At 37.5% G+C, this 51,255-nt stretch carries 45 protein-coding genes (1 of these 45 running past the window's edge); 23 read left to right on the plus strand and 22 right to left on the minus strand.

Translation table 11 applies throughout. From position 1 onward, the window contains the following. Positions 1–334, plus strand: partial view of a DUF3887 domain-containing protein gene (locus tag J2Y40_RS12530; RefSeq protein WP_309999242.1) — the final stretch only. 920 nt of this gene lie to the left of the window's left edge; 334 of the gene's 1,254 nt are visible here — the last part of the coding sequence; its start codon lies off the left edge, out of view; the stop codon is at positions 332–334. A 376-nt stretch (positions 335–710) separates the two neighbouring features. Here J2Y40_RS12530 and J2Y40_RS12535 read toward each other — a convergent pair whose 3' ends face one another. From J2Y40_RS12535 to J2Y40_RS12585, 11 genes are all read right to left on the minus strand, one after another. Further along, complete coding sequence (locus J2Y40_RS12535; RefSeq protein ID WP_309999244.1) at positions 711–1,883, minus strand: DUF2062 domain-containing protein; 1,173 nt, start codon at positions 1,881–1,883, stop codon at positions 711–713. 4 nt (positions 1,884–1,887) lie between these two features. Further along, positions 1,888–2,364: a hypothetical protein gene (locus J2Y40_RS12540; protein ID WP_153396226.1), complete on the minus strand. Its 477-nt coding sequence runs from the start codon at positions 2,362–2,364 to the stop codon at positions 1,888–1,890. Further along, the gene (locus tag J2Y40_RS12545; protein WP_309999246.1) at positions 2,361–2,741 is read right to left on the minus strand and encodes a 3-hydroxyacyl-ACP dehydratase; all 381 of its coding nucleotides are present in this window, start codon (positions 2,739–2,741) and stop codon (positions 2,361–2,363) included. Before J2Y40_RS12545 ends, J2Y40_RS12540 begins: the two co-directional genes overlap by 4 nt. 4 nt (positions 2,742–2,745) lie before the next feature. Further along, positions 2,746–3,348 (minus strand): porin family protein, encoded by a 603-nt coding sequence (locus tag J2Y40_RS12550; protein ID WP_153396222.1) that lies wholly within the window; start codon positions 3,346–3,348, stop codon positions 2,746–2,748. Between the two features lie 2 nt (positions 3,349–3,350). After that, positions 3,351–3,992 carry a hypothetical protein gene (locus J2Y40_RS12555; RefSeq protein WP_309999249.1) on the minus strand — a complete coding sequence of 214 codons (642 nt, stop codon included), beginning with the start codon at positions 3,990–3,992 and terminating at the stop codon, positions 3,351–3,353. Further along, positions 3,958–4,584 (minus strand): outer membrane lipoprotein carrier protein LolA, encoded by a 627-nt coding sequence (locus J2Y40_RS12560; RefSeq protein WP_153396218.1) that lies wholly within the window; start codon positions 4,582–4,584, stop codon positions 3,958–3,960. Before J2Y40_RS12560 ends, J2Y40_RS12555 begins: the two co-directional genes overlap by 35 nt. Continuing rightward, entirely contained in the window at positions 4,577–5,332 is a 756-nt protein-coding gene (locus tag J2Y40_RS12565) for a polysaccharide deacetylase family protein (protein ID WP_153396216.1), read from the minus strand. Before J2Y40_RS12565 ends, J2Y40_RS12560 begins: the two co-directional genes overlap by 8 nt. A 97-nt stretch (positions 5,333–5,429) precedes the next feature. After that, positions 5,430–6,491 (minus strand): beta-ketoacyl synthase N-terminal-like domain-containing protein, encoded by a 1,062-nt coding sequence (locus J2Y40_RS12570; protein WP_309999253.1) that lies wholly within the window; start codon positions 6,489–6,491, stop codon positions 5,430–5,432. After that, the gene (locus tag J2Y40_RS12575; RefSeq protein ID WP_309999255.1) at positions 6,488–7,687 is read right to left on the minus strand and encodes a beta-ketoacyl-[acyl-carrier-protein] synthase family protein; all 1,200 of its coding nucleotides are present in this window, start codon (positions 7,685–7,687) and stop codon (positions 6,488–6,490) included. The genes J2Y40_RS12570 and J2Y40_RS12575 overlap by 4 nt, the downstream gene beginning before the upstream one ends. 77 nt (positions 7,688–7,764) lie before the next feature. Next, positions 7,765–8,022 carry a phosphopantetheine-binding protein gene (locus J2Y40_RS12580; protein WP_153396211.1) on the minus strand — a complete coding sequence of 86 codons (258 nt, stop codon included), beginning with the start codon at positions 8,020–8,022 and terminating at the stop codon, positions 7,765–7,767. 95 nt (positions 8,023–8,117) lie between these two features. Then, positions 8,118–8,657 carry a 3-oxoacyl-ACP synthase gene (locus J2Y40_RS12585; RefSeq protein WP_309999261.1) on the minus strand — a complete coding sequence of 180 codons (540 nt, stop codon included), beginning with the start codon at positions 8,655–8,657 and terminating at the stop codon, positions 8,118–8,120. A gap of 171 nt (positions 8,658–8,828) precedes the next feature. Between J2Y40_RS12585 and J2Y40_RS12590 the strand changes: the two genes are divergently transcribed. From J2Y40_RS12590 to J2Y40_RS12600, 3 genes are all read left to right on the plus strand, one after another. Continuing rightward, the gene (locus tag J2Y40_RS12590; RefSeq protein ID WP_309999264.1) at positions 8,829–10,139 is read left to right on the plus strand and encodes a hypothetical protein; all 1,311 of its coding nucleotides are present in this window, start codon (positions 8,829–8,831) and stop codon (positions 10,137–10,139) included. 15 nt (positions 10,140–10,154) lie between these two features. Further along, complete coding sequence (locus J2Y40_RS12595; protein WP_153396205.1) at positions 10,155–10,949, plus strand: DUF6438 domain-containing protein; 795 nt, start codon at positions 10,155–10,157, stop codon at positions 10,947–10,949. Positions 10,950–11,034: 85 nt separating this feature from the next. Then, on the plus strand, positions 11,035–11,556 hold the full coding sequence (locus tag J2Y40_RS12600) for a DUF6705 family protein (protein ID WP_153396203.1): 522 nt from the start codon (positions 11,035–11,037) through the stop codon (positions 11,554–11,556). Between the two features lie 63 nt (positions 11,557–11,619). Here the strand turns inward: J2Y40_RS12600 and J2Y40_RS12605 are convergent, their stop codons facing one another. The 6 genes from J2Y40_RS12605 to J2Y40_RS12630 all read right to left on the minus strand — a co-directional run bounded on the left by J2Y40_RS12605 (position 11,620) and on the right by J2Y40_RS12630 (position 16,706). Further along, on the minus strand, positions 11,620–12,753 hold the full coding sequence (locus J2Y40_RS12605; protein ID WP_309999268.1) for a beta-ketoacyl synthase N-terminal-like domain-containing protein: 1,134 nt from the start codon (positions 12,751–12,753) through the stop codon (positions 11,620–11,622). Further along, the gene (locus tag J2Y40_RS12610; RefSeq protein ID WP_309999270.1) at positions 12,750–13,178 is read right to left on the minus strand and encodes an acyl-CoA thioesterase; all 429 of its coding nucleotides are present in this window, start codon (positions 13,176–13,178) and stop codon (positions 12,750–12,752) included. The genes J2Y40_RS12605 and J2Y40_RS12610 overlap by 4 nt, the downstream gene beginning before the upstream one ends. A 50-nt stretch (positions 13,179–13,228) precedes the next feature. After that, positions 13,229–14,497: an ABC transporter permease gene (locus tag J2Y40_RS12615; protein WP_153396197.1), complete on the minus strand. Its 1,269-nt coding sequence runs from the start codon at positions 14,495–14,497 to the stop codon at positions 13,229–13,231. Next, positions 14,484–15,242 (minus strand): ABC transporter ATP-binding protein, encoded by a 759-nt coding sequence (locus J2Y40_RS12620; protein WP_309999274.1) that lies wholly within the window; start codon positions 15,240–15,242, stop codon positions 14,484–14,486. Before J2Y40_RS12620 ends, J2Y40_RS12615 begins: the two co-directional genes overlap by 14 nt. A gap of 1 nt (position 15,243) precedes the next feature. Then, positions 15,244–16,239 carry a BtrH N-terminal domain-containing protein gene (locus J2Y40_RS12625; protein WP_153396193.1) on the minus strand — a complete coding sequence of 332 codons (996 nt, stop codon included), beginning with the start codon at positions 16,237–16,239 and terminating at the stop codon, positions 15,244–15,246. A gap of 62 nt (positions 16,240–16,301) precedes the next feature. Next, entirely contained in the window at positions 16,302–16,706 is a 405-nt protein-coding gene (locus J2Y40_RS12630; protein WP_309999276.1) for a hypothetical protein, read from the minus strand. Positions 16,707–16,969: 263 nt separating this feature from the next. On the opposite strand from J2Y40_RS12630, the gene J2Y40_RS12635 reads away from it, so the two are divergent. After that, positions 16,970–19,882: a pitrilysin family protein gene (locus tag J2Y40_RS12635; RefSeq protein ID WP_153396189.1), complete on the plus strand. Its 2,913-nt coding sequence runs from the start codon at positions 16,970–16,972 to the stop codon at positions 19,880–19,882. A 353-nt stretch (positions 19,883–20,235) separates the two neighbouring features. On the opposite strand, the gene J2Y40_RS12640 is transcribed toward J2Y40_RS12635, so the two are convergent. Genes J2Y40_RS12640 through J2Y40_RS12660 form a run of 5 tightly spaced genes read right to left on the minus strand, consistent with a single transcriptional unit; the run spans position 20,236 to position 26,893 of the window. Continuing rightward, positions 20,236–20,679 carry an ABC transporter permease gene (locus J2Y40_RS12640; protein WP_309999279.1) on the minus strand — a complete coding sequence of 148 codons (444 nt, stop codon included), beginning with the start codon at positions 20,677–20,679 and terminating at the stop codon, positions 20,236–20,238. A 6-nt stretch (positions 20,680–20,685) separates the two neighbouring features. Beyond that, positions 20,686–21,117 (minus strand): hypothetical protein, encoded by a 432-nt coding sequence (locus J2Y40_RS12645; RefSeq protein ID WP_153396185.1) that lies wholly within the window; start codon positions 21,115–21,117, stop codon positions 20,686–20,688. After that, positions 21,117–22,256 (minus strand): beta-ketoacyl-ACP synthase III, encoded by a 1,140-nt coding sequence (locus tag J2Y40_RS12650; protein ID WP_153396183.1) that lies wholly within the window; start codon positions 22,254–22,256, stop codon positions 21,117–21,119. The genes J2Y40_RS12645 and J2Y40_RS12650 overlap by 1 nt, the downstream gene beginning before the upstream one ends. A gap of 1 nt (position 22,257) precedes the next feature. Then, entirely contained in the window at positions 22,258–23,172 is a 915-nt protein-coding gene (locus J2Y40_RS12655) for a dialkylrecorsinol condensing enzyme DarA (protein WP_153396181.1), read from the minus strand. A 43-nt stretch (positions 23,173–23,215) separates the two neighbouring features. Continuing rightward, the gene (locus J2Y40_RS12660; protein WP_309999283.1) at positions 23,216–26,893 is read right to left on the minus strand and encodes an MMPL family transporter; all 3,678 of its coding nucleotides are present in this window, start codon (positions 26,891–26,893) and stop codon (positions 23,216–23,218) included. Between the two features lie 171 nt (positions 26,894–27,064). Between J2Y40_RS12660 and J2Y40_RS12665 the strand changes: the two genes are divergently transcribed. The 18 genes from J2Y40_RS12665 (at position 27,065) to J2Y40_RS12750 (ending at position 51,062) form a co-directional block, all read left to right on the plus strand. Further along, complete coding sequence (locus J2Y40_RS12665; RefSeq protein WP_153396179.1) at positions 27,065–28,075, plus strand: hypothetical protein; 1,011 nt, start codon at positions 27,065–27,067, stop codon at positions 28,073–28,075. Then, the gene (locus J2Y40_RS12670; RefSeq protein WP_231128689.1) at positions 28,072–29,211 is read left to right on the plus strand and encodes an EpsG family protein; all 1,140 of its coding nucleotides are present in this window, start codon (positions 28,072–28,074) and stop codon (positions 29,209–29,211) included. The genes J2Y40_RS12665 and J2Y40_RS12670 overlap by 4 nt, the downstream gene beginning before the upstream one ends. 257 nt (positions 29,212–29,468) lie before the next feature. Further along, entirely contained in the window at positions 29,469–32,912 is a 3,444-nt protein-coding gene (locus tag J2Y40_RS12675; RefSeq protein WP_153396177.1) for a T9SS type A sorting domain-containing protein, read from the plus strand. Between the two features lie 258 nt (positions 32,913–33,170). Then, a complete protein-coding gene (topA, locus tag J2Y40_RS12680; RefSeq protein ID WP_309999288.1) occupies positions 33,171–35,732 on the plus strand; it encodes a type I DNA topoisomerase in 2,562 nt (853 codons plus the stop codon). Positions 35,733–35,880: 148 nt separating this feature from the next. After that, complete coding sequence (locus J2Y40_RS12685; protein ID WP_153396173.1) at positions 35,881–36,948, plus strand: formimidoylglutamase; 1,068 nt, start codon at positions 35,881–35,883, stop codon at positions 36,946–36,948. Positions 36,949–36,962: 14 nt separating this feature from the next. Further along, positions 36,963–37,739 carry an SGNH/GDSL hydrolase family protein gene (locus J2Y40_RS12690; RefSeq protein ID WP_153396172.1) on the plus strand — a complete coding sequence of 259 codons (777 nt, stop codon included), beginning with the start codon at positions 36,963–36,965 and terminating at the stop codon, positions 37,737–37,739. Further along, positions 37,736–38,722 carry a glycosyltransferase family 2 protein gene (locus J2Y40_RS12695; protein ID WP_309999298.1) on the plus strand — a complete coding sequence of 329 codons (987 nt, stop codon included), beginning with the start codon at positions 37,736–37,738 and terminating at the stop codon, positions 38,720–38,722. Before J2Y40_RS12690 ends, J2Y40_RS12695 begins: the two co-directional genes overlap by 4 nt. Before the next feature lie 110 nt (positions 38,723–38,832). Further along, entirely contained in the window at positions 38,833–39,960 is a 1,128-nt protein-coding gene (locus J2Y40_RS12700) for a glycosyltransferase family 4 protein (RefSeq protein ID WP_153396168.1), read from the plus strand. A gap of 31 nt (positions 39,961–39,991) precedes the next feature. Then, positions 39,992–40,852: a polysaccharide biosynthesis/export family protein gene (locus J2Y40_RS12705; RefSeq protein WP_394349977.1), complete on the plus strand. Its 861-nt coding sequence runs from the start codon at positions 39,992–39,994 to the stop codon at positions 40,850–40,852. Between the two features lie 2 nt (positions 40,853–40,854). Further along, positions 40,855–43,350, plus strand: a complete 2,496-nt coding sequence (locus tag J2Y40_RS12710) for a polysaccharide biosynthesis tyrosine autokinase (protein WP_309999302.1) — start codon at positions 40,855–40,857, stop codon at positions 43,348–43,350. Positions 43,351–43,563: 213 nt separating this feature from the next. Further along, positions 43,564–44,454: a DUF6089 family protein gene (locus J2Y40_RS12715; protein ID WP_309999304.1), complete on the plus strand. Its 891-nt coding sequence runs from the start codon at positions 43,564–43,566 to the stop codon at positions 44,452–44,454. Positions 44,455–44,459: 5 nt separating this feature from the next. Further along, complete coding sequence (locus J2Y40_RS12720; RefSeq protein WP_153396160.1) at positions 44,460–45,209, plus strand: isoprenyl transferase; 750 nt, start codon at positions 44,460–44,462, stop codon at positions 45,207–45,209. Positions 45,210–45,236: 27 nt separating this feature from the next. After that, the gene (bamA, locus tag J2Y40_RS12725; RefSeq protein ID WP_153396158.1) at positions 45,237–47,774 is read left to right on the plus strand and encodes an outer membrane protein assembly factor BamA; all 2,538 of its coding nucleotides are present in this window, start codon (positions 45,237–45,239) and stop codon (positions 47,772–47,774) included. A 10-nt stretch (positions 47,775–47,784) separates the two neighbouring features. Then, positions 47,785–48,336 carry an OmpH family outer membrane protein gene (locus J2Y40_RS12730; protein ID WP_153396156.1) on the plus strand — a complete coding sequence of 184 codons (552 nt, stop codon included), beginning with the start codon at positions 47,785–47,787 and terminating at the stop codon, positions 48,334–48,336. Positions 48,337–48,400: 64 nt separating this feature from the next. Continuing rightward, the gene (locus J2Y40_RS12735) at positions 48,401–48,904 is read left to right on the plus strand and encodes an OmpH family outer membrane protein (RefSeq protein WP_153396155.1); all 504 of its coding nucleotides are present in this window, start codon (positions 48,401–48,403) and stop codon (positions 48,902–48,904) included. 67 nt (positions 48,905–48,971) lie between these two features. Continuing rightward, entirely contained in the window at positions 48,972–49,457 is a 486-nt protein-coding gene (locus J2Y40_RS12740; RefSeq protein ID WP_153396153.1) for a thioesterase family protein, read from the plus strand. A gap of 53 nt (positions 49,458–49,510) precedes the next feature. Then, positions 49,511–50,371 carry a dTDP-4-dehydrorhamnose reductase gene (gene rfbD / locus J2Y40_RS12745; protein WP_153396151.1) on the plus strand — a complete coding sequence of 287 codons (861 nt, stop codon included), beginning with the start codon at positions 49,511–49,513 and terminating at the stop codon, positions 50,369–50,371. Between the two features lie 10 nt (positions 50,372–50,381). Further along, the gene (locus J2Y40_RS12750) at positions 50,382–51,062 is read left to right on the plus strand and encodes a hypothetical protein (protein ID WP_153396149.1); all 681 of its coding nucleotides are present in this window, start codon (positions 50,382–50,384) and stop codon (positions 51,060–51,062) included. The last annotated feature ends 193 nt before the right edge of the window (positions 51,063–51,255 follow it).

Consider the following 51,255-nt stretch of genomic DNA (forward strand, 5'->3'; position numbering starts at 1 on the left):
TACTGCAGATACACCATCGTCTGAACTTCCCTTAGGTCTTTCGGGTGCTTACTGGAAATATTTACAGACTTATAAACCGCTTGATGAGGTAAAGACGATCCAATCACCGATGTTCTTTGCTCAGGGAGGCAGAGACTATCAGGTTACGGAAAAAGATTTCAGTCTTTGGAAAAATGCTCTTAAAAATGATAAAACAGCTGTTTTCAAATGGTATCCGTCCCTAAGCCACATATTTATCAAAGGTACCGGAACTCCTTCTCCAAAAGACTACGGAATTAAAGGAAATGTGGATCAGGAATTTTTAAATGATCTTATACAGTTTATTTTAAAATAAATTGAATATCAGTTTTTTAACAAGTTATCGATAGCTTGCTAATACGTTACTAACAAGTTATCCACAATTGAAAATAGAAGATTAATGCCCTATAAGTCTTCGATAATAACCTCATTAAGCTTAATTTATTGACTTAATGAGGTTATTTTTTTCTGCCACTAATGCACGAATTATTTATTAGTGGCAAGAAGATTTTCACATAATTATGCTATTGATTTTTAAAAAAGCAAATTCGTCACTGACTAAGTGGATGGTTAAAATGCCCGCTTCATCGAATCAACGGAGTTGATTAAGCGGTATAGAATGAAACCCTTTGCGATAAAAAAACAAACATTGTATAATGGAAAATTTCGATTCTAGAAAAGTAAATTCCCTCCTAATCATTCTCAGGATTGAGTTTATTCAGGAAAAGAAAAACGGCAATTCCAGAAATAGAAGATAAAGCTGTACTCAGGATAAAACTTCCGATAACATATTGCAGCAGATTATTTTTTACCAGTTCGAAATTGAGGTCCTGGCCCAGGATATTACTGTCACCCTGCACAAACGGAGCTCCTAAAAAAAGAGAAGCTGCTATGATAAAAGGAATAAAAGGGGGCAGACTTACATTGGAAGACACAAATGCCAGTACTTTATTCAGTTTAAAAAGAACAGATAGGCTGATCACCAGAAGGGTTTGAAATCCCCAGAAAGGAGAAAGCCCTATGAAGACCCCCAACGCAATGGAAAAAGCCTTGATACGGTTGCTTCCGTCGCTTTCCAGAACATCTTCTTTTATGAATCTTTTAAAACTTTTTTTTTTGAAGTTATTCACGAAGTTTCTCGGAATAATATAAAAAAGGGTAATGATTACCAGGATGGTGTTCAGGATGCTGATTCGTGTAAAATCTTTGAACGGCCTGAAGTGGGAAACCCTCTCTGCCGGATCATATAATACTTTTATCGGAACGTTCTTTACCGGAACATGCCTCCAGGCAGTCCTTACAATAATTTCGATCTCAAATTCAAATTTTGGGGTGAAATATTTCTTCGGAATTTTAAGAAGGGGATATAATCTGTACCCGGATTGGGTATCTTCCAGCTTGATTCCGGTTTCGAACCAGAACCAGAAATTGGAAAAACGGTTCCCAAAACTGCTTTTTTTCGGAATTCCATCCTGAGACATATTACGGTTCCCGATCAGGAGAACATCCTCTTTTTCCTGAAGAAGAGTCTCTACAAAAACAGGAATATCATCCGGATAATGCTGTCCATCTGAATCAATCGTTATGGCATAATGATAGCCGAGTTCTTTAGCTTTTCTAAAGCCGGTTTTCAGACCATTTCCTTTTCCTTGGTTCTCTGCCAGCGTAATAACCGTAATATGTGGATATTGGGCCAGAATATCAGGTGTAGCATCTGTAGAGCCGTCATTTACCGCAATAATATTTTCAGTGTAATCTAAAACACCGTCTATCACTCTTTTCAGAGTTTTTTCATTATTGTAGGTAGGTATTAAAATGCAAATCTTTTTTTCGGAGATTACATTCTGTACTTCAGGAAGGGTCATGGTTTTATTTTAAAGATGCTTTTTCAGTATCTGAGAAAGACTTGGACTGCATGGCAAACTTTTTAACATAGTTTTTAAGCGTTGTATTCTGCTTACTGTAATTGTCGATAAGGAAAGCTTTATCATCTTTGATGCTGCCGCGGTAGCCTACAATTTTAGGAATATTTTCCTGTACGCTTAATCGGATCAGGCGGAGTTCAATATTATTCGGATTGTTCTTGATAATGCTTTCAAGACTGGTTGCTCCGTTTTTTACGAGTGCTTTCCTGTTCTTTTTGGCAATTTTAGCTTCCATAATCTGAGCAGCAGCTTTATAACCGGAAGTAACCGCATCAGAACCGGACTGCTTCTCTGCCAGGTTGATGAATGATTCTGTATTGGTGTTGGATGAGTTAGCCTTTGCATAGCTGTTTCTTAAAGCTTCAAGATCAGTCTGAAAGAATAGAATAAAGGCTGTTATTAAAGAGAATATAAGTTTCATGACATTAATTTTTTATAGCTTACCGTCATTTTTAATGCAATAGTCTCGCCAAAAGAGGTGATGTTTTTTACTTTAACATCTGTTTCGTCTTCGGTAATATCCAGCTGCAGCTTCAGATCCGGTGTCTCAAAAGGATTGATAATTGCCATGAACTTTACATTCGACGCCGTTTTTAAAAATAATTCTGAGCCGGTGAATTTTTCAGCCAGTTCCTTTACGATCTGCATCATACAGACTCCCGGAGTCACCGGATTTCCCGGAAAATGCCCTTTGAAAATATCATGTTCCTTTTGCAGGCTGATATGGGCTGTAAAACTTCCGTTTTCCCCTTTTTCATAGGATTCTAAAGTATAAAAGTCTGTAAGTAGCGTCTGCATGATTTTATTTTTTCAGATTAAATGTATAGTAGAGTCCGGTCTGGAAAACTACATTATAGTGGTTGTTATTATAGCCTTCTACAGGAATAAATCCTTTTTTTACGCGGGCTTCAATACCCAGATTGGGCGTAATATCATATCCTGCACCGGCAGTTATCCCAAGATCGACTTTATTTTGAGGTTCAAAATTCTTATTGTCAAGTACAAATTCCACAGTTGGGCCTGCATGGACATTAAACTTATTGAAATAAAACTTATTGACAAGCTGAAATCCTAAATACGATACAGAAAGTTTTGTTCCGTTCCAGTTATTCACATTGGTATCTATTTTGGCACCCTGTCTGGAATAATTAATTTCAGGCTGAAGCGCATAAAATTTTGTAAAACGGATGTTTCCTAAAAATCCGATATAAAAATCGGTTTTCGTTTTAAAATCCAGATAAGGTTTGGCCGCATTGGGAAACTCTTCTGCATAATAATAGTTATACTGCTCAGTGTTGGAAAAATGTGAAAAATTAGCACCTGCTCTGATTCCCGGGCTGAAAGTAACCTGTGCAAAAGACAAGGCTGATATCAGTACGAATGATAAAATAATAAGTTTTTTCATGGCTAGTTAGTTTCAGTTTCTGTTATTTGGTATAGTTTTATATTGATCTTGAAATCCTTATGCTGAAGGTTCAGACTATCTGCGAAGATATGTTTTTTTGCATCAAAAGTAAAATCGATTTTTTCCTTATTGTTCTTTGTATACACGATCTGTTTCAACAGTCCGTTTTCTTTTCCGAAAAACAGATAATAGGTTTTGTTATCCATTTTAGACAGGAATATTTTCGAATGACCATTCTCAAAAGTTTCATTCACCGGATATTGTTTACGCAGAAGTTCCCGGAAATCATTCTTTAAGAAATTAATGACGATTTTTTTATCCAAATCAGGAAGAACGTAATTCAGTTTAAAATCATTTTCAGAGATCTCAAAATCAATTAATTTATTTCCGAAGTCTGAAGTCATCGCAACACGGTGTGTTGTTTCATTCAGTTTTTTGACGATCAGAATGCCGCTTACGTGGTTCTTGTAAATATCCATCTGGCATTTGTAAACATAATCTTCACCGGAAGAGAAATACAGATTTTCAACAGTCTTTTCAGAGTATGAAACAGGTTTTGCCCCTGTAAGCTGATACGTTTTACAGGAAATAAGCAGGATGAAGACCAGACTATAGACTAAACTCTGACGCAGCAATGGCAGCATTGATCTTGGTATTTTTGAAAACAATATTGGTGGTATCGCCTGAAGGCTCTGTCATATTCACCTGTGAAACCGTAGATTGGTTTTTAGGAAAGTGAAGTTCAATCTGCTTGATATATTTCAGCAATTGGGCGGATTTTGGAGTAAACCGGGCAATATTAAAGTTTCCGTTCTTGAAATAAGCCACTGTAAATTCCGGGTCATTGAACATTTTTCCGTTTGAACTTCCCACAATCAGCTTATTGATCTTCTCAAATGTTTTGCTTTTGGCATCTACAGAAGATTTTTTCCCCTGATCATTGATGAAGATCTTGTTGTCTTTAAAAACAATGCTGTACTGATACGGTTTGGTATATCTCCAGCTTAGCGTATTGGGCGTCTTCAGGGACATTTTGCCGTAAGTAACGATGCTTTTGTCCAGAAAATCCATTTTTTTTGTCTGGGTAAAATCACTCTGCAGGGTTTTGATTTCCTGGGTTTCTGATGAAACCTTTGTAACAAATGCTTTGGCTTCTGTGGCAGACATGGAAGTATTCTGTGCAGAAAATAACGCAGAAACTAATAAAAACGCTCCAAAAGCAATATTTTTAATCATTTTTCTTTGATTTTATAAGAGTATCAACGGTAAACGTTGAGTATTTTTTATCCTTCAAAAATAACAATAAATCAGCCAATACCCGATACGTTTTTTCAGAAGTGTCGTGAAGAAGGATTATACTGCCTTTCTTCAGGCCTTGAGTTACCCTTTTGTAAATTTTCTTTTCGTCATCAATAATGGTATCCAATGAACGGACATTCCAGCCGATGCTTGTCTTGTTTGTTTTTCTGATGGCTTTGACGATATTCGGATTGGTGACGCCAAAAGGAGGTCTGTACAGATCCGTTTTAATATTTCCGATCTTCATCATGACCTCATCGCATTTTTCAATCTCTTCTGTCATTTTTGATGTTGATAGGAAGCCGGTTGAATTGGAATGGGATAATGTATGGTTTCCAATGGTATGTCCTTCTGCTATAATTCTTTTGAAAATTTCAGGATACTTTTCAATTTGTTTCCCGATGCAGAAGAAAGTAGCTTTTACTTCATGTTCTTTCAGAAGATCCAGAAATTTAGGAGTGAATTCGGTTGGCCCGTCGTCAAAAGTCAATGCTGTTTCTTTGATCCTTGTTCTTTTATGGGTGATACTGTTGACAAAATATCCCAGTTCAATATCGAAAGAACCCCATACTACCACCGCAGAAAAAGCCAGAAAGCCAGCCAGATACACCCAAAAGCTTCCATGAAACGCATAGATCATCACGTTGCAGAAAAGATAAAATAGTATAAATGGATAGTGTTTCACGGGCAAATCATTAATTGTTTTTAAGTTTCAGCATCAAAGTTCCTGAACGTTAAATTAACCTTACAGTTTATAGATCTTAATGGTTTAAAATCAAAATCTAAGCCCTTTCCAAAAGTACCAGACTGTGATCTTCTCCCGCCAGATGATTATAAAGTAGAATATTTCTGACCTCTCCTTTTTTCACATCATTGATCATCATCACATCCGGAATTTGCTGATCTTTCAGAATATGGCAGGCCATAAACGTTGAAAAACCGCTTGCCGTATTAAATTCTCCACTCAGATGTTTATAATACAACAGGGTAGAAGCCGGAAAAAGTTCCGCAGCTTTGGTATAATACAGGTCTGACTTTGCATCTCCGCTGAATCCAAGGATCACAGCATCAATGTCTTCATTTTTTACATTATTTTGAGCTAAAAACCCATCAATAAAATCCTGGGTTTCATCCAAATCTACTTTACTGCTGATCTGAATGTTTTTAAGCCGGGCATAAGAATTATTTGTTTTATTCTTTCCAAGTACGAAGAAAGCTGCCCCTTCGCCCCAAATTACTCCATTAGTTTCCGAATGCAGATAATCAGCAGGAAGATCTTCCTCTTTTTTAATGGTGTTATTTAAACAGTATAATTCCATTGTTCTGCCCGTCTGCTCGTCTGTAGAGCCAACAAGAACGTTGTCTGCTTCCCCGTCATTAATCTGAAGCTTGGCATCCAGAAATGAAAATTCCAGAGAAGAAGAGGTGTTGACATACGTGAAATTATAAGCGTGACACTGCAGCCCCAGAGCAATTTGCCCGGCTACGGTATTGTGTGTTGATTGGATGAAGAATGTAGGGGTAAGGAATTCTTCATGATTATCGATTACATTTTTCAGAAACTTCTCAGAATCCTGGGAACACCCCATTCCGGTACCAACGATAATGGCGTCCGGCTGCTCAATTCCGGCTTCTTTCAACGCATAATGAGATGCAACGGAACTCATTTTTACCGTTTTGGACATTCTCCTGATCATGGCAGGAGGAATAAATTCTTTATAATTCGGATCAATTGCCTTTAAGGTCTGAACCGAATTTTCAGGGTTGAGATTTTGAAAAAAGTTCTCTTTTAAAGTATCCTGAACTGAGATGCAGGATGCACTGTTGATGTATACGGCACTCATGATTTTGAAAAAATTAAAGTAGAACAATTTCCTCCAAATCCGAATGAATTGGAAAGGACATGATGGATGCTTTTCTCTTTCAGCTCAGTGATTGGTGTAAGGTCGAACTCTTCCATTTTCGTTTTAAAATTCAGGTTCGGGAAAATAACTCCATGCTGCATGGCCAGAATAGAATATACCGCTTCAATACCTGCCGCTGCTGCCAGCGTATGCCCGGTAAATGCTTTGGTAGAGCTGAACTCAGGAACCTGTCCTTCACCAAATATCCTGATCATGGCAATTCCTTCAGAAAGGTCATTATTAGGTGTTGCTGTTCCATGAACGTTGATATAGTCGATGTTTTCTTTGTTCAGTCCTGATACTTTCAGAGCCTGCTGCATGGCAAGGAAAGCCCCCTGTCCGTTTTCCGAAGAAGCGGTCTGGTGGTGGGCATCATTGGCATTACCATATCCGGAAAGATAAGCGAGAACCTTTTTGTTTTCTTTTTTTACCACCTCATCAGATTCAAGAACGATATAAGCGGCTGCTTCTCCCAGATTCAGACCTTTTCTGTCGTTATCGAAAGGGGTATTGTAAGAATCAGTGAGGATCATCAGCGTGTTGAATCCGTTCAGGGTAAATTTGGAAAGAGAATCCGTTCCGCCAACAATGACGCGGTCCAGCACTCCGTTTCTGATGAGTTTTGCCCCCATCATAATGGCATTGGCTGCCGATGAACAGGCGGTACTGATGGTAGAAACCATTCCTTTCAAACCTAGATAATCAGCAATGGCCAGTGAGGAATTTCCCGCATCATGAGCATCGATGTATTTTTGCTTTTCAGGAAAGTCTTCGTAAGAGTAGAAGTATTTTTCAGTAACATCCATTCCGCCTACGCTGGTGGAAGAAATCAGCCCGGTTCTGTATCCGTTGATATCTGAGATTCCGGCACTTTCTACTGCTTCTTTAGCGGCAACCATACCCAATAAAGAAGTTCTTGTAATATTGTTGTCTTCAGAAAGCTGAAGTTGCTGTACAAGTTCTTCATTGGATTTTTTTATTTCACCGGTCTTGAATGTTCCTGCGTGACGGGTTTCAAACATCTGAATGTCTGAAATACCATGTCTCCCGGTTTTCAGTGAAACAAAATTTTCCTCCACGTTGTTTCCGATGGAAGAAATGATGCCCATTCCTGTTATGGCAATTTTCTGATTCATTTTAAATAATGTAACAATGCATGAATGTAACAGTTTACCAATGATGGATAGGTTGATACACTGTTACATTGTTATATTTACTTCGTTCTGTTCTCTTCAATGAATTTCGCCATAGTGTCAATAGACTGGAAGATTTCCTTTCCTTTTTTAGGATCAGATAATTTAATTCCGTAGTCTTTATCCAAAAGAACGATCAGTTCAAGAGCGTCGATAGAATCAAGTCCTAATCCTCCTCCGAATAAAGGATCTGTATCTTTAATTTCTTCTGCGGAAACATCTTCAAGGTTAAGAACTTCAATGATTTTGTGCTTTAATTCAGTTTTTAAGTTTTCCATAAAATAGTTTAATAATGTACCAATTCAACAATGTATCCGTATATCAATCCTTAGAATTCAAAATGGTTACATTGTATTTATAGTGTTTAATTTTTTTATAAGGTCAGCAAATATACAAAAGCTTTGTAATTATCCTGATAAAGTTCTGTCCATCCGCAGAGAACTTTTTCTGCTTTCCCCGATAAAAGGAGCTGCTCGGCATAATCGTTTAAGAATTGCTCATCAAATTCTTCCAGAACAAAGAAAGCATTTTCAGTCTGCATTTTGTGCCTGATGCTGATTTCCCCTACACAAATATTGGGAAGGGTATATACAAATACGGCGGGGCTTGGGAAATAATTTTCCTGCGAATTGATGGTTTCCTGGTATTTATGATCGGTATCCAGACTGGAAGAACGGTTGGCAAGAACCAAAGCGGTACGGCTGTGGTCTTCATCCTTTAAAATCATTTCAGCGGAAAGAAAAGCCAGCTTGCTCAGGTTATCCATTTTATGAAATTTAGGATAGCTGAGTTCTAAACTTTTATAAGCTTCTTTTGCAAATTCCTGAAAAGAGGTACTGTGACTTTCAAAAATAAGGTTTTCATCAACGGTTATTTTTGAATGTTCTATGATGCAGCGGGTTGTTTTCTTCATGGTCAGCAACATTGCTTTTTTTTACAAATATAAAATAATTTGAAATGATAACTGTTGGGTATTGGTTTATAACGGAAAGTTGTTACATACAGAATAAGAGATAAATTATTTTTTAAAAATCACCTAATTGGGAAAAATTAATTATATTTAATCCGCTAGAAAACAAAATGTATGAGAGAAAAATTAAATGTAAGACAGCTGCTTCTGGTTCTCCTGGCAGCATTCTCTATCTATTCATGTGCCCGCGAAGATTTTCTTCAGCAGGAAACCTCAAAAGAGGCAGTATCTGCTTCTTCAGCTAAATATGCTTCCAGAAGCTTATGGAAAGAAGATGATGTATATATCGGGAAAGTACAGCAGGTTTTCCTGAAACATGCCAATCTGGAACGTTTCAATACCACGTATGGTGAACTGTATTGGAATTATGCGATGAGTTTCGGTCAGTTTGGTGAAAAATACCTACTGGTTCCTATTGTGAAAAAAGATAAGGTTGTCCTTTTGATGGAAGCGGTAAGAAAAGGAGACAGGCTATATTTCTATGAAAAGAACGATATGGATCTTTTGACCTTCTTCCAGCATGTATTATATTCCAGCATCATCAGCCACAGCGAAGTGATAGACGGTAACAAGGCTGCTAAAGCAAAATACATATGCTCTACAAGAACCATCGTCATTGGCTGTCTGAATGGACAAACAGACTGCGAACCGGTAAGCTATTCTCACATGGTCTGCGAATGGCAAGGAGACAGTGGCGGAGGTGTTCCTCCTAAAAGCTTTCCTCCATTGGGTGATCCGTTTGGAGGCGGTGGAGGTGGCGGCGGAGATGATGGATATGAATATCCTGATCCGCCGGAGGAAAATCCTAATCAGGATATAATCAATCAATTAACAGATTATCCTTGTGCTCAAAGTCTTCTGGAGCAATTACCTAATATGAATAATGAGTTAGCAAGAGTATTAAAAGATATTTTCCAAAATAATGACGACTATAGAATTACATTTAAAGGTAAAAGCGGTTTAGGAGATAAAGATGGAATTACAAGTACTGTTTCTAAACCAGATAGTAATAAATTTTTCGCTACTATTTTTCTAAATGATAATGTGTTAAAAAATGCAACAAAGGAATATATTTTGATAACCATGTATCATGAAGTAGCACATGCTTATTTAGACTTTGAACTTAAACGTCTAGGACAAGCACAATTTGATGAAACATATCCTGTTTATGTAACAGGTGCAGATTATGCGCCAGATGGAACTATTGTGAATAGATTTGGGTTTAAGGAAGGGCATCAAAATGTTGGATTCTTTTTAAGTACACTTGAAAATATTTTATCCGCTTATAACCCTAATCTACCTCCAGAAACAGTAAAAGCAATGGCTAAAGCTGGAATAACTACAATGACTGAAGAAGAGAAAGTCCTTAATGCAAATGAAAGAGATACAACTCTTGGAAAACAAAAGGGTACAAAATGTCCGTAACTTAAGCCAGATACTATGAAAAATATCATACAAACTTTTATATTGTTCTCTTTTACCATTGTTATTTCTTTGAAACTACACGGACAAGAAAAGAAGTTACAAGATACCTGGATCTCAAAGAATAATGATGTTATCGTAATAAAAGAGAAAGGCAATAGGTTTAATATTTTAAGTACGCTGGAAGAAGAAGAGCAGCTCCCTTTAAATATTACGGGTGACAGCCTCAATTTTTATTCTGAGTATACAAAAGTTGGATCAAATAAACAATATTTGAACAAATATGATTTTTTTATCAAAAGCCTAAGCAAAAAAAAATTAATACTTCGCCCTGTATCTGATTTATCAAAAGAATATTTTGGAAATAGGGAAGAGGTAACTTTTATCAGGCAGAAGTATAATATAGATCCATCAATTTCATTTGAAAAAATAGTGTATCATACAACCGGTTGCCTTGGAACTTGTTCGGTAATTGACTTAGAAATCGATAAAAACCGGAACATTTATTGGGATGGGGAAGTCTTGAATAATAAAGATCGATCAGGACAGTTTAAAGGACAGCTATCAGAGGCCTTATATGATGAATTGATCAATATTTTGAAAAGCTCCAACCTAAAAAGCTGGTCATTTCCTGAAAAAGAAGGGCATGACGGAGCGGTAACCACCTTGATCCTCTACTATAATGGAGAAAGAAAGTATTTTAAATCAATGTTTCCGCCAACTATTGCACAGCAGTTAATTGATTTTTTGTACGGACTGGATCAAAAAGTAAACCTTATCCGTACAGATAAGAAAAAAGTATTAGAAAGATAGGATATTTTTAATTCATTATACTCATAGCTAATAAACTTCATTACTGTTTTTGAATAAGGCCTTTCTTCAATAATTGAAGCAAAAAATGAAAAATATAATTTATTTACTAACTATAATATTCTGTGTAATCTTTACTAACTGTTCTGCTCAAAGCAATTACCACAGACTAGATCCCAATGCTGACAAGTTTGCAGGAACATGGAAATGGGGAGATACCAATAATGGTTTCCTATTAATCATGAAGAAAGAAAATAATATAAAAATTATTGAAACAAGTTCTGATAGGTTAGATCTAATTATTGGTTTTCACAAAATTTATAAAAATGGGCAAATAACAGAGGATAACACAATGTTTAGCAATACCGATTTTAGCGATAAAAAAAGATCAATTAAAGCATTGACAGAAGATAATCATCCTAATCTATTAACTGTATTTATGCCGCATAAAAATAAAGGTATAATGATGAAGATATCTTATATAGATTCTACTCACATCAAGATAATAGAAGTTGAAAATCAGGAGGGTGTAAGATTTATTCTTCCTGGTCAAAGCCCTACAGATTGGTCTATTGATATACCTAATAATATTGTTCTGACAAAACAGTAAGTTCTATTCTAAAATAATTTTATCATAAAAATACCCTTTCAAAAATCCTGAAAGGGTATTATTTTATTTTTTCTCTAAAACAACCGCCGCATTACATCCACCAAAGCCCGAAGCAGTTTTTAAAATATACTTAATCTCTGCCTGCTGGTTTTCCCTGATGATATTCAGTGGCTCTGAAACACCCATTTCCTCAAAGTTTTTTGAAGGAATTAATGTTCCGTGAAGGGCACTTTCCATTGAAATAATGCTTTCAAGAAGACCGGAAGCACCCAGACAATGGCCGTAATAGCCTTTCATACTGTTGAGGGGAATATGCTGAAGGTTCATTCTGCTGAAAGCGATGGATTCCATCTCATCATTGTAAAGAGTAGCGGTTCCATGCGCAGAGATAAAATCGATTTGTTCTGCTGTTACTTCAGCTTCTGTCAAGGCATTTCTGATACTGGCGTACAATCCGTCTCCCGTTCTGGAAGGCCCGGAAATATGATTCGCGTCATTCACTGCCGAGTCTCCTAATATTTTAAACCTTAATTTTTCATTTTCAGAGGGGGAAGAGGTGATATAAACAGCTGCCGCAGCTTCACCGATATTGATTCCGTTTCTGTTTTTATCATAAGGCTTGCACGGCCCGTCTCCAATGGCCTGAAATGAATTGAACCCTGAGATCACAAATTCAGAAAGTTCATCACCCGCAATCACAAAAGCATCTTTATATTTTCCGGCCTGAATCATATTTTTGGCAACAGCAATAGCCATCACCCCTGAAACGCAGGCATTGGAAACTACAATAGGTTTTGTGGTAAAACCAAAATAATCCGCGATTTTTTGAGCCAGTTTGGATAGATAAACGCCTTCCGGAAGCTTAGATTGATTCTTTAAAAGACTAATGTTTCCTTTGGTTGTGGATAAAATGAAAGCTGTTTCTTCAGAAACCTGATGCCTTTTCATCAAAGGTTCCATGCTTAGGAGAAACATTTTTTCAAGCCTTGTAAAATGAGTGTCCTCAAAACGGCTGTGGAATTCTTCTTCCAGTTTTTCAGAATCGATCATTGAAGCATAAAAAGCCTCCTGACTATCTATGATCTTGTGTAGTGCTACACCGGATTTTCCTTCCACAAGAGCGTTCCAGTTGGAAGAAATATCAAATCCTAAGGGAGTGACGCAGTTATAGTCTGTAATGTAGGTTTCCTTCTTCATGATAATCCCATTTTATCTTTCCATGCCTGAAAAAAATCAGGATTGTATAAGCATAAACCTCCATTATTGTCTAAGAATACTTGGATGGTTTCTCCGCTGCACACCAGCTGGTTATCCTGGTTGAAAAGTTCATACCTGTAGATCAGCTTAGCAGAAACAGAATTGATGAAAGTCGTGACGATTCTGAAAGTTTCTCCATATTTTAGAGGAAGAAAGTGTTCACACGTACTTTTCACGATAGGTGTAACAAATCCGGCCTTCTGAATATCAAGATAGGTTAGTCCGTGTTCCCTTCCGAAAGCTTCCCTTCCGTCTTCAAAATAAACGATATAATGTCCGTGCCAGACAATGCCCAGCGGATCTGTTTCATTGAACCGTACCCTTACTTCTTCCGTACAGGTTAATCTGTTTTCTTTAGACTGCATTTTGTTTTTATGATTACCGGAAATCCCGGAAATTTTAATGATGAAATATATTAAATATTATGACGTTTTCTTTCGTAAAAAATGGAAACAGAAACCATCACCACATAAAATGCCAGCAATAACGCCAGCTCTTTGGCTATTCCTGCAATACCACTATTTCTCAGAATAATATCATAATAGGCATTCAGCCCCCAGTTCATAGGGGAGAATTTGGCTACGGTCTGCATAAATTCCGGCATCAGGAAAACCGGAACCCAGATTCCTCCGATTGCTGCCAGAACGACTACTGAAGTAGCGCCAAACGGTGCCGACTGTTCCTGAGTATCTGCCAGAGTTCCCAGTAAAACGCCAAATCCGATGGCCGCTAATCCTGAAAACAGGGTGACAGTCATCAGCTGGAACATTTTTCCGCTCACATCAAAAGCAGGAAGATCCATATACGGGAAAAGGTAAACGCCTACTGCTACCATCAGCAGAAACTGAATCATACAAATGATCAGATACGTACATGTTTTTCCTAAAATATGAACAAAGTATGGGGTCGGGCTGATCCTTGCCCTTACGCTCGTTCCCTGGCTCTTCTCTTTGACCAGATTAATGGAGAGCGGAACCACAATAAAGAAGATGGCAAACAAAGTCCACGCAGGAACATTATGCTGAACAGAATTCGGCATTACATCCATAGCTCCCTTTTTCGGCGTAATTTCTTTAAAGCTGATGAGGTTTTTGTTTTCCTCAAGATTCTCTTCCGTACCCAGCTGGTCCTGGAAAGCTTTGTAGATCTTTTTATTTTCGATCTCAAACACCATTTTATTCACGGAATTCATCACCGAGTTTTTAAATCCTACATTGGTTGCCGGATCAAAGTAAAGGTGGATTTCCTTGGCTTTTGGAGCTGGTTTCGGTGTTTTTGCAGAATCTCCTTCCAGTCCGAACGAACTTACGATCGTCTGAACTTTAGAGTCAATATTTGAATTTAAATCTTTCGTTAAGTTTTCAGGAATGACGATGGCCATCTGGTATTCACCGGAAAACACGGCTTCCTGGGCAGATTTCTCATTATAGTTGGTCAGCAGCTGGAATGTTTTACTGCTTTCCAGCTCATTTTTTATATTTTTTGAAACCTCAGATTGATCGTTATCAATAAAAATAATCGGGATCTTTGAGCCTTCAAGGTTTTTGAAAGTGGAATCCTGAATCAGGGTAATGGTTACGATAAGAAGAAGCGGCATGACGAAAATAATGACGATTCCCCCGATATCCCTTTTCAACAGAAGGATTTCCTTAATAAAGCTTCTCCACAGTTTATACAACAACATCTCTTAATTCTTTTCCGGTTAATGAAATGAAAACATCTTCTAAGTTTTCGGCACTGGCGATCTGGGCAACAAGCTCTTCCGGTGTTCCCACAGCATGAATTCTTCCTTTATCTATAATTGCAATTTTGGTACAGAATTCCTCTGCTTCAGAAAGGTGATGCGAAGTATAAATAATGCAGGTTCCGTTCTTGTTCAGCTCCTGTAGAAAGTCGATGATCACTTTTTTAGACTGTACATCAACTCCAACAGTAGGTTCATCCAAAAATAATACTTTCGGATTGTGAAGAGTTCCTGCGATGAGGTTGCATCGGCGTTTCATTCCTCCTGAGAACTGTTCTACCTTTTTATCAGCAAACTTTGAAAGTCCCATGATCTCTAAGGATTCCTCAATGGCTTTGGTTAAATATTTATGCTTTAAACCGTACAGGCTTCCGAAGAACATCAGATTTTCTCTGGCAGTAAGAGTAGGATAGAGCGCATATTCCTGAGGAACAATTCCGATGATCTGCTTTATTTTGAAACTGTCCTTCTGAGGTGACAGGCCGTTGATCTTAAACTGTCCTGAAGTAGGCTTGATCAATCCCGAAAGCATAGAAATCAGCGTAGTTTTTCCTGCTCCGTTAGGTCCTAAAATTCCGTAGACTTCATTCCTTTCGATATTCAGGGAAATATCATTCACTGAAAACTCATCGGCGTTTTTGTACTTTTTATAAAGATTTTTGATCTCAATTATATTCTCCGCCATATCAGATCGCTTTTCTCAGTTTTTTATAGAAAGCTTCTTCCAGATCAGCAATATGAAGCATGGATTTAGAAAGTTCGTTGTAAATATTGCTCTTAGAGTTCCTGTTTTTGTAAACACGGGCAATATCAACGGCAAAATCCCTCCAAAGATCACCGATTGCTGTAATTTCTTTGGAAAGTTCCTTTAGCTCATCATTTTTAAGAATCACTGAGGCTTCCTGAAGAAAGGCTCCGTAAATAAACCTGAAGCCTCCTCCTCCGGTTCCTATTTCTTCCTGCATTCTGATCAGCTGTCCCAGATAATGATTGGTGACTTTTGTTCCTTTCTTTTCTGCCCATTTCGGAATGCTTCTCGCCACCCATCTCATCGCTTTTACGCCGATAAGGGGAACGGGAGCCAGCATATTTTTGCAGGTATCTTTAATTCCTTTTCTGATAGCTTCTTCCAGATTTACATTTTCCGGAATATAAGTTGGATAATACATATGGCCTTTCGGAGGCAGAGCTCCTTTGGCGTATCTTACTTTTTCAAGTTCCGCTTCGGTAAGAGAGGTTGTATAATCCATTACAGGATCACTGATCAGGAATTTACCATCTTCTTTTCCGTATACCACAAGGTTGTGGGCATTGAAATGGAATTTATATTCTTCAGGGAAATAGGCAAGGTTAAAAACACCTACCTGAAGTCCTGTAGGGATATTCTGTTCTAAATTTCGTTCCAGTGCTTTCTGGGCATCTCCGGGATTCGAAAATTTTTCTCTTTTGATTTTGATTCCCAGTCTTTTAGCTGCTTTGCTGAAAATAGCGCCGGGCATCGGACGATAGCTGAAGCCGGGAGCAAAGTTTACTTTCAGAAAAGGTAAATAGACAAAAAACAATCCTGAACCGATCCCGAAGATCATAGGTTCACTTAGTTTTAAGCCTTTGTTAAGCAGTAGATTGGAGGCGACACCGTTTTCGCAATGGGCGGTTTGATGGTGTTCAAAGTTTAGTTTCATTGTTCAGCTATGGTCTTTTCATTGTCAAATGAATCTGGATCTGTTTGATACAGGGATTCATTTTATTTTCCGTCGAAGTTTTTTAGTTCATCTGTTGAAATCCCAAATGCATCTGCATATTTTTTCAATACAGATTCGCTTAGAGATTTAAATACTTTAGGTTTAGCATGTCTTTTCACTCTCCATTGCCACATTTCCACATAAGCGGCAAGTACAGCAAGGTCCATTTTATTCAGTTCCATAAAATAGATAATTGGACTTACTTTCCCATTGGCCACGTCTTGTTTTGCTTCTTCAATTCTCTCATGAATAAGCTCCATAGACTCGTCCAGGGCGGCTTTTTTAGCATCCCATCCCGTGCTGTTGGCGGTTGTGTAATTGTCGTTTTCGTCCGTCACATACAAGACTTCGGTCATGTTGGCAGACTTCAGATTGCTCTCGTCCTGAGGCAGGTCTTGTTTTTTCATGCAAACAGTATTATTTTTTAGATTTCAGATAGAATAAGGTTCCCTTTTTTTGATTCTTTTAATCAGGTGGCTAAAATAGTGAAAATACATAATATGTAAATCATGTTAAAAATCAACAGTGTCTAAGGGCGCTGGCTGTGAAAAAGGCCTATTTTTGCCTAAAGGTCTTTTGGTCAAAACATGTAATAATTTCATTGTAACAACTGTATTGGTTATAGAGACTAATCCTAATTAGAAATTTAGATTAAAAATAAATAACTGTTATGAAGAAATTTTTTATTTCTGTTTCAGTTTTCTGTATGCTGAATGCTATGGCACAGAAATTTGATACACAGAAGGTAACGGACAGCCAGGGATATTCCTACGAGACTGTGAAAAATGATCAGACCGGGGTAAGGGTATACACTCTGAAAAACGGACTGAAGGTTTATCTGGCAAAAAATGATGACGCGCCAAGAATCCAGACTTATATTCCGGTAAGAACAGGGTCTAACAATGATCCAAGTGACAATACGGGATTGGCTCACTATCTGGAGCACATGGTTTTTAAAGGAACTTCACATCTTGGAACTCAGGATTGGGCAAAGGAAAAGGTTCTGCTTCAGCAGATTTCTGATCTTTATGAACAGCACAAAGCGGAAAAAGATCCGGCAAAGAAGAGAGAGCTGTATAAAAAAATTGATGAAGTTTCCCAGGAAGCTTCCAAGTATGCTATTGCGAATGAATATGACAAAGCTATTTCTTCACTGGGAGCTACGGGAACCAACGCCCACACTTCTCTTGATGAAACGGTTTATAAAAATAATATTCCTTCCAATGAGCTTGAAAAATGGCTGAAAGTAGAAAAAGAACGTTTCTCGGAACTGGTTCTGCGTCTTTTCCACACAGAATTGGAAGCGGTGTATGAGGAATACAACAGAGCCCAGGATAATGACGGTCGTCTGGTAAATTATGCGATGCTGGAAGCTCTTTTCCCTAAGCACCCGAACGGGCAGCAGACAACAATCGGAACTTCCGAGCATCTGAAAAGCCCGTCTATGGTAGCCATCCATAAATATTTTGATACATATTATGTTCCTAATAATATGGCGGTTGTATTGGTAGGTGATCTTGATTATGATAAAACGATCAAATTAGTTGACCAATATTTCGGTTCCTTTAAATATAAAGAGCTTCCAATGAAGAAAATGGTAAGCGAGGAACCAATGACCCAGATTGTAACCAGAACAGTAAAAAGTCCTACTACGCCTAGAATGACCTTGGCATGGAGAACAGATTCTTACGGTACTCAGGAAGCAAGACTGGCGGATGTTGTTTCTAAAATCCTAAGCAACAGAGGTGATGCCGGACTTATTGACCTTAATATCAGCCAAAAACAGAAAACTTTAGGAGCCGGTGCTTACGAATCACCTTATAAAACATACGGTGCTTTTGTAATGGTAGTGGTTCCGAAAGAAGGGCAAAGCTTTGATGAAGCTAAAAAACTTCTTCTTGAGCAGCTGGATCTTGTGAAAAAAGGACAGTTCCCTGAATGGATGCTGAAGGCTATCGTAAACGAGAAGAAAGTGCAGCGTATGAAGACTTGGGAAACTGCGGACGGACTGGCAACAGATCTTTATGATTCCTATATCAATGAAAGAAGCTGGCAGCAGGAACTGGATGAGATCAACGAATATGAAAAGATCACCAAAGCAGATGTGGTAAAATTCGCGAACAATTTCTTTAAAGATAATTATGTAGTAATCAATAAGGAAAAAGGAGTGAATGATAAACTTGTCCGTGTGGAAAACCCGGGAATTACTCCGATCAAGCTGAACAGAGAAGCTCAATCACCTTTCCTTAAAAATATTTTAAGTACAAAAGTAGCAGAGATCAAACCTGAGTTTATTGATTACAATGCAGCCATCCAAACAACTCAGATCAAAGACAAGAAAGTAAGCTTTGTGAACAACAAATATAATGATGTTGCCCAGGTAAGCTATATCTTCCCTTTCGGAACGGATAATGATAAAGAGCTTCCTATCGCTTTAACACTTTTCGAATATCTTGGAACGGATAAATATACTCCGGAGCAGTTAAAAGAAGAGTTCTATAAATTAGGAATTACCAACAGCTTCAGAGCTTCCAATGATCAGATCATTGTTACGCTGAGCGGTCTAGAAAGCAATATGAAGAAAGGAGTAGAGCTTATGAACCACTGGATAACGAATGTGAAAGCGGATAAGGATATTTATAGCAAAACGGTTAAAACAATGCTGGAGTCAAGAGCGGTTGCTAAAAAAGATAAAACCAGAATCATGGCAGCTCTTTCCAACTATGCTAAATACGGAAAGAATTCCAGAATGACAGACATCGTTTCCAAAGAACGTCTTGAAAGTATGGATGCAACTGAGCTTACGAAGAAGGTTAAAGCGTTAACTCAATATCCTTATGAGATTTTCCTTTACGGAAAAGAACAGTCAGGGTTGGAAAGAGCGGTGAAACCTTACATCACAACAGCCAGCCTTCAGCCAGCAAAAGCTAAAGAATATCCTGAACCGGCTACTGAAGGAAAAGTGTACTTCACCAACTATGACATGGTACAGATGGAGATGTCTAAAGTAGCAAAAGGAAATACCGTAAACCTTGGAAACTTCGGAAAAGCGAACGTATTCAATGAATATTTCGGAAGAGGTCTTTCTTCCATCGTATTCCAGGAGATCAGAGAAAGTAAATCATTAGCATATACTGCTTATGTTTCTTACGGAACAGCATCTGAAAAAGGGCATCCTAACTATATCACGAATTATATCGGTACACAGTCAAACAAACTTCCTCTGGCGGTTAATGCGATGAATGATCTTATGGTTTCCCTGCCACAGATTCCGGTACAGTTTGAAAACGCGAGAGGTTCTGCATTGAAGCAGATTGCGTCCAACAGAATCAACAGAACGAATATCTACTTCAATCAATTGGCACTTAAAAAGCTAGGGGTTAACTATGACATCAGAAAAGATATTTATTCTGAAATCCAGGGGCTGACATTACCGCAGCTTACAAACTTCTATAACACAGAAGTAAAACCGGTGAAATACAACACGGCTATTATCGGTAAGAAGGAAAACCTGAACATGGAATCCATCAACAAAATGGGACAGTTCGAGGAAGTTTCTCTTGAAGAGATCTTCGGATACTAATCCTTTTGGTTTAAATAATTGTAAAAGCGGAGCAGAAATGTTCCGCTTTTTTGCTGTATGAAATAATCCTTCCCTGATTATGAAGGTTTCACAGAGGTGACAATGTTTCACGTGAAATAGAGGACCAGAAATTGGTGTTTTTTATCGGTTGGTAATGATAATAATTATAGAAAACATACATGTCAGATGATGAGTATAAATAAGTGTAAAGCTATACATATTCAATAGAGGCGGGCTTTAGCCCGCCTTACAATTAACCAAACCATCCATTGGCTTTAGCCCAAACCTATTGCCCATAATAAAACAAAAAAACCGCACAATCATGTACGGTTTTGTATCGGTTGAATTTATTTTTAAGATTTCACCTCCTGAATAAAAAGGTTGATCTCTGCCCTGATCAGTATTTCATCACGGTGAAAAGTTTCACAGAAAATATTGCAGATATTCTCATACTGTGATATAAGTGAAGCTTTGGAAATAATCTTATCTCCAATTTTGGGAAGAGCGAAGATTTCTATCTTCTTGATGTTGGTAATAAAACCAATCACTTTGGTATCTGCTTCAGGATTTTCGAAGAAGCTTTGTCCCATGATGGAGGAACAGGTCTGGGCAAGGTTTTCAATCAGGCCGCATTCTGCAAATTTATTATTGTGGACAAAGATATTGTCTTCTTTTATTTCAAAGGAAGTTACAACCTTTTCTTCGGTCAATTCCAGGATATAATCTGCCATCAGCATCGGTGTGCGGTGCGGCAGAAAGTTGTGTATATTGATGAGTTGGTCTTCCTTAATTTCCATTCCCTGTTATTTTACTGCAGTTTTCATTTGAGACTTTGCAATGATCTCATTATTCAGTCTGGTAACGATGTCTACCAATGTTACGCCCATTACTTCGTTGAGGATCGTTACTTCCGAAATCAGCTGGTCTCCTGTTTTGGGAAGAGCACCTGCTTCGAAAGATTTGATGGCTCCGATATATCCGGTAGGTGCTTCTTTTCCCAATAAATAATATTTGTATCCGGTATGTAAAGCAACACTCTGTGCCTGATGCTCAATCAGTCCGGATGCCTGGAAAATACCGTTCTGAACAAAAATATTATCTTCTTTGATTTCAAATCCTGAAATCAGGCGGTCTTCAGAAAATTCAGCCAGCTCATGAACCATTACAAAAGGATAACGCTGCGGAATAAGGCTTTCCACAAAGTCCTTGTCGGTTGTAGGCAGTCTGTTTTCCATTAGCAAACCGTTAATAATGAACAAGAATAGGCAAATCTTCCACTTTCAGGAACGCATAGAAGAACTTTTTCCCCTTTTTTCAGTTTTCCGGAATTCATAAGATCTTTCAGTGCTACAAAGATAGATCCTGCCCCAATATTTCCGATGTCAGAAAGGTTGTAAAACCATTTTTCTGCAGGGAAATCCATTCCTTTTTTGGCAAATTCATCCTTCAGCCCCTCTTTAAAGTAGCCGGACGAAATGTGAGCCAGAACGTGATCAATCTTTTCAGGATCAAGGTTATGTTTATCGAAAGAAGATCTTAAACTTTCAGCACCTTTTACCAGAATGTATTTATCAAGGATCTTTGTATCTTGTTTGATGGCGAAAATAGACTGCTTCAGCCATTCATCTGAAGGATAATCGGCCCATGATTTAAGGCTTCCGTCTTCCTGCTTATCGCATCCTGCATACATACAGGCTTCAATTTCGTGAGCATAAGAGTAGAAATCTATAAATTCAATCTTTAAAGAAATACTGTTCTCTCTAGGTTTATTTTCCAGTAAAAAAGATCCTGCACCATCAGAAAGCATCCATCTCAGGAATTCTCTTTTGAAAGCGATAATAGGTCTTTCTTCCAGTAGTTTTAAATTTTCAGCTTCATGGTTGAATTTATCTGCAGTCATCCAGGCAGACATTCTCTCGGAACCTGCACATACCGCATTTTCGTGTACACCAGCTTTTACTGAAAGGAACCCGTAGTTAAGCGCATTCATTCCGGAGTTGCACAGGCCTGTTGCGGTATTAATTTCAATAGATTTTCCGATGTTCAGTTCGCCGTGAACCATAGAAGCGTGTGAAGGCTGGATCTGGTCAGGAGAGGTAGTTCCTACCGATAGCAGCTTCATGTCTTCTTTTTTGAAATTTTCGTCGAACAGTCCTTTAATAGCATTTGCCGTAAGCTGTGCATTAGTGTGGGTAGGATTTCCTTCTTTATCTAAAGCATAGTATCTTGTCGTAATTTTATTATTTCTTAAGATCAGTGATCTCGCTTTAGAAGGAGCATCATTAATCAAACCTAAATAGGCCTCCATTTCATCATTCGATACCGGGTTATTCGGTAAATATGCTGATGCTTTTGTTATAAATACGTCGTACATTCTATTTTAAATTAATTCCTTGTAAATATCTTTTTTGTTTTTGTCTTTTAAACCAGAAAATAGGGGTTGTCAGTAAGTGTAAAACCAGAACGACCGGTGAAATAATCCAAATCGCCGCCATCAAATATACCTTAAAGAATTTTATCAGCAATGGACGTTTTTCTTTTTTCTTGATAATCAGGTTCGACCATACGGTGAAAATCTTGTTTCCTACTTTTTCTACCCGTACCAGGAAAGGGCGGATTTCTATGGCTCCGTTCTTTACCAGCTCAGGCTGAAGGTTCTGTAAACTATTGTTACTGAAATGTTTTTCTATAATCCGGCCATACTTTACAGACCCTGAAATTTCTTCATCCGAAACTCCTGCTGCAGGAAGCATTCCTGATTTTTCTTTCTGCCCCGTAGTCAGCCATCGAAGGATCGTTAGTACACTGGTGTAATTGTCATGACGGTCTACTAAAGCAATATTTCCTACCAGATTTGCCCTCAGGTCCCTTAAATATACCTTCAGTTTTTCCTGGGAAAGCATCCACATATTGCGGGTTCCGGAAATGGTAACCACATCTGTGTCTTTCAGGATCTTCTCTGCAAATCCGCTTTTCAGGAAAGAGATGATCGGAATAGACGGGGTAAGATACCAAACCTGGTAACCGAACAGGATGAGGTCATATTTTTTATTCAGAATCTCATCAGAAGGGGGTAAGATCTCTTTCGGGATCTGAAGGTAAGATTCCGGAAAAGTATCGAAAAAAACATCTTCCGGCCATGGAAAAGGGAAATCTTCTTTCAGGCGAATATTGTAATACGTGACATCATACTCCTCCTTTTTAGCTTCAAAAGGCAGAGCCATGTTTTTCACAATATCTTCCAGTTGCCCGGTTTGTGAGTAATATATAACGAGTATATTTTTTTTCATTAATATTCTTTAGCGGTTACAAAAATATGCTTTTCATATTTATTTAGTGTTTTTTGAATATTTTTATTGCTTCAGAGCTGAATTCTTCATGATAATCCGAATGGTTCAGGGGCGAAGATTCCTGGTTCAGGTAAATAATGGTCCCGGGAATATGCTGAAGCGAGCTGATATCAAAATTCTTATCCGAAATCAGAAGCACATCGATACTTTTAGTCACTTCAGAAACATTCTTTATATAATGAAGTTTTCTTCTTTTTACGAGATAATTATGAGCTGCAATGGCTCTCCTCTCGTCATCCTGAATCAGAGAAAAGATTTTTCTTTCGGCCTGATAAAGGGTAAGGAGAACATCTTTTTGTCCGAAATCATCAGCTATATGCAGGATATTGGCTTCTTTCGGAATGTGTTTATTCAATTCAAAGTAAACAGATTTGTTGGCTTTAAAGTCAGCTTTTACCTCGTTTACTACCTCACTTTCTTTGTATAAATAACTTAAGAACAGTTTTTTCTTAAAGTAATTTTCATCTTCAATTTCATTTCTGAGCTCTGCAAACTTCTGTCTGAAATAGGCATTGATCTTTTTCGTTCTTTCAGAATAGTTTTTTCCGAAACTCATATCATCTTTGCTGATCCTTTCACCAACTTTCACCGTGATGCTTCCGTCATAGATGATGAAATCTCCTTTGGGAAGTACCTCAGAATTTCCATGGATGTATAGCGGGAGAATATCTAATCCGAATTCTTCAGCCAGATAAAATGCCCCTTTGTGAAATCTTTTTACATCGTTGGTATAGGAACGTTCTGCCTCCGGGAAAACCACCAGAGAATACCCCTGATTAATCTTTTCTTTCAGCTTTTCCTTTCCATTTTCTATTCCTTGTGAAACCGGATAGAAGCCCAACGCTTTTACCAGTCTTCCGAAAACTGGGGAGTCATATACCCAGTCATTGACAAGATATATAATTTTATGGGTAGCCATAGCAATGGCAAGAGTATCGAGGAAAGAAGTATGGTTGGCAATGATCACAGCCGGTTTACTGAAATCTTCTGCCGGATTTTTAATGACCTTTTTCTTTACGAGAGGGGTCGTGTGCAATACGGAGGATAAAAATTTAGCCAAAACCAATTTGATGATATCCAGAGTTCTGCCTTGTGCTCTTCTGATGAAAATACTTCCGATCAGTGAAAATACAAACCCTCCCAGTCCGTAATACAAAAATGAAAATACAGACCGCAGGAATAATCTGAAAGTGATGGGGGAAAGTCCTTTTTTCGCTCTGTTGGTAATCAGCAGCCTGAACCAGAACGGATATAATGTGGAAGTAATAACAATTACCGAGAACATTCCAATCAGGGCAACCAAAGCCAGGGAATGAAGGGCAGGATGTTTAGCAAAGATTAGGGAGCCAATGGATAAAATAGTAGTGAATACAGCCAGAATAATTGAAGTTCTGTACGTAGGAAGCTCATTTTTTCCTGTAGTGTGCTCCTTCTGCATAGCCTTGGTAAGGAAGATGCTGAAATCATCACCGACTCCGAAGACAAGAGTACATACCACAGTACTGAAAATATTCAGTTCCAGACCCAGAAAATATAAGATTCCAGCTGTTACCACTCCGGTCAGAACGATAGGGAACATGGTAAGGACGGTCAGTTCAAAATTTCTGAAGAAAACAATGATCGTCAGAATAATAGCCAGTAAAGAATAATTGATCAGGGTACTGAAGTCTCTTTTCAGAAGTCCCAAAAAGTTTTCATTCATCTGCTGGCGGTCGATAGCCAGAGCTTCATGTTGTTTCTCAATATCTTTAATAAAAGCATCTCTTTTCTTTTCATCCACTTTTACCACATTGGAAACGGTGTAAAATCCTTTTTCACTGCTTAGGAATTCAGAGATCTGCAGGGCTTTTACCTTTTCGTAATCTTTCAGGCTTAATATCGGATACTCTTTATTTAAAACATCATTGAAGCCGGTAAATGCACTGCTGTTGAAGCCTAGCTTATTCCCACTGTTCACTAATTCCAAAATGGTTCTGTTCTTTTTGTCTCCATCCCAGAACTTTTTCCAGTTTTCTATTCTCTGCTGCTGGTCTTTTTCGGAAAGAACAACACTTCCCAGTGAGTTGTAGCTTAAAATTTTTCCCTGTTGCTTTTCTTTTTCAAGGAAATGAGCCAGCTGGGAGTTTCTGGTGAGAGCTTCATTTTCAGAATCTCCGTAAGAAATGGTATAAATAGATTTAGACGTAATATCAGAAAGCTTCTGAAGTTTTGCCTCACTTATTTTTAATTCTTTGGGAATATAGTTCAGGTCACCAATATCCTCATTGAATCCAACATGCCGGAATCCGAACAGACACGCAATAATGAGAAGAGAGCAGCCAATAATCAGCGGTTTATTTCTCTCATAAGGATAAGACCCGATCTTGTCGATGAAATTGATGCTGGGTTTCCCTTCTTTTATTTTTGGTTTGTAAAGCTGGGGGACGATGATCAGCGCCGTTATTGAAGAAAGAATTACCGTGATGGCAGCAAAAATTCCAAGATCTTTTAAGGCTTCAGAACGTACAAAAACCAGACATAGGAAAGATACGGAAGTTGTGGCACTGCTCAGTATAATTGGCTGGGTAATCTCTTTGTAAAGTTCTTCAATATTGTTATTATGTTTATAGTGGGTAAGAATATGCAGGGCATAATCAATAGTAATCCCAATAAGTATAGCTCCTACACTTAGAGAGATGGCAGAGATTTTATCTTTAATGAAGTAAAGAATCAGCAGGGCTAATAATACAGAAAAGACGGTGGGAAGAAATACAATAATTGGAGTGAAAAAGTTCCTGAAATAATAGATCAGAAGCACCAGAAGTACCGTCATAGAGATCATTACGGTATTCTGAATATCTTTTTTGATCTGTTTGGCATTGGCAACTGCGATTACCGGAGAGCCAAAATAGCTGAGCTCTGTTTTTCCTTTGAATTCTTTGTTGATACTATCCTTTACTGTATTAAGCTGGTCAATAAAAGCCTCATTGTTTTTCGTGTCGTTGCTTTTGTTCTTAGGTTCAATAAAAAGCAGGAGACTCTTTCCGTCTTTGGTGACGATGTAATTGTCTTCAAGCCTGAAATCCTGGCTGATATTTAAAGCGTTTAATTTTTTAATTCCCAGATAGGTAATTCCCAGAGGGTCTTTTTTGATGAATTCTTTTGTGACAAGACTTGTAGGAGAAGCCAGAGCAATATAATTATTTTCTACCTGTTGGGCAATGCTGTCTTTCTGAAGCTTTCGTTCAATTTCCTTATAATCATTTTTATCAAGGAACAGTGGCAGATTCTGGTTGACAAAATCAAAGGTTTCGGAAATTTCATTGTCATTTACTTTTCCCTGTACAGCACCAATGTATTTTTTCAGAGGCTCAATCTTGCTCATGAAAGTATCTGCAGTCTCAGAAAGATGATAGCTATCCTCATTAGACTTGTTCTCTATGATGACAATAATCTTATCCGAGAAATTAAGCTGCTTAAGGACTTTAGCGGTAAGATCAGATTTTTCGTTCTTAGGGATTATCTGGTTAATATCTTCTTCAAAATTTATTTTTGAAGCAAAAAATCCACATATCAAAGCAATTCCCACAGCAGCAGCCACAGAAAGAATTTTGTTTTTTGAGATCAGATAATATAAAAATATAAAGAAATGATGCATTACCTTGTAAAATCGAGTCTGCAAATTTAAATTTTTCAGTATTAGTTCAAAACATTTAGACGATAAGTTTTGTCTGAAAATCAATAAAATATTCTAGGAAGAATAAAAAAATATTCTACTTTTGCAAAAGTTCCCTTTAATGAAATGTATTTTAAACCTCAATTATTATTAAAAAAATAAGAATCTGTTTTAGATATGTTGAAAAAGAATGATGAAAAAATAAACGGATTTCTATTTGTAATAGTACTCCCCCTTCTTTTGTTTGCCATGTCTTACTATGGATTTGAATCGTCCTATACCAGACTGAAGACATCAGAAAAAACGCCATCTTATTTATTTACTTCCGTATATGCATACAGGGTAATCCCGAATTATCTCAGTGTGCAGATGACCGATCTGATGTACACTCTGATTAACGGCCCTCTTATTTTCTTTAAAGAGTTTCTTTCCAAGAACGGAACCCCTTTCTATCACGGACTTTTTTTGATGAACAGCATTTTCTTTTTATTATGCTCTGTGCTGTTGAATGTTTTGTACAAGCTTAGTTCTGTAAGCTGCTTTCAGAATATCAATGCAAGAAGAGTTGTTCACCTGCTGTCCATTTTCTTTATTGTCATTACGCAATATGCACCTACCAATTGTGATACCATCGCATTGTGCTGCTATCTGACGGGAATGCTTTTGACATTAAAATATTTGCATACACAAAACCCCATATATTTTTATCTTTTAATTGTACTTACAGCGCTGTCTACCTTTGTAAGAGAAACAGCCTGCCTGAATATTGCATTTTTTGCAGCAGTATTTGTGAATATAAAAGAGATAAAGTCTGGGAATTATAAAATAGTCTGGAAGATTATTCCATTGGTTCTGGCTTTCATTATTCCTTATTTAATCCTGAGAATGATCGTAGGAAAGGAAACCGTGACTTTTGTAGAAGGAATTTATATCGATAGAAATTTTTCAAGCCCCTTTAATCTGGCAGGATTAATTTTTACCGTGATAGTGCTTTATTTTATATACAAACTATGCACAAGCAAGGAAAACAGGGCTGTTTTTGAAAAATATCTTTTTTTTTCCACTCCCTATCTTCTTATGATAACCATGGTAGGACTTTACTGGGAAGTAAGGCTTTTCCTGCCACTGTTTCTTACAGGAATCATTGTTGCCTATTATCAGTTTAATAATTCTTCAGAATCAGCATGAGTTTACTGCATCCATATTTTATCATTGCAATGATCTATATGCTGTTTTTCAGCATCCAGGAAGTTTTTGGGAAAAAAGTAGAAAAGAAATGGTTCTGGTATCTGGGGATCTACTTAATCATTCTTGTAGGATTCAGAGATAATGTGGGACCGGATTATGGTAGTTATAAAGGGCTGTATATCTACTCAGATATGAAAAGTTACCAGAGTATCTTTATGAAGATGCTCCATATGGAAGGCCCTGACCACCTCGATGTGGAATGGCTCTATACTTTGATCAATAAAATCCTGCTGAACATCTTTAATGCTCCCTTTTATATGCTTACCCTGGTTATTGCTATCATTGCGATAATCTTTAAGATAGAATATACCGAGGATAATACCTTTTATCCCTTTACATTTACGCTGTTTATGTTTATTCCTAACTTTTTTGTTGGGGAAAGTGGCCAGATCAGGCAGAATCTGGGAACTTTCATTGTCTATTTTGCGATACGGTATATTAAAGAGCAGAAATTCTGGCATTACCTCTTCTTTATATTTCTCGGAGCGGGAATTCACAGTGTCTGCTATATGTTCCTTCCCATGTACTGGCTTGCGCGGATACCGTTGAATAAACCCATAATGCTTGTTTTAATCATTACCTCTGTGTTTCTGTCACCATTTGAGGTGTACAGGGCATTTGGTAGCTTTTTGAATGATATGGCATCAGATAATCTGCTTGTAGAAGGTTTCAGCGGATATATGGAAGAATCTGTTCAGAGGCTGAATGGTGGTTTCGGAATTCCGGAAGGAATGATGGTTATCCTCACATTTTTCCTGTTTGCTTTTGATACCAAAATGAAAGAGCTTTACCCTTATTACGAGTATCATAGAAATTATGCAGTAATTGGGATTTGTTTCTATTTTATCTTCAGGAACAATCCTATATTTTCTTCAAGGCTTGCAGGAACATTTATAGCATTTTCATATATCATCATCATCAATTCCATGTATGTGGTTTCAGATGGAATGAAAAAAGCGATCTATGCATTCATTATCTCTCTTGTTGTCTTCAATTTTGTAGTTTTCGGATTCTTTAATAATATTAAGATCGGACGATTTACAGTAGAACTCTACAGAAATCATGTGCTTCCATAATCAGATCGATTTTTTAAATCTAAAATAGTAAAAAGACAGCTTTAGGCTGTCTTTTTTGTTGTATTGCTTTTTCTGAACAATCTAATCCTGATATTGTTTATTGTTGTAAATGAATGATTGTATTGATAATTATTTAATATTATTTCATTTTTAATATAATATTAATATTATTTCGTTGTTAATACAATATTAGAGTTATTTTCTTTGAGGCTTAAAAATTGCATTTTCTATTTTAATACACACACAAATCCAAGGATATGAAAAAACTGGTTAAAACTTTGGTGGCAATATATTGCCTCGTGTCGACGAGTATCTATGCCCAAAACAGTATAGAAGTAAAAGAAAGTTCTTCCTTTGTAGAAGATACAAACGGAAAGGATATATCTAAAAGAAATGAACTGGATGGAACTGCTCCTAATCGGTTTCGGGAAGCAGAAGCTCCTGACTGGACAAAAGCTCCGAATAGCTATATTTTTGACCCGTCCCTTGCCGCAGAAGGACTAATTATTCCGGTGAAAAAAGCTTTTGCCATGTGGACCGATGGCGGTTATCTTAAAGGTAGCGGAATTCCATCCGGGAAGATGACAGCGGAAATATTGTGGGAAGACGCTCATGGACTGATCAGATCCAACCCCGGTTACTCATTAGAAATTCTTGATTCCGGAGAAAATGCGAAAATAAAAGTTCCCATTAATAAAACAAAAAAAGGAAATGCAGTTATAGCGCTTAAAATAAACAAGGATATTTACTGGAGCTGGCATGTCTGGGTGACAGATGATCCTACTAATGGATCTACTTATAAAAGTTTTAATGAAATTAAAAGATTAAGATCAGACGGAACAATAGAGCCAATTCCTGATGCTGATTGGGGATGGATGGACCGTAATCTCGGGGCATTAAGCAGCTCCATCACCTCCTCAGACTGGAATCGTAGTATTGGATTACTGTATCAGTGGGGAAGAAAAGATCCTATTCCTCCTTTAATCACAAGAGCGAATGATTTTTATGAAGTATCAGGATCTATAGGAAGAGTAAGGCACAGAGGAGCCAAGAATCTTACCAATGCCGTCAATATTGATGCTCTTACAAAAACTGTTTTGCTCTCAAATGCAGAAGTCGGTAAAAATATTATGCTTTCAGTGAAAAATCCGTTAAGTCTCATCTATATTAATAAAGATGATAACAGTGGCCAGGCCTATTATAATAACAATGCCAATTTGCCGGTCAACTGGTTCGGAAGACTTGCCGGAATGGCAGACAGCGAACTGTCAGAGCTGAATTTGTGGTCTGACAATTCACAGGGGAAAATCAAAACAGACTATAACAACGACAGTAGTGCGCAGCCTTACAGGGATAAATCTCCTTATGATCCCTGTCCCAATGGTTGGCGGATCCCGTCTATGCTGGTGGCCAATCTTGCTTCTCAATCTTATACCGATGATATCAGAATTGATTTTTCACCTTTCGGAGTAAGAACCAATATGCCCAAAAATGTTTTTGAAGCCAACAGATATCATATTATCAAGCCTGCCGATATGGGAACTCCTGCATTTATGACAGGCTTCAAAGTATATCCAAATTTAGGGTTCGATCTTTCAAACGTAGGCGGGTTAAATATGGGAGTATTTCCAGGATCCGGACAGCTGATCCGGAATGCTCATCTTGGGCAATATAGTGACCAGCATCACACTGCGCTGTGGACAGCAACACTTGCCAGACATTTTGATGCTTCGCCGGCTGTAAGTGTAAGAGGGCTGACGATGATTCCGGATAAGGGACAGCCTGATATCCCTGATCCGGGTTACCCTAATATTAAAGGAAGATTTTTTTATATGCCGGCGTCCGGAATGTATACCTCGGATGCTAATGGATGCAGATGTATAAAAGACCCTCTGTATACTGTCAATAGCTACGATTTTCCGACACAATACCTGGCTTCTTCGGTAGAGTACAAAGAAGGAATTGATGATCCGAATACCTACCAGGCAGTCAAAAGTGCACAGCCTTCCACCATTGAAATTCCTGTGAATAAAGCATTCTCAATACAAAGCCAGATGCTGAATAATCCGGATATCCTCAATCCGTCAAGTTTTAACAGCTTAAAAGCGAATGTACTATGGACTACAAACACAGGCTTGATTAGCAAGGTTTCTATGATTAATGCTTCTCCCTCGTCACTTCAGGATCTCGGTAATTCCCGGATAGCGGTGGAGATTAATCCTAATCAGAGTGGAAATGCAGTAGTAACCCTGCATAACGGAAGTATCTCGGCTCCGGTTTATTGGAGCTGGCATATCTGGATTACCGATACAGGATTAGGCTCCTACACCTATACTACAGAAATTCCTGCGCTGGAGGCTACGAACTATGTGAATTACGTCAACAAAGCAGATGTCGTACTCAAAACAGAGTTTATGGATAGAAACCTGGGGGCTGCAGAAGCTTTTCCGATTGTAGCTAATCCTCTTACTCCTAATACAGCTGAACTTGCGAAGATTAGAGCGTCTGCCGGAATGCATTATCAATGGGGGCGGAAAGACCCGATTCCTGTTTTTCAGAATGCAGATAACAGAAGTTCCTATAACATCTATCTGGGCACCGCAACCGTTGCCGGAACCATAGCCTATACTACGCTTACTCCCGCTGCATACAATAATCTGGCAGGAAGTTATATTATCCCTTTTAATACCTATGCTGCTGCCTCCAACATACAGGATTCAGATCAATCTGCAGATAAAGTAGCTAAAATATTATCCTATTCTGTGAAGAATCCTCTGGTATATATGGTCCCGAGTGCTTTTGCACCTTTTAACAGCGGAAACCCCAATTATACCAACGGCACAGACTGGCTTGCCAGCGAACCGAATATGGCACCGGACAGATGGGGGCATGGTGGTAAAAAATCACCTTTTGATCCATGTCCTGAAGGTTGGAGAATCCCGGATCTTACCAGTGTTTCGCTCGTCTCATTTCAGGATTTCGGACAAACCCCGTGGTACAAGAAAGATAAAAATATAGCCACATCTTATAGTGCCATTACAGATTATGCCGGGGCAAGAGTCAGAAACCCTTCTACAACTTCTACTATTGGGTATATGTTTATCAATGCCTCTTATGTGACAGGAAATTATCCGAATTCAGGATCACGGGGATTCAGGAGTGTTATGGGAAATCAGACTCCGCAGGGAACATTCAATGTCATTAACTATCAGTATCCGGGAGTATGGACAGGAGCTTTAAACTCCAATTACATAGGTAGGGCCGTCAATATTTTATTTAATACAGCCTCTACGGCGAATCGTTTCATTGCTTTCCATGATAATAATGATCCTTATTTCGGGATGAGCTGCCGATGTGTAAAAATAAAGTATAATGCAGAAGGAAAAGAAGAGGGACCTATTCTGGGTTCTCAGATTATGTCGCTTTCATTGAATAAGCTTCCTGATGTTCTGAATGTTTCTGATGTGAAAGAAATGAAAGAGACAAAGATCACTTTATTTCCAAGTCCGGTTAAGGATGTGCTCTATATTAATGCAGAAGAGGGTAAGGACTATTATTATCAGATGTACAACGCATCGGGCCAGCTTGTAAAATCCGGGAAATTTGAAAATGGAAAAATAAATGTCTCTTCTTTAATTTCCGGAGTGTACCTGATAAGAATAAATAATTCCAAAACAGGAGTGAAAGTCATTAAACAATAAGGTTATCATCAGAATTAAACAAAAAGCAGGATGGGTTTTCCGTCCTGCTTTTTTATATGCATATACTTTACATCTATCACCATTGATGAAAAATTCTATTTCCTTGCTTATTTTTAACCTAACTGGTACTGTATAAATAACTTGATACCTCTGGAGGTGCTTTCTGGAATGCCCATTAAACCTATCTAATTGTCAAATTAAACAGACAGAACAAAATGTATATAATAAAAAAGCTTTACTTTTGCAAAAATTTCTAGAATGTCGAAAAATTTAGTAATCGTAGAGTCCCCGGCAAAAGCAAAAACTATTCAGAAGTATTTAGGAAAGGATTTTGAAGTGAAATCCAGCTTCGGACACATCCGTGATCTGCCTAAAAAAGGAATGGGAATAGACCTTGCCACCTTTGATCCGGATTACGAGGTTTCTGCAGACAAAAAGAAATTGGTTACTGAGCTGAAAGCAGCTGTAAAGAAAGCAGAAATGGTATGGCTGGCTTCCGATGAAGACCGCGAAGGAGAAGCTATTGCATGGCACCTTGCGGATGAATTAAAGTTAAAACCTGAAAACAGGAAAAGAATTGTTTTCCACGAGATTACTAAAAATGCCATTCTGAAAGCTATTGAAAATCCAAGAGATATTGATCAGAATCTTGTAAATGCCCAGCAGGCAAGAAGAGTACTGGACAGAATTGTTGGTTTTGAAATGTCTCCGGTGCTTTGGAAAAAAGTAAAGCCGGGATTATCTGCCGGAAGAGTTCAGTCGGTAGCCGTAAGATTAATCGTTGAAAGAGAAAAAGAAATCCGTGAGTTTGTGCCGAAAGCAAGCTTTAAGCTGGATGGAATCTTTTTAAATAAAACAGAGCAGGAAATTGCAGCTAAACTGAAAAAAGACTTCGAAAAAGAAGAAGAGGCTGAAAAATTCCTTGAGCAGGCTAAAACAACAGAATTCAAAGTTCTGAATGTTGAAACAAGACCGGGAACCCGTTCTGCATCTGCTCCTTTTACTACATCAACGCTACAGCAGGAAGCTTCTTCAAGACTGGGATATAATGTAACAAATACCATGCGTCTGGCACAAAGACTGTATGAAGAAGGATACATTACCTATATGAGAACAGACTCTGTAAACCTTTCTCAGGAGGCCATTGAAGGAGCCAAGAAGCAAATCATCTCAGAATACGGAACAGAATATTCAGCACCAAGAAATTATACTACCAAGTCCGCTTCTGCACAGGAGGCTCACGAAGCGATCCGTCCTACAGATTTCGGAGTAAAGAGTATCGGCGATGCTCAGCTGAACAAATTATACCAATTAATTTACAGAAGAACACTGGCTTCTCAGATGGCCAATGCCAAGATTGAGAAGACCGTAATTGAAATAGGAAACGCTTCCCTGCCGCAGAATTTTGAAGCACAGGGAGAGGTGATCATTTTCGATGGTTTCTTAAAAGCTTACGGAATTGTAAAAACAGAAGATGATGATGAGGAAAACAACGAAAAATTACTGCCGAAAGTTAAGGTAGGAGAGATTTTAAGTTATAAAACAATCACAGCATCTGAAAAATTTACCAAACCAAGTGCAAGATATACCGAAGCAGGACTGGTAAGAAAGCTTGAAGAATTGGGAATTGGCCGCCCGTCTACGTATGCGCCGACTATTCAGACCATTCAGAACAGAGAGTATGTGGATAAGCGTGAAATTGAACCACAGATCCGGGAAGTGATCAAAATGTCTTTAACCAAAGATAAGATCAAAAAAGCGGTTCTTGAAGAAAAATTTGGCGGTGATAAAAATAAATTTATTCCTACAGATATAGGCGAGGTTGTTAATGACTTCCTTACCGATAATTTTAAAGAAATTCTGGATTACGGATTTACAGCAAGAGTAGAAGAAGGTTTCGATGAGATTGCCAATGGTGATCAGAAATGGAAGGAAATGATGACGAATTTCTACTCCAAATTCCATCCGAGAATTGAAGATGTAGAAGAGAATGCAGACCGTGCTACAGGAGACAGGCTGTTAGGGGTGGACCCGAAAACCGGTAAGAATGTTCATGCAAGAATCGGAAGATTTGGAGCGATGATTCAGATTGGGGAAACGGATGATGAGGAAAAACCGGTATTTGCATCACTTATGACAGGTCAGAATATTGCAACCATTACTTTTGAAGAAGCTTTAGAGTTGTTCAAGCTTCCTTTTGATCTGAATGATTTTGAAGGGCAGACGGTTTCAGTAGGCGTTGGAAGATTTGGTCCTTACGTAAAGTGGGGTGAAACATTTATCAGCATTCCGAAAGGAGAAGATCCGTTATCCGTTGATCAGACCCGTGCAGAGGAAATTATTCATGAAAAGAAAAAGGCAGATGCACCCATTGCAACTTATAAAGGTGATCCGGTAACAAAAGGTACAGGAAGATTTGGTCCGTTCATCAAATACAAAGATATTTTTGTAAACGTTCCTAAAAAATATAATTTTGAAAACCTTTCCCAGAGTGACATCAACGAATTAATTGATGCTAAACTGGAAAAAGAAGCCAACCGTTATATCCAGCAGTGGGAAAAAGAAAAAATTTCCATTGAAAACGGAAGATGGGGACCATTTGTGAAATTCGGAAAAGCAATGTTCAAAATTCCGAAGAAAAAAGATGATACCAAATACGATGCTGAAGAACTGAAAGACGTTTCTTTAGATGAGGTTAAAAAATGGATTACCGACCAGGATAAAAATGCTTTTGCAGAAAAGAAAAAACCTGCCGCTAAAAAAGCAGCCACTGCAAAGAAAACTACAGCTGCAAAAAAAACAGCAGCCAAAAAGAAATAATCAGAAAATAATTATACCAAGCCGTTAACACTACTGTTAACGGCTTTTTTTTTAATAAAAAATCCGGAGTAATACAGACTTGCACTGGTTTTTTTGTATGTTTGTTCAATTAATACAGTATTATTTCTCCCAATTTTTGAATTAAAATATGGATTTTGAAGATTTTATCATTTCGCCAAGAAATTTCAAAACAGAAAGCTGGCAGATCGGCAGCAGAATCACGAAAAATATAAAAGAAGACAGCATTGTTCTTCTTTTTGTATCAGATTACAGAGGAGCAGACGGTGATGCAGAAGTACAGGATTTTACGGCCATCAGAAAAGAATTTTACAGACTTTCACAGCTGGATTTTGAAATTCCGGTAGTCGATCTTGGAGATTTGGTATCAGGGAAATCAGTTCAGGATACGCACTATATTTTACAGGAGGTCTTGTCTGCCTGTCATTACAAAAGAGCGCTTCCGGTCATCATCGGAGGATCTAACGATTTTGCCTTTTCACTTTTCTCGGCTCTGAACTTTCATCAGAAAAATATCAATTATACCCAGATCAGCAATATTATTTCTCTTCAGCAGGGCGAAAAAATTAATGAGTATACCTTTTTAGGGAAGATACTGGGCTCCAAAAACTTTTCAATTAAAAATTATCATCACTTAGGTTACCAGAAGCATCTCAATGAAGCAGATTCTGTAAAACTGATCAAAGAAGTACAGTTTGATATCATCCGCCTGGCAGAAATGATGAATTCCACTGAAAAAACAGAACCTTTCTTCAGAAAAGCAGATCTGGTAACTGTCAACTGCGATGCCATTGAAAGCTTTAGTGAACCTTTTTCCGTAAATCCACAGGTAAATGGACTAAACAGAAGAGAAATCTGCGCCTATATGAAAGAAATAGGACTGAGCAGTAATCTGAAATCTGTAGGAATTTTTAACTATAATATTTATACAGAAAGCCAATTGAACCATCAACTGCTGGCACAAATGATCTGGTATCTTATTGAAGGGATCAATATTCAGAGGTCACATCCGAAAGAAAGGCAGTATGAACTGTTTTATGTTTTGATTGGTGAAGATCAGTATGCGTTTAAGAGGGATACATTCAGTAATTTGTGGTATTTCGGAGATGATGAGAATATAGAAAACTGTACTCCCTGTTCAAAAAAAGATTTTGAAGAAGCTAAAAGAGGAATGCTTAATCCCAGGCTTACCTTTTAACACAATACACACAAATGAAAAAAAAGATACTTATAACCGTTGTGCTGCTGATAGGCGTATTCTGCACAGCCTATTTCTGGAATAAATACTCCTATGCCAATCAGGGAAAATATTTTGCTTCCCAGACTAAGCCACATGAGGGACTTCAGATTGGAATTATCGGAGACAGTTGGGTAGTTCGTCAGAATCTGGATTCTCTTCTTAAAACCAAACTTCTGGAGCAGGGACTTCATGCCGAAATTTATTCATCGGGAAATCCGGGAGCCAAGACCAAACGTATTTATGAAAATCTGTTTAAGAGTGAAAAGGAGGACTTTTCTTCCAAAGAAATAATTGAAAAGAAGCCGGATTACTGTATTATCATTGCCGGAGTAAATGATGCGGCTACCCATGTGGGCCCTGATTTTTATACTCATCATATGCTAATGATCATTAATACATTGTTACATTACGGTATTCAACCCGTTGTCATTCCTCTTCCTGAATTTGGTCTCGAAGAAGATTCTGAAAGAAAAAATATCCTGAGCAGCCTAAGTAATAAAGGCGGAGAATTAGTTCTGAACAATGGAAAAAGATTTGAAATAAAGGACTATAGAAACACACTTCTGAAAGAATTGGAGCATGAGGGTCTGGATAAGAAGATCATCCTTTTGAATTTTGATGAAGTAAGTTCTGATTTCGATAAAGACCGGAAACTCTATGCAGATCCGCTTCATCTGAACGAACAGGGATATCAGAAATTCAGCAGTTTTTTAGTTAAAAGCATTATCAACCTACACAACAGCAGATGAAAGTTTCTATCATTGTTCCCATATACAACGTTGAAAATTATCTGGCAAAATGCCTTGATTCTTTAGTTAACCAAAGTCTTCAGGATATTGAAATTCTGGCTGTTAATGATGGCAGTACCGATGGTTCGGAGCAGATTATTCAGGAATATGCTGAAAAATTTCCCCAAAAAATAAAAGCTTTTACCAAAGAAAACGGAGGTCTGAGCGATGCCCGGAATTTCGGAATAGAAAAGGCTTCAGGAGAATATCTCGGCTTCGTAGACAGTGATGATTATGTAAAGGAGGCGATGTTTGAAGAGATGCTGCAGCTGGCAGAGAAGCATGATGCTAAAATAGTAATCTGCAATATTCAGAAGGTAGACCAGAACGGAAATATCACCCAAAAGCTGACGCAGCTTCCGGATATGCCTGAAAAGATTATATTGGAAGATTATTTCTCCGTATTCTCAGATCTTAGCTATTTTGCTTGTAATAAACTCTTTAAAAAAGAACTTTTTGAGCATAAAAGATTTAAAAAAGGAGCTCATTTTGAAGATATTCAGCTGATTCCGCAACTGTTATTGGAATGCAGTACAATTGCACAGACCCAAAACTTTCATTACCAATATCTGGAACGTACAGATTCCATCACAAAAACTCATACCGAAAGAGGGCTGGATATTCTGAAAGCAGTAAAAGATGTGGAATTGGTTTTTGAAAAATCCGGCTATTCCCATAAAAGAAAAGAATTGAAAAATTTTCAGATCTTTGAAGGGGTTTATTCTTTTCTTGCCTATCTGGCGTATGTGAAAAACGAAACAGATTTTTATAAAATGGCTGATGATCTGACAGTTTTCATGAAAGAAAGAGGAATAAAAAATCAAGATATATTGAAGTATAGTCGTTTTGGTAAGAATTATCTTTTATCTTTGCCATTGAAAAAAAAGATTTTTTATCTGTTGTTTTTTGCAGGACAGAAAAAATTGATAAGAAAATTGATATAAACACAAATGCAAGTACAATTGTTTCGGACAGTAAAACTTTAGCGAACGGATTTTGTAATCTCTTGTCATTGTTTTCATTAGAGACGATAGGTGCTTTGATAAGGAAAAAAATGAAGAATTTTGAATTGTTCTTAAGCGAATCAGGAATTTCTATTTTTTATGTGAAAATAGGATTAGGTTTCGTGTTCTCTTTTTTAATTACCTTTTTTTCAATCCCTACCATTATTAAAATCTCCAGAAGGAAGAACCTGATGGATGAGCCGGGAGTAAGGAGTTCCCATCTCAGAAAGATTCCTAATCTGGGCGGAATTGCTATTTTTTACTCTATTGGAATCTGTGCCTCAATCTTTGCTTACGAACTTTTTGACCTCTATAAATTTCTGTTTGCATCACTTATCATTCTCCTGTATATAGGTGTGATGGATGATATTGTGGTGATGAGAGCCTATAAAAAGCTTGTTGCCCAGATCATTGTATCGTCACTTGTTGTGATTGGTTCAGATATCAGGATCAGAAGCTTATTCGGAATATTCGGGATTTATGAGCTGGAATATGTGATAAGTGTGATCTTCAGCATTATTACCTTTATTGTACTCATTAATGCCTTTAATCTCATTGATGGTATTGATGGACTTGCCGGAGGATATTCGGTAATCTGCAGTGCTTTGTTTGGCATCAGTTATTACAGACTTGGAGAGTACAATTATCCGCTGGTTGTTTTATCAGTCGTGATCATTGGAACTGTTCTGGCGTTTCTTTATTATAATCTGTCCAATTACAGAACCAATAAAATATTTATGGGAGATACAGGCTCTATGCTTCTCGGTTTCCTTCTGGCATTTACCTCCATCTGCTTTATTGATATTTTTATAGATAAAGAACTTCCTAATATTCCAAGATACCACCTTCAGTCGGCTCCGGTTGTTGCAGTCGCCATCCTTATCTTGCCAATTGTAGATACGCTTAACGTGATTATTGTAAGGATTTGCAATAAGAAATCCCCTTTTGATGCAGATAAGAACCATATCCATCATAAATTGCTGAAACTGGACCTTACCCATAGAAGGGCCACATTTTATATCATTGTGTATTACCTTCTGATTGTGGCAGTAGCTTATTATTTAAGACATATCAATATCAACTTGTTGCTGCTGATCATTATTATGCTTGGTTTTTTAGGAGCTTATCTGCCGGATCTGATCTATCGTTTACGAAATAACAAGAAAATATCAATATAATTTTTACTTTTGCATACAATATTCAAATATGATGAAGAACTTTAAGTATTTATTTTTAATATTACCCTTTTTTATTACATCCTGCATCACTAAAAAAGATGTAAGATACATGCAGCCCAGCGAAAGCCTTGTGATTAATGAAGAAGGTCTTATTCCCTACAATATTCCCGTTTACAGAATTACCAAAAATGACATTCTTAATCTTAATATTGTAACCACTCCCAAAGGAGATGCAGCACAGTTTTACTCCACCTTCAATACTTCCGGAGGAACCGGAACCGGGGCAGGAGTCAATACTATGGCAACAAGGTTCGGGGGAGCTACCTCCACCAACAGCGGAGGAAATATGAACTTCTATTTTAACGGGCTGAAAGTGGATTCCAAAGGTGATATTAATGTATTTGGAATTGGATATATTAAAGCAGAAGGAAGAACACTTGAAGATGTTACCAAAGAACTTCAGGATAAAGTAAATGAAAATTTTCAGGAAGGAAAAGCTGAAGTAAGGCTGAATACGGATGGAATCACTTACTACATCTTAGGAGATGTAGAAACAACAGGACTTTCAGGAGAAAAAGTAGCCCATAAAAATACATTAACCATTACAGAAGCATTGGCAATTAATGGAGGATTGAACAGAACCGTAGACCGTAAAAATATTGTTATTCACAGAAAACTTCCGGAAGGAATTAAAAAAGCTCAAATTGATCTTACCCGTGAAGATATTATGAATTCCCCTTACTATTATATACAAAACGGGGATGAAATTTATCTGAATACCAGAGGAAAGAGTCTTAATGGATTCGGAAAAGATCCAATACAGACTTTAACGACCGGAGTATCGGTAATTACTACCGCATTGTCAATTTATCTTCTTCTTAAAAACCTTTAATCATGATTCCAGGTAAAGACGAAAAAATAGGGAAGAACGAGCCCCAGAAGGAGAAGTACGGATCGTTTGCGTTGTTTGATATTGAACATTTTCTCAGACGGATACTCAGAAACTGGTATTGGTTTATTTTCATGCTGTTCTTAGGGTATATCATCTCGTGGGTATATAGTAAATATTATGCTCAGAATGTTTTTGCTTCAGATCTCTCTCTGAGTATATCCAATAATACCTCCAGTTATTTTACACCCAATCAGTCAATTAACTTTATTTGGGGACAAAGTGGAAATCAGGACGGAATTTATCTTAAAAAGATGCTGTTGTCCAGATCTCACAACGAATTTTTGGTAAAAGAGCTGGATTTGTTTGTTAATTATTCTACCAAAGGACTAATCAAGTCAACCTATATTGATAGAACAGATTCACCAATTTTCCTGCAGATTGATAAGAAACATCTTCAGCAGATTAATTATCCTATTACCCTGATCCCGAAAGGAGGTGATTCTTATGAAGTGATTCTTCCTGAAGAAGGGCAGTCTTCCTCTTTGTACAGTTATGAAACTGAGGGTTTGCAGTCTATTAATGAATATGCCAGACCTGCCAATAAAATCATTAAGATTAATGAATGGTATAATGCCCCAAACCTTAGATTCAGATTGCTTAAAAACCCGGTCTCCCCTAAGATTAAGGTAGATAATATCATTGTAAACCTGACCTCTATAAATCAGAGTGTTAACGAAATTGTGTCCACAATTGGAGTAGATTTTGACAGGGAGATCAACACCATCATGTTCATTACCAAAAAAGGGTATAATCTCAACAGTACGGTAAACTTCCTGAATAAATCGGTTGCTGAACTTCAGAAAAAAAGATTAGCGGATAAAAATATCGTTAATAAAAATACAGAACTTTATTTGCAGGGCAATCTGGATAATATTCGCAAAAAACTAGATTCAAGTGCCGCTGTTCTTAACTTTCTGAAGACATCCGAAAAGCTTTATAATATTAAAGACAGGGATGAGAAATCCTTAGAAAAAATTAAAGATCTTGAAGCGAAGAAAGCAGACCTTGTAAGCAAAATTAGTTCGCTGAACAATATTAAAAATACGCTTCAATCCCAGGATTTTGAAAAAATGATAAGTACCAATGCTGCCGGTTTTGAAGACGGATTTTTCTCTGCTTCCGTGTCTGAGCTGAAAGCACTCTATACCAAAAGGAGAGAAATGGCAACGATCTATAAGCCTAATTCTGAGCCGATGAAAGAGATTAACAGGCTTATCAATGAAGCAAGAGCAGGATCTTCCGGAAGTCTGAGAAATTACTATACCAGATATTATGATGAAATCAATAAAATAGACAGACAGGTTGCTGAAGCGAATACCGATCTCATCTCCTATCCTGAAAAAGAAAGGAAATATCTGGATGCCGAAAGAGGATATAATATGATTGAGGCTACTTACAACAGTCTTTTGGGACGACAGAATGAAGCCCAGATGAAAGTGGCTACCAATCAGTCGGATATTACGGTAATTGACCCGGCCAAAAATCTTGGACAGGCTCCGATAGGTCCGAATGTAAAAGGAATAAAAATGGCTATTATGCTGGGGTTATTACTGCTTCCGCTAGCATTTATCCTGATTGGTGAAGTGCTGGATAACAAGATCCGTAACATTAAAGAACTGTTGAGTGCAACCAAAATTCCTCTTCTGGGAGTAATCGGAAACAACAGTAATGAGAACATGCTTACCGTTCTTGAGCAGCCTAAATCATCTGTTTCAGAAGCATTCAGGGGTATCAGGGCCAGTATGAGATTCCTGATGGAAGGCAAGGAAAGCGGAAAAGGAAAAATCATCCTGGTAACTTCATCCATCGGAGGCGAAGGAAAAACATATGTGTCCATCAACCTGGCTTCTGTAATAGGATTAAGTGATAAAAAGACTATTCTTTTAGGAATGGACCTTAGAAAACCTAAGATTTTCGGAGACTTTAATATTGATAACAAATATGGTATTTCAAACTACCTTACAGGAGAGGTTGGAATAGATCAGATTATCAATAAAACCAAGATCCCTAATCTGGATGTTGCTACATCAGGGCCTATTCCGCCTAACCCGTCAGAACTTTTGATGAGTGAAAGTAATATCAGGTTTATAGAAGAACTGAAAGAAAGATATGATTTTATCATCATCGATTCTCCACCGGTAGGTCTTGTTGCGGATTCATATGAATTAATGAAGTATTCAGATGCCAACATCTATGTTGTACGTCATGAATATACCGAAAAATATATGCTGAAGATGATTACCGAAAAATATCACGCTAATGAAATTAATCATCTGGGGCTTATCTATAATGATTACACCACCAAGCAGGGTTATGGTTACGGATATGGCTACGGATATGGCTATGGCTACGGGTATTTTGATGAAGATAAAAACTATAAAGAACCTCTATTGATAAAAATAAGGAATAAGGTACAGGCAATATTTAATAAAAAATAAAGTTATAAACCCTCACCCACTGGGGGTTTCTTTATATTTTAAGTAATTGAATTCTGTGAAAAAAAGAATATTTTCGTTACTTTGCCGTTTACTTTATAACAAATTATGTTTTTTTGTTTATTTTTAACTAAACATTAAGAATATCATTAATATAAAAATGTTTTATATTTGCAAAAATTAAATTTTAAAATAACCATAAATCCATATTCTTTTATGAATAAAAAATTATTGTTTAGCTTCCTTGCCTTCCTTGGAATGGTAAGTGTTAAAGCACAAAGAAATGAATTGGGAGTTCGCCTGGGGATGAGTAATCTTGTGGGGGACGTAGGGAGAACCAATTATATCTTACAAAAGCCATTGGATTTAGACAGAGCGTCAGAATGGGGCTTCCCGTTTTATGGAGGCATATTATACAGATTTAATTTTAACCCGCATCAGACTGTACGATTGGATTTAGGTTATAACCAGGTTCAGTTCAGTGATAAAGCGGCAAAAGAAGAATACAGAGTGAAAAGAAACTCATACGGAAAAAATAACGTATATGAGGCAAGCTTAATGTTTGAATACAACTTTTTTCCGGTAAATAACGAGCAGATAAGCATGGTAAGCCCATACATCTTTGGTGGTGTAGGTGCTTTAATGTTTGATGCCCCTAAAGCAAATCTGGTGAATGACTTCAGAAGAGATGCCGATGGTGTGGCGCAGGCTCCTATCAACGAATCAGACTTCAAAACTACTGAAGAATATTCATTGGGGAAAAAAGTGACAATGCATATTCCTTTTGGAGTAGGATTGAAATACAAGTTTAACCATAACTGGGCTATCTTTGCAGAAGCTACATTCAGATATACGCTGACTGATCAGCTGGATCACAGCAAAATATTATCTGAAGATGTAAAATCTTCTTTTAATGCAGATATATTAGATCCTGCTACCGGTGGTTCGCTGCTGCAGTCTGGAAATTATTATGCAGTTTCCAAAGAAAGAGAGCAAGAGTTTATCGGAAGAAGAAATATTGGTGATGGAAGATCCAAAGACTGGATGAATACTTTCAGCTTAGGACTGACTTACTCTTTCGGAAGACCTCCATGTTATTGTGATTAATGAATATGTCGTTGATTAAAGATAAAATAAATTCTGAGAATTTACCAAAACACGTAGCCATCATTATGGATGGTAATGGAAGATGGGCAAAATCCCGTGGCGAAGAAAGATCTTTCGGTCACAAGAATGCCATTAATGCTGTAAGAAGTGCCATTAATGCTTGTAATGAGATCAATATACCCTATTTAACACTTTACACATTTTCATCCGAAAATTGGAGCCGTCCCGCAGAAGAAGTCAGTACCCTGATGAATCTGTTGGTAGAAACCTTATTGCTGGAAGCCGAAGAAATTTTCAGCAAAGGATTGAGAATGCATGTGATCGGGAATCTTGAGAAACTGCCTTCCATTGTGAGAGAACAGCTTGAACGTGTAGTAGAGCTTACCAAAGAAAACACAAAAGGAAATTTAGTATTGGCAATTAGCTACGGCTCTCAAAATGAAATTTTGGAAGCCGTGAAAAATATAAGTTCTGATGTGAAAGAAGGAAAAGTAGAAGCAGAGAATATTGATGAAAAACTATTTGAAAGCTATCTCTACACCAAAAATTTTCCTCCTGTAGACCTGCTGATAAGAACCAGTGGAGAAATAAGAATAAGCAATTTTCTCCTTTGGCAGATTGCCTACGCAGAACTACAATTTTTAAATGTCCTATGGCCGGACTTTACCAAAGATATTTTCTTCCAATGTATTGTAGATTATCAAAACAAAGAAAGAAGATACGGTCTCACCGGCGATCAGATAAAAGCCCAATAAATTTAAAGAAAAGAAAGACTCGATAAAATGAAGTTTAGACTATTACCCATCATAATGTTTGCTGCTTCTGCACATTTTTATGGACAAGTAACTCCTCAGGACAGTACAAAAGTAAATAGTGCTGTACATGCAGAAAATGAAGCAGGAACTTACACACTTAAGGACATTGTTGTAGATGGGGTCAAAAAATATACACCCGCTCAGATCTTACGATTTACAGGTCTAAGCAAAGGAGAAGTTGTGGACATCCCGGGACAGAAAATCAGCAATGCTGTTAAAAAACTATGGGATACCCAATCTTTTTCAGAAGTAGAGGTGTATGTTCAGAGTATTGAAGGACAAACTGTCGTTCTGAGATTCTACCTGGAAGACCTTAAAGACCTTGGAGAAGTAAAATTCAAAGGGAAAGGGATTGGTAAATCCAAAAATGAAAAGCTTATAAAAGATAATAACCTGAAGCCAGGTACTAAGATTACACAGAACCTTATATCAAGTCTTAAAACTAAAATACCTAAAGACTACATAAAAAAAGGTTTTGCTGATGCTAAGATTACCATTCAGGATAAAGTAAATGCAAACGATCCGTCTATGGTAGACTGGACCATCAATGTAGATAAAGGGAAAAGAATCAAAATTGACCATATCGAATTTGAAGGCAACCAAAGCGTTTCCGATGCTAAACTTAGAAAGAAAGCTTTCAAAGAAACCAAACAAAAGAGATTCGGAATTGGTGGTATTCTTAAATCTTCAAAATTTATTGAAGATAAGTATCAGGAAGACAAACAAAGTCTTATCAGCTACTATAACTCGTTAGGGTATAGAGATGCGGTAATCGTTTCAGATTCTGTATGGAGAAACAAAAGAAATAATTACGAAATCAATGTAAAACTGAAAGAGGGTAAAAAATATTATATCGGAGATATTACATTCACCGGAAATACCGTATACCCTACAGAACAATTACAGAGATTATTAGGATATAAAAAAGGAGATATCTACGATGCCGTAGGTTTCAACAAAAAAGTAGGAGAAGACGGAGGAAAAGAAGATGATTCAGATATCAAATCTGTTTATATGAACAATGGGTACCTTTTCTCCAATGTTACTCCGGTAGAAAAATCCGTATCGGGTGATGCCGTAAATCTTGAGATCAGAATTAATGAAGGAGAACAGGCTACCTGGAATAAAGTAACATGGCAGGGGAATACAACAACCCATGACCACGTTGTATTAAGAGCTTTAAGAACAAAGCCGGGAGAACTTTTCAAAAAAACAGAGATCAAGAGAACCTACTTTGATTTAGCAGGGATGTCTTTCTTTGATCCTCAGCAGGTAGGGCAGGATATCCAGCCAAACCAACAGGATAATACAGTAGATATCAATTGGAAACTTGTTGAAAAAGGATCTTCTCAGGTTCAGTTGCAGGCAGGTTACGGTGGTAACAGCTTTATCGGAACATTAGGACTTACGTTCAGTAACTTCTCACTAAGAAACTTCCTTAAGTTTAAAGACTTTAAACCGGTACCTCAGGGAGATGGGCAAACCTTATCCATTCAGGCACAGGCAGGACAGTACTTCCAGAACTACGGAATCTCATTTACTGAGCCATGGTTGTTCGGAACAAAGCAAACAGCGCTTTCTGTAAGTGTGAACAATTCCAGAGTAAAATATAATGATACTTATGGAAATGCCCAGAAATTGAACATTTTCTCTGCATCAGCAGGTCTGAACAGACTATTGAACTGGCCGGATGATTATTTCTCTTTATATACAGGAATTCAGTTTCAGAAGTATAACTTCAAAAACTATCCGTTCCAGTTTGGAGATACAACAGAATATAATGGAGATGCCAATAACCTCAGTATCAACTTAGGTTTAAGCAGAAACTCAGCCGGAATTGACCCGATTTTCCCAACAATGGGTTCTAATATCGAACTTTCTGCAAAACTAACCCCTCCATATTCACTGTTCAGTAATAAAGATTACTCTACAATGAGCCCTATCAACAAATATAAGTGGATGGAATTCTACAAAATCAAGTTCAAGGCTGACGTATACAACGAAATTGCTGGAAAACTGGTGTTGAGATCCTCTGCCGAAATGGGATTCATGGATGGATATAACAAGCAGCTTGGAGCTCCGCCTTTCGAAAGATTCTATGTAGGAGGAACCGGACTTTTCGGAGGTAGATATGACGGTCGTGAACTAATTCCTTTGAGAGGATATGAAAATGCATCTACTTACGGTGGAGAAACAGAAGATATTACTCAGAAAGGAGGTGGAACCATCTATAACAGATTTACATTAGAATTAAGATACCCAATCTCAATGAGCCAGACGGCAAAAATCTATGCACTAACTTTTGCAGAAGGTGGTAACGTTTGGAACTCATGGAGCACTTACAATCCTTTCCAGTTGAAAAGATCAGTCGGAGTAGGGGTAAGAGTTTATATGGGAGCATTTGGTTTGATCGGGTTCGACTTCGCATATGGATTTGATAAAACAATTTCCGGAACAGAACCATCTGGATGGAAGACCCACTTCTTGATGAATCAATCACTATAATTCATAAGATATGAAAAACTTTAAAATAACTTTCACATTTGTATTATTACTGCTTGCCGGGATTTTTAGCGCCCAGAAAGTAGGCGTGGTGGATACCAATGAAATTTTAAGTAAAATGCCTCAGTACAAAGAAGCAGAAGCAAGACTTAACGCCCAGATTGATACCTGGCAGTCTGAACTTCAAAATCTGCAGTCTGAGTACGAAAGAAAAAAGGCAGCATTTGAAAGTGAAAAAGTTTTACTGATCGGCGACCAGCTGAAGCTTAGAGAAAAAGAAGTAATGGATCTTGATAAAAGCATCAAAACAACAACAAGTTTAAGATTCGGTGCCAATGGAGAGATCACAAAGCTTAGAACCAATCTGGTTTTACCTTTCCAGGATCAGATCTGGGGAGCCATTAAAACGATGGCAGAGAAAAACGGATTGGGCACGGTTCTTGATAAAACAAGTAACAATGTGCTTTTTCTTCAAAAAAGGTATGATTATACCGAGAAAGTTCTTGACATTCTGTTGAAAGGAACCGAAAAAAAAGAAAAAAGTAACAGCAAAAGTAAAAAATAATACAAATTAACTTTTGCACACATTTGAAATCTAACAAACAAATTAAATTATTTATTAACCAGTTATGAAAAAATTAAGTGTATTATTTGCAGCGGTGATGATGGTTGTATCAGTAGGTATGGCAAAAGCTCAGAAAATGGCTACTTTAGATGTATCTGCAGTTCTTAATGCAATGCCTGAAAAGAAAAAAGCTGATGCTGAACTAAAAACATTCCTAGATACAAAACAAGCCGAAATTAAGAAAAGAGTAGACGCAGGTGAAGCTAAACTAAAGCAATATACTGAAGAAGCCCCTAAGAAAACGGCTGATGAAAACAAAGCCAGAGAAGCAGAATTAACTAAAATCCGTGAAGAAATCGGACAAATGCAGGAGAAAGCTCAAAAAGATCTTGGGGTAAAGCAAGATGCGATCTTCGGACCAATTGAAAAGAAATTGAACGATGCTGTAGAAAAAGTTGCTAAAGCAAACGGATATGACTACATCATGGATTCAAACTCTCAGGCATTCATTTACAAAGGAGGTATCGATGCTACCGCCGCTGTAAAGAAAGAACTAGGAGTTAACTAAGAAATTAACAAAGTTTTATAAATTCAACCGCCCCCTTTAGAGGCGGTTTTTTTTGTATTTTTGCACCATGGAAAAAGAAGTATCAACCACGGTAAAAGTCCGTTTCAGCGATTGTGATCCAATAGGACATCTGAATAATGTAAAATATCTGGACTATATGTTCAATGCAAGGGAAGATCATGTAGAGACATTTTACGGATTTACATACGAAGAATATACTAAACAGACCGGCTGTACGTGGATTGCCATTCAGAATGAGATCGCTTACTTAAAAGAAGTACGATACAACACTCAGGTAGTCATCAGCAGTAAGACGATTGAAATACAAGACAGAACTGCAAAAGTGGAAATACTAATGAAAAGCCTGGATGAAAAAACAGTTCATGCCGTTTTATGGGTTACCGTGATTTACTTTAATATTAAGACAAGAAGATCCGAGGTTCATCCTGAAGATATTAAAGAAACCTTTCACAAGTTCTATGTAGATCTGGAACAAAAGGACTTTCAGCCAAGAGTTAAATTCTTAAGATCACAGAACGCAAAAAATTCATAACGAATAACCAATAGGAGTATTCCTAATTTACAACCATACATATAAAGTTACAGATGAAAAAAATAGCAGTAATAGGCAGCAACGGACAATTGGGAAACTGCATTAGGAAAATAGCCCCTGATTTTGAAAATGCCTACGAATTTATATTTACCGACTCAAAAAACCTGGATGTCACGAACGAAGATCAGGTTAATGACTTCTTTTATGATAACAAACCTGATTACTGCATCAATGCTTCAGCTTACACAGCCGTTGATCTTGCAGAAAAAGAAACTGAAAAAGCATTTGCCGTAAATGCAGATGGGGTAGCTCATCTGGCTCAGGCATGTACAGAAAATAAAAGTATCCTGATTCATGTTTCAACAGATTATGTTTTTGATGGAGATACCAATCTTCCTTATTCAGAAGATGATTTTACCAACCCAACAGGAGTATACGGAGAGTCAAAAAGAAAAGGAGAGGAACTGGCGTTGGAAATTAATCCCCAAACCATTATTTTGAGAACATCATGGCTGTATTCAGAGTTCAATAAAAACTTCGTTAAAACAATGCTGAATCTGTTTTCTCAAAAAGATGAACTGGGAATCGTTGCCGATCAGTTTGGCCAGCCTACCAATGCGAACGATTTGGCTGAAGCGATTATGAATATTATTGAAGCGCCGGTTAAAACTTTTGGAATTTTCCACTTCTCCAATTATCCTGAGGCTACCTGGTTCGATTTCGCCAAAAAGATTGCTGAATTCTCCAAATCTTCGGTAAAGCTGAACGCTCTCACTACAGAACAGTATCCCACTCCGGCAAAAAGACCGGCAAGAAGCACCATGTCATTAGATAAAATAGAAGAGACCTATAAAATAGAACCAAAACATTGGGAGAACAGTCTGGAAGAATGTGTCAAAATCCTGGTACCATAATAGAATTGATATGAAAAATCTAACATTGGCCTTTTCTGTTTTGTGTACTCAGCTATTTTGTGCACAGAACATATATCTTACAAAAGTTGAGAAAATCAATGAGAACACAGATAAATTTTTATACAGAAAATTTGATGCCGTAACAGATGCACAATATCTCGGTGTAATTGATGTGCAGGGATTTTCAAAAGAGGATGCTGCCGTTTTTTCGGTAGTTTATAAGAAGGCAAAAGAAATTGGAGCCAATTCAATTGCTTTAAAACCCTTTGAAAATGTAGATGGGGCTCCACAGCCATTCAATCCTTCCAACTATAGGCTGGCATTATATTATACACCAAAAGAAAAGTTGATAACCGAGAAAGGAATGCTGTATATATTTGCATCCTCAGAAAAAGATCAGAAAATAAATATCAATAAAAAAGATTATACACTCTCGCCAAGATCTTTTATTACATTGGAGATTATTCCCGGCGAAGTTTATACGATGTCAACAAAAAAACTGCTAGGCTCCACAATTAAGATCCAGCCTAAAACAGCTGATGAGAATTTATATTTTCAGATTTCATCACTAAAAGTTAAATCCGATACCTCTGGAATAGGCGGTTTAAATCTTAAATCAGGAGATATTATAGGACTGGAAAAATCGTATGCTGATTTTTTAAGCCTGATTTATCAACAACAAAAACAATAAAACTCATTTGATGTAAGATTTTGGTGAAATAATTAAACAATAGTTTGAAATTTTTCTCCCTGCATTACAGCCGTTTATGTCCTTTTTATTAAATGAAGATGAATTTTATGTTAAGTAAGTTTGTTTTATGACAGTATAAGTTGTTATCTTTGCCGCACTGAAAACGAGAGATTATCAGTAAGCGCAGAAGAAT

Source organism: Chryseobacterium sp. 2987, from assembly GCF_031456375.1.
GTDB classification, from domain to species: domain Bacteria; phylum Bacteroidota; class Bacteroidia; order Flavobacteriales; family Weeksellaceae; genus Chryseobacterium; species Chryseobacterium vaccae.

Excerpts from the sequence above, each read along its gene's own strand:
- J2Y40_RS12620 (WP_309999274.1), bottom strand. The coding sequence starts at position 15,242 with ATGGCGGAGAATATAATTGAGATCAAAAATCTTTATAAAAAGTACAAA.
- J2Y40_RS12730 (WP_153396156.1), top strand. The coding sequence starts at position 47,785 with ATGAAAAACTTTAAAATAACTTTCACATTTGTATTATTACTGCTTGCC.
- J2Y40_RS12535 (WP_309999244.1), bottom strand. The coding sequence starts at position 1,883 with ATGACCCTTCCTGAAGTACAGAATGTAATCTCCGAAAAAAAGATTTGC.
- J2Y40_RS12670 (WP_231128689.1), top strand. The coding sequence starts at position 28,072 with ATGAGTTTACTGCATCCATATTTTATCATTGCAATGATCTATATGCTG.
- topA (WP_309999288.1), top strand. The coding sequence starts at position 33,171 with ATGTCGAAAAATTTAGTAATCGTAGAGTCCCCGGCAAAAGCAAAAACT.
- J2Y40_RS12700 (WP_153396168.1), top strand. The coding sequence starts at position 38,833 with ATGAAGAATTTTGAATTGTTCTTAAGCGAATCAGGAATTTCTATTTTT.
- J2Y40_RS12715 (WP_309999304.1), top strand. The coding sequence starts at position 43,564 with ATGAATAAAAAATTATTGTTTAGCTTCCTTGCCTTCCTTGGAATGGTA.
- J2Y40_RS12550 (WP_153396222.1), bottom strand. The coding sequence starts at position 3,348 with ATGAAAAAACTTATTATTTTATCATTCGTACTGATATCAGCCTTGTCT.
- J2Y40_RS12630 (WP_309999276.1), bottom strand. The coding sequence starts at position 16,706 with ATGAAAAAACAAGACCTGCCTCAGGACGAGAGCAATCTGAAGTCTGCC.
- J2Y40_RS12710 (WP_309999302.1), top strand. The coding sequence starts at position 40,855 with ATGATTCCAGGTAAAGACGAAAAAATAGGGAAGAACGAGCCCCAGAAG.
- J2Y40_RS12600 (WP_153396203.1), top strand. The coding sequence starts at position 11,035 with ATGAAAAATATAATTTATTTACTAACTATAATATTCTGTGTAATCTTT.
- J2Y40_RS12545 (WP_309999246.1), bottom strand. The coding sequence starts at position 2,741 with ATGCAGACGCTACTTACAGACTTTTATACTTTAGAATCCTATGAAAAA.
- J2Y40_RS12635 (WP_153396189.1), top strand. The coding sequence starts at position 16,970 with ATGAAGAAATTTTTTATTTCTGTTTCAGTTTTCTGTATGCTGAATGCT.
- J2Y40_RS12590 (WP_309999264.1), top strand. The coding sequence starts at position 8,829 with ATGAGAGAAAAATTAAATGTAAGACAGCTGCTTCTGGTTCTCCTGGCA.
- J2Y40_RS12665 (WP_153396179.1), top strand. The coding sequence starts at position 27,065 with ATGTTGAAAAAGAATGATGAAAAAATAAACGGATTTCTATTTGTAATA.
- J2Y40_RS12645 (WP_153396185.1), bottom strand. The coding sequence starts at position 21,117 with ATGGAAAACAGACTGCCTACAACCGACAAGGACTTTGTGGAAAGCCTT.
- J2Y40_RS12615 (WP_153396197.1), bottom strand. The coding sequence starts at position 14,497 with ATGTTGTTGTATAAACTGTGGAGAAGCTTTATTAAGGAAATCCTTCTG.
- J2Y40_RS12720 (WP_153396160.1), top strand. The coding sequence starts at position 44,460 with ATGTCGTTGATTAAAGATAAAATAAATTCTGAGAATTTACCAAAACAC.
- J2Y40_RS12735 (WP_153396155.1), top strand. The coding sequence starts at position 48,401 with ATGAAAAAATTAAGTGTATTATTTGCAGCGGTGATGATGGTTGTATCA.
- J2Y40_RS12595 (WP_153396205.1), top strand. The coding sequence starts at position 10,155 with ATGAAAAATATCATACAAACTTTTATATTGTTCTCTTTTACCATTGTT.
- J2Y40_RS12740 (WP_153396153.1), top strand. The coding sequence starts at position 48,972 with ATGGAAAAAGAAGTATCAACCACGGTAAAAGTCCGTTTCAGCGATTGT.
- J2Y40_RS12570 (WP_309999253.1), bottom strand. The coding sequence starts at position 6,491 with ATGAGTGCCGTATACATCAACAGTGCATCCTGCATCTCAGTTCAGGAT.
- J2Y40_RS12690 (WP_153396172.1), top strand. The coding sequence starts at position 36,963 with ATGAAAAAAAAGATACTTATAACCGTTGTGCTGCTGATAGGCGTATTC.
- J2Y40_RS12585 (WP_309999261.1), bottom strand. The coding sequence starts at position 8,657 with ATGAAGAAAACAACCCGCTGCATCATAGAACATTCAAAAATAACCGTT.
- J2Y40_RS12750 (WP_153396149.1), top strand. The coding sequence starts at position 50,382 with ATGAAAAATCTAACATTGGCCTTTTCTGTTTTGTGTACTCAGCTATTT.
- J2Y40_RS12575 (WP_309999255.1), bottom strand. The coding sequence starts at position 7,687 with ATGAATCAGAAAATTGCCATAACAGGAATGGGCATCATTTCTTCCATC.
- J2Y40_RS12560 (WP_153396218.1), bottom strand. The coding sequence starts at position 4,584 with ATGATTAAAAATATTGCTTTTGGAGCGTTTTTATTAGTTTCTGCGTTA.
- J2Y40_RS12685 (WP_153396173.1), top strand. The coding sequence starts at position 35,881 with ATGGATTTTGAAGATTTTATCATTTCGCCAAGAAATTTCAAAACAGAA.
- J2Y40_RS12580 (WP_153396211.1), bottom strand. The coding sequence starts at position 8,022 with ATGGAAAACTTAAAAACTGAATTAAAGCACAAAATCATTGAAGTTCTT.
- J2Y40_RS12650 (WP_153396183.1), bottom strand. The coding sequence starts at position 22,256 with ATGTACGACGTATTTATAACAAAAGCATCAGCATATTTACCGAATAAC.
- rfbD (WP_153396151.1), top strand. The coding sequence starts at position 49,511 with ATGAAAAAAATAGCAGTAATAGGCAGCAACGGACAATTGGGAAACTGC.
- J2Y40_RS12555 (WP_309999249.1), bottom strand. The coding sequence starts at position 3,992 with ATGCTGCCATTGCTGCGTCAGAGTTTAGTCTATAGTCTGGTCTTCATC.
- J2Y40_RS12640 (WP_309999279.1), bottom strand. The coding sequence starts at position 20,679 with ATGGAAATTAAGGAAGACCAACTCATCAATATACACAACTTTCTGCCG.
- J2Y40_RS12605 (WP_309999268.1), bottom strand. The coding sequence starts at position 12,753 with ATGAAGAAGGAAACCTACATTACAGACTATAACTGCGTCACTCCCTTA.
- J2Y40_RS12625 (WP_153396193.1), bottom strand. The coding sequence starts at position 16,239 with ATGAAACTAAACTTTGAACACCATCAAACCGCCCATTGCGAAAACGGT.
- J2Y40_RS12705 (WP_394349977.1), top strand. The coding sequence starts at position 39,992 with ATGAAGAACTTTAAGTATTTATTTTTAATATTACCCTTTTTTATTACA.
- J2Y40_RS12610 (WP_309999270.1), bottom strand. The coding sequence starts at position 13,178 with ATGCAGTCTAAAGAAAACAGATTAACCTGTACGGAAGAAGTAAGGGTA.
- J2Y40_RS12675 (WP_153396177.1), top strand. The coding sequence starts at position 29,469 with ATGAAAAAACTGGTTAAAACTTTGGTGGCAATATATTGCCTCGTGTCG.
- J2Y40_RS12695 (WP_309999298.1), top strand. The coding sequence starts at position 37,736 with ATGAAAGTTTCTATCATTGTTCCCATATACAACGTTGAAAATTATCTG.
- bamA (WP_153396158.1), top strand. The coding sequence starts at position 45,237 with ATGAAGTTTAGACTATTACCCATCATAATGTTTGCTGCTTCTGCACAT.
- J2Y40_RS12655 (WP_153396181.1), bottom strand. The coding sequence starts at position 23,172 with ATGAAAAAAAATATACTCGTTATATATTACTCACAAACCGGGCAACTG.
- J2Y40_RS12540 (WP_153396226.1), bottom strand. The coding sequence starts at position 2,364 with ATGAAACTTATATTCTCTTTAATAACAGCCTTTATTCTATTCTTTCAG.